Origin of the sequence: Mycobacterium ostraviense (assembly GCF_002705925.1) — a bacterium.
In the GTDB taxonomy this organism is placed as follows: Bacteria; Actinomycetota; Actinomycetes; order Mycobacteriales; family Mycobacteriaceae; genus Mycobacterium; species Mycobacterium ostraviense.
On record NZ_NKRE01000001.1, the window covers coordinates 4,225,706 to 4,281,614 of the forward strand.

Genomic DNA, 55,909 nt, shown 5'->3' on the forward strand with positions numbered 1-55,909 from the left:
CATCAGCTTCGATGCTTGCTTGCTGACGTCCATGCTGGAGACGAAGTTGGTTATGGCGACTTCGGCCTGCATCATCCACTGGCTGGCGCCGGGCACCTCTTGGCCGACGCCCACCGCGTCGATCAGATTAGGGCTCTGGTCGTCGGAGAACGGCGCCCAGCCCGGTGCCACGCTGGCCGGGAAGGACAGTTTGCCGGCGCTGATCGTGCCGTCGTCGGGTTTGTCGCCGCCGGACACGTTGGGCGTGCAGTCGGTTGCGGTCTGCTGCGAACCGCCGGGCTGGGAGGTCGGGGCGCTTGTCGTCGCCGAGGTGCCCGGGGAGCCGGCCGTGGTCGAGCTGTCGCGGTGGTTGAGCACCACGACCAGGACGATTACCAGCACGATCACGCCCACCAGCGCGACGCCGGCGAGGATCAGCCATGGCATCTTCGAGCCGGGCGGCTTCGGCGGTGGTCCCGGCGGGTACTGGCCCGGGGACCAGCCGGGCGGATACTGCTGGCCGGGTTGCGGATATTGCTGGGGCGGGTAGGGGGCCGCGCCGTAGGGATCCGTCCCTTGAGGGCTGGCGTACGGGCCACCCGGCGGGTACGGGTACCGCCCGCCCTGCGGCTGGCCACCCCAATAAGGTTGCTGCCCATACTGATTCGGATCTTGGCCGTATGGGCCGCCCGGAGGAGCCGTCATCTGCTGAACCACCCTCGCTTTCAGGGACTACCCCAACCAAGGTAGCCGTGCATTCGCGTCACCGCAGATCCGCGTGACGCCGGTATCGACCTGCCTAGACGTCGGCCGCTTCGACCTTGGCCATCGCCAACACGTCGAGGCGCCGGTCGAGCTCCTCGATAGAAAGCTTGTCGCCCACCAGGCCGCGATCGATGACGGTCTGGCGGATCGTCTTTCGCTCCTTGAGCGCCTGCTTGGCGACGGCAGCCGCCTCCTCGTAACCGATGGCCGAGTTCAGCGGTGTCACGATCGACGGTGACGACTCGGCCAGCTCACGCAGGTGTTCGACGTTGGCGGTCAGCCCGGTGATGCAGCGCCGCGCGAACAGCTGTGACACGTTGGTCAGCAGCTTGAACGACTCGAGGATATTGCGGGCCATCATCGGGATGTAGACGTTGAGTTCGAAGGCGCCGTTGGCGCCGCCCCAGGCCACCGCAGCGTCGTTGCCGATCACCTGCGCGGCGACCTGGGTAACTGCCTCCGGGATAACCGGATTCACCTTGCCCGGCATGATGGAGCTGCCGGGCTGCAGATCCGGCAGCCGGATTTCGGCCAGCCCGGTCAACGGGCCGGATCCCATCCAGCGAATGTCGTTGGCGATCTTGGTCAGCGACACCGCGATGGTGCGCAGCGCGCCGGACGCCTCGACCAACCCGTCCCGCGCCGCCTGGGCTTCGAAAGAGTTTGCCGCCGTCCGCAATTCGGATAGGCCGGTCTCGGCCACCAGTACTGAGACCACCTTGACGCCGAAGCCCTCGGGCGCGTTGAGGCCGGTGCCGACGGCGGTGCCGCCGATCGCCAGTTCGCCCAGCCGCGGCAGGGTGGCGCGCACTCTTTCGATGCCGGCCTCGATCTGGCGGGCATACCCGCTGAACTCCTGCCCGAGGGTGATCGGGACGGCGTCCATCAGGTGGGTCCGGCCCGACTTCACCACCGTCTGCCACTCCAGAGCTTTAGCCGCCAGCGCATCGTGCAAGACCTGCAGTGCCGGGATGAGATGAGAGACCGCGGCCTCGGTGGCCGCGATATGGGTTGCGGTCGGGAAGGTGTCGTTGGACGACTGCGACATGTTGACGTCGTCGTTGGGGTGCACCGTGACCCCGTTGGCGGCGGCGATGCTCGCGATCACCTCGTTGGTGTTCATGTTGGAGCTGGTGCCCGAACCGGTCTGGAAGACGTCGATGGGGAACTGGTCGTCGTGTTGACCGTCGGCGATCTCGGCTGCTGCGCCGATGATGGCGTCGGCCTTTTCCGGCGCCAGCAACCCGAGGTCCTTGTTCACTTGCGCGCACGCGCCTTTCAACAGCCCCAGGGCACGGATCTGGGCGCGCTCGAGGCCCCGCCCGGAGATCGGGAAGTTTTCCACCGCACGCTGAGTTTGCGCGCGCCACAACGCCTTCGCCGGCACCCGGACCTCGCCCATGGTGTCGTGTTCGATGCGGTAGTCGGTGTCGTTATCAGAGGCACTGTCGGCCATTGATCGGATCCTTGGTTGTGGGAACGGTTTACGGCAGAGGGTAGGCGGCGTTGGTGTCGCCGGTGAAGTCGATGGCCGAGTATTCGTTGAGCTTCGAAAGCCGGTGGTAGGCCTCGATCATCCGCACGGTGCCCGACTTCGACCGCATCACGATCGACTGGGTGGTGCAGCCGCCGGGGTAGTAGCGCACACCCTTGAGCAGGTCGCCGTCGGTGACCCCGGTGGCGCAGAAGAAGACGTTCTCGCCGGCGACCAGGTCTCTGGTGGTCAGCACCTGGTCGAGGTCGTAGCCGGCGTCGAGCGCCTTGCGCCGCTCGGCCTCGTCCTTGGGCGCCAGCTGGGCCTGGATCGCCCCGCCCATGCACCGGATCGCCGCGGCCGCGATGATGCCCTCCGGGGTGCCGCCGATGCCGGCCAGCATGTCGGTGCCCGACTCGGGCCGGCAGGCCGAGATGGCGCCGGCGACATCGCCGTCGGTGATCAGCCGGATCCGCGCCCCGGTGGCCCGCACGTCGTGGATCAGCTGCGCGTGCCGTGGCCGGTCCAGGATGCACACCGTCATGTCGCGCACCGACAACTCCTTGACCTTGGCCACGGCCCGGATGTTTTCCGAAATCGGGGCGGTGATGTCCAGTACGTGGGCGGCATCGGGGCCGACGGCGATCTTGTTCATGTAGAACACCGCCGACGGGTCGAACATCGCACCGCGATCGGCCACCGCCAGCACCGAGATGGCGTTGGGCATGCCTTTGCTCATCAGCGTGGTGCCGTCGATCGGGTCCACGGCAAAGTCGCATTCCGGGCCGTCGCCGTTGCCGACTTCTTCGCCGTTGTACAGCATCGGCGCGTGATCTTTTTCGCCCTCGCCGATCACCACGACCCCGCGCATCGAGACCGAGTTCACCAGCTCGCGGATCGCGTCGACGGCCGCGCCGTCGCCGCCCTCCTTGTCGCCGCGGCCCACCCAACGCCCGGCGGCCATGGCGCCGGCCTCGGTGACCCGTACCAACTCCAGGGCCAGGTTGCGGTCCGGAGCTTCCCCGCGCGGCGGCCGGCTGGCCGAAGGGTCGGTTTTCGCAACGGTCGCCGGCGACGAACCGGATCCCTGTGCAGTCATGGTTGCTGATTGTCCCAGAAGCGAATCGCGCGGCACGAGCTGGGATACTGGGCAGGTGACTGTTGAGCCGCAGCCGGCCCCCAAGCCGGCCAAACCACGGTTGCTGCAGGACGGTCGCGACATGTTCTGGTCGCTGGTGCCGCTGGTGATCGGCTGCATCCTGCTGGCCGGCATGGTCGGGATGTGTTCGTTGCAACCGGGCGGAACGACCCGGGGACGGATCCCGTCCTACGACGCGGCGACGGCATTACGGGCAGACGCTGCGACGCTGGGGTTCCCCATCAGGCTGCCGCTATTGCCACCGGGATGGCAACCCAACTCCGGTGGCCGTGGCGGCATCGAGAACGGCCGGACCGATACGTCGGCCGGTCAGCGTTTGAACGCGGCCACCTCGACCGTGGGATACATCAGCCCGACGGGGATGTACCTGAGCCTGACCCAGAGCAGCGCCGACGAGGACAAGCTGGTCGGTTCCATCCATCCGGGCATGTACCCCACCGGAACGGTTGACGTGGGCGGAATCACCTGGGTCGTGTATCAAGGTGCCGACAAGAACGGCGCCCTCGAGCCGGTGTGGACCACCAGGCTGGCCAGCCCGGCCGGTCCCACCCAGGTCGCGATCACCGGCGCCGGCAGCGCCGCGGAGTTCCGTACGCTGGCGACGGCGACGCAATCACAGCCGCCCCTGCCCGTGAGCCGATAGGAGGGACGTAGCTTGAGCGGACCCGAAGCAGACCTGTCCGGGTGGTCGGCGTCGCCGTTCACCGGCGGCGGCTACACACACCAGGTCTATCGCAAGGGCTCGGGCCCCGGAGTGGTGCTGATCCCGGAGATCCCGGGGATTCATCCCGGGGTGCTGGGCCTGGGTAATCACCTGGTGGACAACGGGTTCACCGTGGCCATCCCGTCGCTGTTCGGTGAGCCGGGCAAGGCGGTGTCGGCCGGCTATATGGCGGCCACGCTCAGCCGGGCCTGTGTGGCCCGGGAATTCGCGGCGATGGCCACCAACAAGCAGCGCCCGGTGTCGCAGTTTCTGCGTGCCCTGGCGCGCGACCTCAACGCGTCGACCCCCGGCAACGGTGTCGGGGTGATCGGCCAGTGTTTCACCGGCGGCTTCGCGTTGGCCGCCGCCGTCGACGACAGCGTGCTCGCCCCGGTGCTCAGCCAGCCCTCGGTCCCACTGCCGCTGACGCCCGCGCAGCGTCGCGACCCCGGCCTGAGCGAATCCGAACTTCGAGTCGTCGCCGACCGCTGCGCCAACGACGGCTTGTGCGCCATGGGATTGCGTTTCAGCGAGGACAAGATGGCGCCGCGGGAACGGTTCGCCACGCTCAAGCAGCGACTCGGCGACGCGTTCGAGGTGATCGAGATCGACTCCAGCCCGGGCAACGCGGACGGCTTCAGCCGAATGGCGCATTCGGTGCTCACCGACGAGGTCCGCGAGGTGGACGGTCAGGCGGCTTACGAAGCCCGCAAGCGCGTGGTCGAGTTCCTCACTGAGCGGCTGAGTTAGTAGCCGCGCCGGCCGGGGTGTTCCCGGTTCGGCGCGAGAGCCACTTGCGACGGGTGGGCGGGTCATGGTGTTGCTTGAGTTCGACCCCCTTGTACACCGCCAGGTAGACGTCGATGGTGGTGACGATGAGGATCATCAGCACCGGACCGATGATGATGCCCCACGGGCCGAACATGCCGATGCCGGCAAACACCGAGAGCAACATGAGCGCCGAGTTCAGCCGGGCGTCGCGCGGAACCAGGATCGGTCGCAAGAAGTTGTCGATGTTGGTGACCACCAGCAGGTGCCAGAGCACCACGAACAGGCCGCCGGCGATGTTGCCGTAGAAGATCATCCCGATTCCGAACGGGATCGTCACGATCCCGCCACCCAGCGGAATGATCGACAGCGCGGTCAACACGATCGCGAAGATGAAGAACCCGTGGTGAAACCCGGCGAGGTAGATGGACGCGGCGCCGGCCACGCCCTGGCACAGGGCGATGACGAACTGGCCGTTGACGGTGCCGCGCACCATCGAGCCCATCTTGCGCAGGTACAAATCGGTGACTTCCTCGCCCAGCGGGTTGAGCTGGCCGATCAGCGTCCGTAACTTGTCCCGGTTCAGCAGCAGCGCCACGAAAACATACAGAAAGATGATGGCCGACGTGATCGCGCCGACGAGGCTTCCGGCCGCGCCCTGCAAGACATGCAGCAGCCAGGTGCCAACAGTGCGAGCCGTCGAAATCATCGCGTTTCGCAACATCTCGGGAGTCACGGTCACATGCAGGAACGGCACCCGGGCCAGCAGGTCGTTGACCACGTGCAACACCTTGTCGCCGAGCTCGCTGGGATCGGTGGTCCTGAACCACTCGGCGACGTTGTCGACCATCCGGGCGACCTGGACGACGGCCAGCACCACCAACAGCGCGACCGGAATGAAAACGCTGGCCAATGCCGTCAACACCGTGCACGTGGCCGACAAGCCCGTGCTCAGCCGGTTGTTGAACCAATTGAACAGTGGTGTGAACAGATAGGCGCCCACCGCCGCAACCACGATGAGCACGAAATAGTCACGCAGGAAGTAGGCGCCGAACAGCAGGGCGACCAGCGTAAGGACCGCCAGCGCGCGCTTCTGGGTGAGCGTGAATTCGGTGTTCATTTTCGGACCGGGGCAGCCCTCCGCGTCGGTGTTGAGCGCAACCTTAACCGCAGCGACGGCATTTGGTATGCAGAACCGCGGTCCTCGACGCGGCAGGTGACGGCGGGTCCCGGAAATCGGTTGATCCGGGCCAGGTCACTGCGAGATATGTGCTCCGTCAAAGTTTTTCAGGATGTCGGAGCTGGGCGGTGCCATCTGCAGGTAGAGGTCGATGTGGGTGATCTCGCCCGCATCGTTGAGCGCGTAGACCGAAAGTGAGTTGACCACGCTGGTGAAATCGCCTATGACACTCCGCTCTTCGAGTTCGAGGAAGACCAGATCCGCGGTTTCGGTGATGCGTTTGAAGGAGCATTCCCACTCCGACGACGTCGCCCACCCGGTGAGGAAGTCGACGTAGTCCGGCCAGTTCATCACTTCCTTGAAGGCGCCGAGCCGTTGGAATCCGTCGACGTCGACAAGTTCGGCCAGCGGCGCCCAGTTTTCGGCGGTGAAGCCCGGCTTCTTCGCCTCGTCGACAAGGCGTTGAACGACGAGGCTGTAGTCCAGCACCGTTCGCGCTCGGCCGGTGTGGCCGCCGGTGACGTCTTCGACGTTGCGCACCATCACGGCGTTGCTTCGGCCTTGTGCGGACAGGCCGCCGCCACCCGCCGCTGGTGGGCGAGGAGTTCCTGCGGGTTCATCGAGCTCCTTCCCGCTCAAGCCTCATTGGCCAGATGGCGATCGATGACGGAGTGGTAGTGGGCGATGACGACCTCCTCCTTCACCAGCGTCAGGTGGTCCAGACGGCTGTTGCGCAGCCCCAGCTGCTGGCGCGGCATCTGTTCGTAATCCTGTTGCAGCGCTTCGAAATACTTGCAACTTCCGGGTTCGGTGACGTCGGTGAGCTGGACCCGGAAGGTGTCCCGGTGTTCGGGCGGCAGATACATGTAGCTGCTGACGTGCCAGACGTAGCGGTTAGGGTCGCCGTCGGGGTGCGGAACCGCCATGATTACGTGGCACTCACCGGCCCGGATTGTCATGAAAAAAGTGCGGGAACAGCACCCAGCCCTGGTTGTCGCTCATCTGCTCGTCGGTCAGGCCGCTGACATCCAGGCCCATCGCCGTCAAGGTGTCGCGGGTGGCCTGCTGCAAGAGCTTTCGCGCGGTGACTCCGTGCGGGAAGTCGACGGACCCGTCCGCGTTGCGGTAGTCGGCGACCAGTACCTAGAAACGCGGGATGACCGCAGCGGTCGACGGAAATGTCTCAGCCAGGTCCATGATTGCCTCGACCTGCTTCTCGGCGCCGGCGCCCCGCACCTCGAACGGTGCCACCGCGACACTGTGGTTGTCGAAGACCGGTATCGCGTGGTGGCCGGATCGATGGTCAGCACGTTGAGCAGCTGCGGGTGGATGCCGTTGATGTGGTAGCCCTCCTCGAAGGCGTCCAGGACCACTTTCCAGTTGCAGTCCAACGGTTCTCGCACGTCCATCACCGCGACCATCTCGTCGAGGTGATAGGGCGCGAGCAGCTCGGTCACCTCCGGTCCCAAAAACTGGCTCAGTGGCTGCGCATTCGGGTCGGGGTTGATGAAGATGAATCCGGCGAAGGTGTCGACCGGCACCTCCAACAGCGAGTTTTCCCGCTTGTCCACCGGGCCGGCCAGGTTTTCGCGCAGCATGCCGCGGAGTCGGCCGTCCAGGTCGTAGGACCACAAATGGTATTGACATACAAACCCGCGTTTGGCGTTCCCGGCCGCGGCGTTGCACAGCAGGTTGCCGCGGTGCCGGCAAGCGTTGACGAAGCCGCGCGGTTTGTCGTCCTTGCCGCGGACGATGACGAACGACTGGTCGAGGATGCGGTGCTGCTTCCAGTCGCCGATCTTCGGCAACTCGTCGACCCGGCCGGCAATCTGCCAGACGCGCAACCAGATCCGTTCTCGCTCGCGTCGCGTAGTCCCGGCAGGTATAGCGGTGCGTCGGAATTCGCATGGCGAAGGCGTCGGGACCGACATCGGCGAGGCTGAGGCCGGCACCCGACCCCGGCTGCACCCACTCTCCCGGACATAATGCTCGCGTCACTTCGGTGCGCTCCTCTGCGGCCACGATGTGATGGCGATCGCAATATACAATGATGTATATTTGATGCGATCATGTATGTAAAAGCCGATCGCGGCCCGGGGGTATGCAAGGATTGACTCCGTGCCGCAACGCTGGACCCCCGAGCGGCGTCTCGAGCACACTCGCAACCTGTTGCTGGACGCCGCCGAAGAACTCTTTGCGCGCAGGGGCTTGTTCGGGGCGGCCTTGGAGGACATTGCCGGCGCCGCCGGATACACCCGCGGTGCGATCTATTCGCACTTCGGCGCGAAGGAAGAACTGTTCCTCGCAGTCATCGAACGGCAACGGCAGCGGTTCCTCGAGGGTTTCACCGAAACCATCGAGTCGTTTCACCGGCTCGGCGACGTCGATCTCGACGAACTCGCCAACCGCTGGCGGGAGCTGAGCAGTGACACCGATCGTGCGGCGCTGGGGTACGAATTCACGCTATTCCTGCTGAGAAACCCCCAGGCGCGCGAACGGCTGGCCGAACAGCGGCGCGAAACCGTCCGATCGCTGGGCGACTTCATCTACAAAAACGTTGTCCGCCTCGGCGCGACCCTCACGATCCCGGCCGAAACCCTCGCCCGGGTGATCCTTGCCGTCAACGATGGCATCACCCTCGGCAGCCACCTCGACGGGGAAGACCTCTACCAGCCCTATCTGAAATTGGTGGTCTCCAGTATCGAGCCGCCACCGGAATCATAGGCGGGGCAACCGCTTTCGGCATCATGACGACGGCTACCGGGTCGACCGGCGGGTGCCGGTCAGCTGCCCGCCGGGGCGCATCGAGCTCGAGCTGCCGGCCGCGCACCGGTTTGGCAGCGGCGTGGTTCATCTCCACTACGGCCTGGCTCGGAGGCCTTCCGGAGTCCTGGTGCCCGCCGGTCGTTAACCTGAGATTAGGCAGGGGAATGGGAGTTTCAGGCGTATGGCAATCGACGACTGCGTGGTCGAAACCAGCTACGGCCCGGTTCGGGGCACCGATGACGGCGACACCAAGAGCTGGAAAGGCATTCGATATGCCGCGCCGCCGCTGCGCGACCTGCGTTTTCGGGCGCCGGAGCCGCCGAAACGATGGACCCAGGTGGCCGACGCCGTCAGCTTCGGACCGGCCTGCCCGCAACCGGTCATTCCGAACATGCCCCTCGACTTGGGGGCACCACAGAGCGAGGACTGCCTGTGGCTGAACATCTGGGCCCCGGCCGGCACCGAGCCCGGCGACGGTAAGCCCGTGATGGTATGGCTGCACGGCGGCGCCTACACGCTCGGGTCGGGCAGCCAACCGCTCTATGACGGCCGGCGGCTGGCCGCCAGCGGCGACGTTGTCGTGGTGACGGTCAACTACCGGCTCGGCGCGCTGGGCTTTCTGGACCTGTCAACGTTCAGCACGTCACGACGATTCGACTCCAACGTCGGGCTGCGGGACGTGCTGGCCGCGCTGTGCTGGGTACGTGACAACATCGCGGGCTTCGGCGGGGCTCCGGGAAACGTCACGCTGTTCGGTGAATCGGCGGGAGCCGGGCTCGTCACGACGCTGCTGGCCGTCCCGGCAGCGGCGGGGCTGTTCGGCCGGGCGATCGCCCAAAGTTCGCCGGCCACCTCGGTATACGCCCGCGACAGGGCCCGGCGGGTGGCGGTGTGCATCCTCGACAAGCTGGGGATCGGCGCGTCGGCGGTCGAGCGGCTGGTTGACATGCCCACCGCGGCGATCATCGCCGCGTCGAAAGAAGTGTTCGACGAAGTGCCGGTGCGCAACCCCGGCACGGCGGCGTTCGTGCCCATCGTGGATGGCGACCTGTTGGACGACTACCCGGTGAAAGTGGCGCAGGAGGGTCGCTCTCAACCCGTCCCGTTGATCATCGGCACCAACAAGCACGAGGCGGCGCTGTTCCGGTTGATGCGCTCGCCGCTGATGCCGATCACCCCGCACGCGATCACGTCGATGTTCACCCAGATCGCCGCCGAACAGCCCGACCTGCAATTGCCCACCGAGGAGCAGATCGGGATGGCCTATTCACGCATCCGGCGCAGGGCCCGGCCGTTGAGCATTGCCACCGACGTCGGTTTCCGGATGCCCTCGGTGTGGCTGGCCGACGGACACCGCAGGGTGGCGCCGGTGTATCTGTACCGCTTCGACTATTCGACGCCGTTGCTCAAGCTGCTGCTGGTCAACGCCGCCCACGCCACCGAATTGCCTTATGTCTGGGGCAATCTCGGCGGACCGCACGACCCGACACTGCGGCTCGGCGGAGTCAGGACCGCCAAGGCGGTCTCCGGCAGAGTGCGTACCCGGTGGGTCAACTTCGCCCGGCATGGCAAGCCCGCGGGTCCGGCCGGCGAGCCGGACTGGCCGGCGTACGACGACGCCGATCGGGCGTGCCTGATCATCAACAAAACCGACACCGTCGCACGCGATCTCGACAGCCACATCCGAGCTGCCTGGGGCGGCGAGGTCGTGGGATTTCGTTAGTCGCGGCCGAATCGAGAGTGGGTGCGATGAGCTCGGAGGCCACGGTGTCGCGGGCCTTGGTGTTGGAGTCGCCGCGCCGTCTCGTCGTTCGGGAGCTTGCGGTGCCGCAGGTCGGCGCTGACGATGCGCTGGTGCGGGTGGAAGCCTGCGGGTTGTGCGGTACCGACCACGAGCAGTACACCGGAGCGCTGAGCGGCGGCTTCGCGTTCGTTCCCGGTCACGAAACCGTCGGGATCATCGAGGCGATCGGGCCGCAGGCCGCCCGGCTCTGGGGGGTGGCGGCCGGGGACCGGGTGGCGGTCGAGGTGTTCCAGTCGTGTCGCCAGTGCGCCAACTGCCTTGCCGGTGAGTACCGGCGCTGCGAACGCCACGGTCTGGCCGACATGTACGGCTTCATCCCAATCGACCGCGAACCCGGCCTGTGGGGCGGTTATGCCGAATACCAATACCTGGCGCCCGACTCGATGGTGTTGCCGGTGCCGGCCGGCTTGGACCCCGCGGTGGCCACCCTGTTCAATCCATTGGGCGCCGGAATACGCTGGGGCACAACGCTTCCGGGCACCGGTTTGGGTGACGTGGTCGCGGTGCTCGGACCGGGTGTCCGCGGGATGTGCGCCGCCGCTGCGGCCAAGGAAGCCGGCGCGGGATTCGTCATGCTGACCGGCCTGGGTCCCCGGGACGCCGACCGGCTGGCGCAGGCCGGCGAGTTCGGTGTTGACCTCGCCGTCGACATCGCGACGGATGACCCGGTCGCGGCGCTGAGTAGGGCGACCGGCGGGTTGGCCGACGTTGTCGTCGACGTCACCGCCAAGGCGCCGGCGGCGTTCGCGCAAGCGATCGCGCTCGCACGGCCCGCCGGGACGGTCGTGGTCGCCGGCACCCGAGGTTTGGGTGCCGGCGCGCCCGGATTCTCGCCGGACCTGGTGGTGTTCAAGGAGCTGCGCATCCTCGGCGCGCTCGGGGTGGACGCCACCGCCTATCGGGCGGCGCTGGCGCTGCTGGCATCGGGTCGCTACCCGTTCGAGAGCCTGCCCCGACGTTGCGTGGGCCTTCAGGATGCCGAGGAGCTGCTTGCCACCATGGCCGGCGAGCGCGACGGTGTCCCGCCCGTGCACGGAGTGCTCACACCATGACCGCGCATCGGGCCGGCGTGCGCTTCGTCATCGTCGGCGCCGGAATGGCCGGGGTGCTGGCCGCCATCAAGCTGCGCGAGGCCGGCTTCACCGACGTCGTGGTGTATGAGAAGGCTGACCGGCTGGGCGGAACCTGGCGGGAGAACACCTACCCGGGCATCGCCTGCGATGTGCCCGCCCACCTGTACACCTACAGCTTCGCGCCGAACCCCGAGTGGAGCCACGCGTTCGCGCCCGGGCCGGAGATCCTCGCGTACTTCGACAACGTCGCGCGCCGCTACGGCGTCGACGAACTGATCCGCTACGGGCGTGAGGTTCGCCGCCTCGAGCACGACGGAAGTCGCTGGCGCATCGAGCTGTCCACCGGTGACTGCGACGAGGCCGACGTCGTTATTGCCGCCACCGGCGTGTTGCATCACCCGCGTTACCCAGATATCAACGGGCTCAACGAATTTGCGGGCAGCATGTTCCACAGCGCCCGCTGGGACCACAGCGTGCCGCTGGAAGGCATGCGAGTCGGGGTGATCGGCACCGGCTCGTCGGCGGTGCAGATCACCGGCGCGATCACCGACGTCGTCGGGGAACTGCACCTGTTCCAGCGGACCCCGCAGTGGATCCTGCCGGTGGACAACCCGCCCGTCGACGAGGCGGACCGGGCACGCTATCGATTCGACCCGGCGGTGCTGACCCAGCTGCGCGCGCAGCTGAACCGGGACTTCATCCAAAGCTTCGCCAACGCCGTCGTCGACGCCGACTCGCAGGCGCTGCAGATGCTGCAAAAGGTGGCCCATGCCAACCTCGAGGACAGCGTCGCCGACGTTGGGTTGCGGGAAAGGCTGCGGCCCGGCTACCGGGCCGGGTGCAAGCGGCTGATCATCTCCGGCAACTTCTACCAGGCCATCCAGCGGCCCAACGCCCATCTGGTCACCGAGGGCATCGACCGCGTCGAGGCCGACGGCATACGCACCGTCGACGGGAGGCTGCATCGCCTCGACATGCTGGTGCTGGCCACCGGTTTTCGGGTGGACCGCTTCCTGCGCCCCATGGAGGTGGTCGGCCGCGGCGGCGTGCGTCTGGACGAGGTGTGGGGACAGCGGCCATTCGCCTACTTGTCGGTGTCGGTGCCCGATTTTCCCAACCTGTTCATGCTCAACGGGCCCAACGGGCCGGTCGGCAACTTCTCGCTGATCGACGTGGCGGAGGCCCAGACGGCTTATCTGCTGCAGCTTTTCGAGTTACTGGCCGACGGTCGGTGCCGCCAGATCAGCGCCCGTCGCGAGGCGACGGCGCGCTTCGAGGCCGACCGCATCGAAGCGGCGAAAAAGACGGTGTGGGTGACCGGCTGCCGCAGCTGGTATCTCGACGACCGCGGCGTTCCGGTGGCATGGCCGTGGACGTTCACCCGGTTCCGCGAAGTGATGACGAAACCCGCCCTCGACGACTACGAACTCCGATAGCGCGGGCGCGGATCGGCTGGGAGCGCGGCATCAACCAAGCCCGGATGGCGGCTCATCCGCCGCCGTTCTAGCTCAGGAGCACGCGCTATTCCGGCGGTGCTGCGTCGACGACCGACACCAGATGGGGCTTGGCTGCCGCCTTGACCTGCTCGAAAAGGTCCTTGTAGTAGGGCAGGCATTCGGCTATAGCCTGCTCGGTGGTAAACAGCGGACGATAGCCGAGATCACGCTCGGCCTTGGCGATCGAAAAGTAGTTGTCGAGGTAAAGCCGTTCCACCGCAAGGGGTTCCAGTGGCGGCTTCGGCAGCCCGAACCGGAAGTGCAGCCACTGCCACGCTGACATCAGGTCGCGCACCAGGCGACCGGATACCCTTATCCGCGGCCAACTTTCGCCGCACGCTGTGACGACCGGCCGGGCGAACTCGAACATGTTGATCGGCTCGGCGTCGTTGATGAAGTACGCCTGCCCTGGTGCGGTGCCCCCGGGCACCAAATGCTGCGCGGCCAGGATGAAACCGTGAATCAGGTTGTCCACGTAGGAGTTGTCCAGCCGGGCTGACTTGCGGCCGACCAACACCTTGACCTGACCCTTGACCACGCTTTCGAACAGCTTGCGGAACATCGTCTGGTCGCCGCGGCCCCAGATGCCGCTGGGCCGGATAGCGCAGCTGAGCATGCCGTCAACACCGTTCTGCGACAACACGAATCGCTCGGCGGCCACCTTCGTCTCGGTGTAGAGGTCGTTGAACCGGCTGGTGTAGGGCATCGTCTCGTCACCGCCGGCGATGTTCTGGCCACCCATCACCACGCTGTTGGACGAGGTGTAGACGAACCGCTGCACCCCCGCCCGCTGCCCGGCGTGCACCAGGTTCTCGGTGCCGCCGACGTTGACCGCGAAGCTTCGGTTCCGGTATTCGTCGGTCACCGACGCGCCGCCCATCAGGTCGATGATTGCCGCTGTATGGAAAATCGTGTCGATGCCGTCGACTGCCGTGGCGCAGGTGGTCGCGTCGGTGATGTCACCCTGCAGCACCTCGAGATTCGGGTGCGGGGGCAGCGGCGACTGCGCGCGGTCGAAGGAACGCACCTGGTATCCCCGCTCCAGCAGCGTGGTAACGAGGTTGGCCCCGACGAAGCCTGAGCCGCCGGTTACCAGGACGCGGCCGAGTTCGGTTGTCAACGATGCATCACCCATGCGGCGAAGCATAACTAAAACGTGTTCCAGTTTGGAATAAGGATTGCCCAGTGAAACCGGCGCGGGTCGGTGTGGGTCAGTTCTCGGAAGCGCCGCCGGCCGCCAGCGCATCGGTCACCCGTTGCCGGGCGCCAGCTAAGTGTTCCTCGCATCTTTTCGCAAGTTGCTCGCCTCTTTCCCAGAGCCTCAGCGACGTATCGAGGTCCAGGCCGCCCTGTTCCAGCAGCCGCACGACCTCGATCAGTTCGTCCCGGCACGCTTCATAGCCGAGCTGGCTAATAGGTGTAGTAGAGCCGGTCACGTCGTTTTCGTCAGCAGCCATCGGCATGTCCTTCACTGAGCGCCGCGATGGCGCCGTCGGCAACCCGCACCCGCAGCCTGGTGCCCGCCGGCGCGTCGTGCACCGACCGCAGCACCCCTGCCGGTTGTCCGGAGGACGTAAGGCTCTGCACAACGGCATAGCCGCGGGCGAGCGTGGCCGCCGGCCCCAGCGTGGTCAGTCGCGCCGACAGGTGGCCGACCCGTTCGGTCTCGGCGGCGACCAGCCGGTTGATGTCGCGGCGAAGCGCCGACCGGGCGCGCTGGATTTCTTCCCCACGCGCGGTGAGCGCCCGCAGCGGGTCGGCCAGCACCGGGCGGTTGCGCAGGTGGGCCAGTGCCCGCTCCTCACGAGACACCCAGTTGCGCAGCGCTTGGGCGCCGCGCCGGCGCAGATCGGCGATCAACCGCTGCTCGGCCGCGGTATCGGGAACGACTTTCTTGGCCGCGTCGGTGGGGGTGGCGGCCCGCAGATCGGCGACCAGGTCGCAGATCGGATTGTCGGGTTCGTGACCGACCGCGCTGATCACCGGCGTGCGGCAGGCCGAGATGGCGCGGCACAGCGTCTCGTCGGAAAACGGCAGCAGGTCCTCGACGCTGCCACCGCCGCGGGCCAGCACGATCACGTCGACCTCGAGGTGGCGATCAAGCTCCCGCAGCGCCTCGACGATCTGCACGACGGCATTGGGCCCCTGCACGGCGGCGTTGCGCACCGCGAACCGCACCGCGGGCCAGCGCGCGGCGGCCACCGTCGTCACGTCCCGCTCGGCCGCGCTCGCTCGGCCAGTGATAAGGCCAATCATGTTGGGCAAGAACGGGATTGGGCGCTTGAGCCGCGGATCGAAGAGGCCCTCGGCGTCCAGCAGCCGGCGTAGCCGTTCGATGCGTGCCAGCAGCTCGCCGATGCCGACGGCCCGAATCTCACTGAGCCGCAAGGAGAACGTGCCGCGCCCGGTGTAGAACGACGGCTTGCCGCAGACCACCACCTGGGTGCCTTCGGTCAATTTCACCGGCGCACCCAGTACCAGGTCACGGGGGCAGGTGACGTTCAGCGACATGTCGGCTGCCGGGTCACGCAGCACCATGAACACCGTCTTGGAGTTGGGCCGCATCGTGATCTGGGCCAGCTGCCCCTCAACCCAGACCGTGCCCAGTCGATCGATCCAGCTCGCGACCCGGATGGCTACCGCGCGGACCGGGAACGGATTCTCGGCCGAGTTTGCATGAGAACGGGTCACTTGGCGGTCGCGCGGGTGATCCTGTTCGCCAGCAGCGTCTGGAACGGGGCGCGCGCCTTGGTGGCCTGCTCGTAGGCCAGCAAGGCTTCGAGATCGTTGACACCCAGCGATTGCAGCCGGGCCCGCAGCTGGGCCAGGGTCAGCGACGGATAGTCGAGTTCACTCGCGATCGCAGGTACCGGGACCGCCGAATTCGACGACGTGTTCGGTTGCCTGGCCGGCATCGGCTTAGTCGGGGAATCGGCGGCCCTGGACTCATCCGGGTCGGATACCGAATACAGCGCGAACCGTCCCGCGGACCGGCGGTCGGCGCCGGACGGGTCGGAACCGGGCAGCGCCATCAACGACCCCTCCCAGCCCTCCACGGCGTCGGGCAGGTCCTCGTCGAAGGTCGCCCATTCCGGCTGCTCGTCCTTGGGCGGGAACAGCGTCTCCAACGTGCTGTCGCCCTTGATGACCAGTTCAGCAAGGTTCTGTTGGAACCGCATGACCAGGTGTGCGGCCTGACTGATCAGCGTCATCGGGTACATGAGAATGGTGCGCGGCAGTTTGATCGTCTCCTCGACGGCGACTGTCGCCGCGCCGACCAGTAGCCGAACCCCGTACGGTGCAGTAGCCATGGGTCCAAGACTGCCTCAAGCGGCGGCTAACTCCAAGCGGGGCCGCCATGAGGCGGGGTTGTGTCATGGCTGTGTCGCGGCCGGCGGGCGGTAAGTACCCTGGACACATGGTGCCGACTGTCGATATGGGGATTCCCGGTGCGTCGAGGTCGGCGAACTCGATAACCCACGCCCCAACCCGCAAGCGGGTGCTGCTGGCTGAGCCGAGGGGTTACTGCGCGGGTGTGGACCGAGCCGTCGAGACGGTCGAACGCGCACTGGAAAAGCACGGCGCTCCCGTCTACGTGCGGCATGAGATCGTGCACAACCGGCACGTGGTCGACACCCTGGCCAAGGCCGGTGCGGTGTTCGTCGAGGAGACCGACCAGGTTCCCGAGGGAGCCATTGTGGTGTTCTCCGCGCACGGGGTGGCGCCCACGGTCTATGCGGCCGCGGCCGAACGCAACTTGCAGACCATCGACGCCACCTGCCCGCTGGTCACCAAGGTGCACAACGAGGCCAGACGCTTCGCCCGCGACGATTACGACATCCTGTTGATCGGTCACGAGGGTCACGAAGAGGTTGTCGGCACCGCCGGGGAAGCACCCGACCACGTGCAGCTGGTCGACGGCGTGCAAGCCGTCGACCAGGTGACGGTCCGCGACGAGAACAAGGTGGTCTGGCTGTCGCAGACGACGCTGTCCGTCGACGAGACCATGGAGATCGTCGAGAAACTGCGTCAGCGCTTCCCTAAACTGCAGGACCCGCCCAGCGACGACATCTGCTACGCCACCCAGAACCGGCAGGTGGCGGTCAAGGCGATGGCGCCCGAGTGCCAACTGGTGATCGTCGTCGGCTCCCGCAATTCGTCGAACTCGGTGCGGCTGGTCGAGGTAGCGCTGGGCGCCGGGGCCAAGACCGCCCACTTGGTCGATTGGGCCGACGACATCGACCCGGCATGGCTGGATGGCGTCACCACGGTCGGTGTCACGTCCGGCGCGTCGGTTCCCGAGGTGCTGGTGCGCGGCGTGCTGGAACGGCTGGCCGAGTTGGGTTACGACCTGGTGCAGCCGGTGACCACCGCCAACGAGACGCTGGTGTTCGCCCTGCCGCGGGAGATCCGGCCGGCGCGGTAAACCCGCCGGCTCAGACGTCGTATTCCCGGGAGTCGGGCTGGGGCCTGCGCGGTGTGCGGGAACGATTCCGGCGATCGGGTGGCGGCGCGTCGCGCGGCTCGTCATACGGGACCGAGCCGCGGTAACGGACCTGCGAGATCGGGTGGTGGGTCGGGTTGGCGCCGGTTGGCCCGCCCGGGGCGGAGCGCCTGCGCGGCGGCTCGTACGGCTCGTAGGCGCCGTAGGGATCGAAGCGGCTGCTGCGTGGGGCGGGCCGTTCGTAAGGATTGCGGCGGGTGTGCGGATCTCGGCGCGTCTCTCGCGGCGGCTGGGCGCGCAGGTCGGGGTCGTCCTGTGGCCGGGGCCGGCGGCGTGATCGAGGCGGCGGGTCGGCGGCATCATAATCGCGTGCCGGCGCCGGACGCCGGCGGCGCGGACGTTCGGCGGCCGGATCGGGCTGATCATCCGCCGCCGCGGATCGGGCATGCCGTGATCGGGTCCGATCGGTGCGCCGGGCGGTGCTCCGACCGCTGCGGGCGGTCCGGCCGCTCCGGGACGTGCGGCCAATCGCCTGGGCCGGCTGGGAGCCCGGGTCGGGAGCTTCCTCGGTGGCATCGCCCGGGGAGAGCCATCCGCTGAGTTTGGCGGCGAGACCGCTGATCGCAGACTTTCGCCGGGTGGTTGTCGTCGTGGCGTCGTCGGCTTTCCCAGCTGTGGTCGTGCGCTGGGTCATGCCGAAGGACCACCGGATCAGCCCGATCAGCAGCACGCCGCCGGCGGTACCGAGCATCAGCGGGAAGCGCTCGATCAGCGGATAACCGCAATTGATCAGCAGATCTTTGAATTTGTCGATCTTGCCGCCATGGAACAGCCAGTAGGCGCCGGGCACCGTGAAGAAAAGGATCAGCGGCGGCTGGATGACCGCGGTGAACAAGCCCGACTGGCGCACGGCCAGTACCGCCGCGACGCAACCGGCGACATAGAACCCGGCGAAGACGTGCGTCAACTCCTTGTGACCGGCGTCGAACGCGTACCCCACGGCGGTGGCTGTGACGGCTATCAGCACGGCCGCCCACCAGGGCACCCCAGGGATGTTGGGGACGATGGAGCGGCGACTTGGCTCCACCGCTGAACTCGCCCGCTGCGCTGACACATGTAGACCGTACCGGCTGTGAGCCCCAAGGCTCGTCAACACCTCGCCCGCGGCCGGCGGCGTGCCATCCGCAACTGCGGCCGTCCCCGATGCAGTAGTCACATCTGACCCAGGAGCCTCTTTGGCGGAGTCGGTCCACGGTTTGCCTGTGGCTGCGTGACGCGCCGCGAGTGTCGCGGTTACCCGGGGCCGCACCGAACGGGGATGCCGCTGTGACCGACGTCATAAGCGGTGACGTCCGGACGGCCAGCAGGGTGCCGGGGCGCTGCCGTCCTAGACTTGGGTCCCTGTGAGCCTGAGCCTGGGAATCGTGGGTCTGCCCAACGTCGGAAAGTCCACCCTATTCAACGCGCTGACCCGAAACAACGTGGTCGCGGCCAACTATCCATTCGCGACCATCGAGCCCAACGAGGGTGTCGTTTCGCTGCCGGATCCGCGACTGGACAAGCTGGCGGAGCTTTTCGGATCCGAGCGCATTGTCCCCGCACCGGTGACGTTCGTCGATATCGCCGGCCTGGTCAAAGGGGCCTCGGAGGGGGCCGGCCTGGGCAACAAGTTCCTCGCGCACATCCGCGAATGTGACGCCATCTGTCAGGTGGTGCGGGTGTTCGCCGACGACGACGTGACCCACGTGGCCGGCAGGGTCGACCCGCAATCCGACATCGAGGTCGTCGAAACCGAGCTGATCCTGGCCGATCTGCAGACACTCGACCGTGCCCTGCCGAGGCTGGAGAAGGAAGCTCGCACCACCAAGGAGCGCAAGCCGGTGTATGACGCGGCACTGGCCGCCCGGCAACTGCTCAACGGCGGCAAGACGCTGTTCGGCGCTGGTGTGGACGCCTCAGCGCTCCGCGAGCTGAACCTGCTGACCACCAAACCGTTCCTGTACGTGTTCAACGCCGACGAGGCGGTCCTGACCGATTCCACCCGGGTCGCCGAGCTTTGTGCGCTGGTCGCGCCCGCAGACGCCGTCTTCTTGGACGCCGCCATCGAATCGGAGCTGGCCGAACTCGACGACGAGTCGGCCGCCGAGCTGCTGGAGTCGATCGGGCAGACCGAGCGTGGCCTCGACGCGCTGGCTCGGGCCGGGTTTCACACCCTGAAGCTGCAGACCTTTCTGACCGCCGGCCCCAAGGAATCGCGGGCGTGGGTGATCCATCAGGGCGACACCGCGCCCAAGGCGGCGGGGGTGATCCATTCCGACTTCGAAAAGGGCTTTATCAAGGCCGAGATCGTGTCCTATGACGACCTGGTTGCCGCCGGGTCCATGGCGGCGGCCAAGGCGGCCGGCAAGGTCCGGATCGAAGGCAAGGATTACGTGATGGCCGACGGCGACGTGGTGGAATTCCGGTTCCAAGCGGCGTCCGGCGGCAAGGCGGCTGGTCGCTGACGAAGCGATATCGAAGCATCCGCCGGCTCGTCACGGCGCCAACGTCAAGGTCCACCGACCCTAGACCGGGCCCCTGCGCGTGGACTATGTGTTGAGGGTGCGACAAGTGAGAGCCTCGGATGGCTGAATCAATGCGCACGGCGCAACAGGATCAACTCCAAGAGGCGGCCGGGCGGGGCGAGCAGGCGGCGGTCGAACGGGAGCGGGCCGCGAGTGAGCGCGAAGCATCGAGACGGAAGGCGGCGGCTGACCTGCGCCGAGCCCTGAGCGAGGGGCCGAACGGTGGTCGCTGATCATCGCGCCGACGCGCTCAACGAGCTTGCTCGCCGAGCCGCCGAACTCGACGAACGCGAGAAGGCGCTGCAACGACGCGAGGCTGCCCTGGCGCGACGCGAATGGCTCGCTTCCGAGCGGGACCGGATGGCGGCAGAGCGGGACCGGGTCGCCAACGATCGCGAGTTGTCCGCCGACGAGCGAGAGAGGTACGCAGACCAACGCGAGGGCACCGCCGCCGACCGGGAACGTGAGCGCTTGCAGCGTGCCGCCGACCGGGAGGAGCGGCTGCGAGCCCATGCCGCTCGGGAACAGGCCGAGATCAGCCGTCAAATGGACGAGTCCGAACGACGTCGCGCTCAAATCGACTCGGACGAATAACCAACCTGACGCGGGCGAGTGAAGCCCTCGCCGCCAAATTCGGGCGGGACGGCGAGCTCCTGCTCGCCGATGTGGATCTGGCTGGCTTCGGCGAGCAGATTCGCCGCCGTCGCCGGCCGCGTGCTGCCGGAATCAGAGATGCGCGATGTGATGGATGTGGTCGATGAGAACAACGGTGACAGTCCGGTCGGTTAACCAGTCGGTGGACTGACCAGGGCGCCGCCAATGGGTAAACACGCAGTTGCAGCGACAATCGCACGCATTCGCCGCGTTGCGCCATTTCTGCTGGTCACACCCCTGCCTGGCGATAACCTTGTGATTAAGTAGCAGTTTGCTGAGGGCGCATTGATCACTTCTGTTTCAATTCCTAGATAAATGCGTGACCTACCTGCTGTATATGCAGGTCAGACGATTATCTGGTTAATCGTGATAACCACCACATTATTTGGTTTCCTATGCATATTGTCGGTAGTGTCCCTGTCCATGATTGCTTTCGCAACGCTGTTGACGCTTATCAACCAGGTCTCGGGAACCCCGTATATTCCGGGTGGCGATTCGCCGGCCGGCACCGACTGTTCAGGGTTGGCTTCGTGGGTGTCGAATGCGGCGACGGACCGGCCGGTTTTCGGCGATCGGTTCAACACCGGCAACGAGGAAGCCGCTTTGGCGGCCCGGGGCTTTCAACAGGGCACCGCTCCCAACGCCTTGGTGATCGGGTGGAATGGCGGCCACACGGCCGTCACCTTGCCGGACGGCACCCCGGTGGCCAGCGGTGAAGGTGGCGGGGTACGGATCGGTGGCGGCGGCGCCTACCAGGCGCAATTCACCCATCACATGTACCTGCCGGTGGATGTCGACGCGGTCGCGGAGGATGCGCCCGCGCCGGATGCGCCCGCTGTTCTGGTCGATGCCGTGGACCCGGGCGACGCGCCGGCCCCGGCGCCCGACGATCCGGATCCAATAGGCGATCCGGAAATGGTGAATACATAACCTATCGGTTGCTATGTGACGCGGGCAACAGCGATCCTGCGACCTCGGTCACATATGTCATTCCGCGCAAATAACCGCAGCCACGCCCCATCGCAATTGTGCGCCCAATCACAATGCGGTTGGGGCGTGGTTGCGCCATTTTGTCGAATATTAATTGTGGACGATTGTTCGCAGCCAAATTCGATCTCACCGTTGCGGTGGAGATTCCGTCACGCTGAGCTTGAGGCTCGATTCGCCGGTCGATGCTCCGTACCATTGCCGCGACGGAAGGAGTTTTGCCAGTGACATCCCAGGACGCCAAGTCCAGTACCGCTCTGGGCCGGGTCATCGCCGCCACCCGGGAGGCGGTCACCGCCGACCGGGCAAACGGGCGCGTGGTATTCCAGGCCTCGGCCACCGCGCATGACGCGGTGGCCAGCACGGTAAGCCTCGGCCAATATCAGGTCGAAGTCGACGAGCCGCCACCCCTCGGAGGCGAGAGCAAGGCCCCGAATCCCGTTGAGTACTACCTGGCCTCGCTGCTCTCCTGCCAAATCGTCACCTGGCGCTTCTGGGCGGAAAAGCTTGGGATCGCGGTCGACGACATCACCGCGCACGCCGAAGGTGATCTCGACGTGCAGGGCTTCTTCGGATTCGACGACAACGTCCGCTCCGGCTTCCGGGAAGTCCGCCTGGTGATCAGCGTGACCGGGCCCGAGACGCCGGAACGCTACCGCGAGTTGCAGCAGGCGGTCGACCAGCACTGCCCGGTGCTGGATCTGACCCGCAATGCCACACCGGTGACCACCCGAGTGCAGCTCACTTGACCGAGGTCGGCTGAGTATTCTGACCCTGCCTGCCAGGCATCAGGCCGGCGGCAGAAATGGGGAGCGGCAATGATCTTCATCGTCGTCAAGTTCGAAACCAAACCCGAGTGGAGTGAGCGCTGGCCGGATCTGGTGGCGCCGTTCACCGCGGCCACCCGCGCCGAAGCGGGCAACCTGTGGTTCGAGTGGTCGCGCAGCCTGGACAATCCGGCCGAATACGTTCTGGTCGAAGCCTTCCGCGACGGTGATGCCGGCGCGGCCCACGTCAACAGCGATCACTTCAAGCAGGCCATGCAGCAGCTGCCGCAGGCGTTAGCGTCCACGCCCAAGATCATCAGCCAGACGATCGACGCCACCGGGTGGTCGGTCATGGGGGAGATGTCGGTTGGTTAGCCGACGATCACGGCGATCTCGTTGCCGAGCCGATACCCCGGCGCCAGCGGCAGCGTGTCGCCACTCCAGAACTTGCCCGGGTCGAACCAGTTCGCGTCCTTGTCCGTGGCGAGCAACCCCATCTCCTCGTAGGTGATCGCCACCGTCTCCGCGCAGTACGCCGTCTCCAGGCCCAGCGCTCGCCGGGTTGCCTTGCGGCGCCGGGTTTGCTCGCGAACCTTGCTGTCCACCACGGGTATTCCCCGGATCCAGTCATTGAGGGTGGGCAGCCGGCCACGTAGCCATCGGCCGGTCAGCCGAGCGGTGGTCGGAAACGCGGTGCCGTCCATCCGCGCGATGACCCGCAGCAGTTCGTTCTCCTGTTCCCGGTTGGCGTACGGGGTCAGCTGACGCAGCCAGCACCGCTGCTGGTAGCGTCCGGTCCACTGCTCCACGACCTGGCGCGCGTCGTTGAGCTGTACGCCGCGATGGTTGGTGCCGGTCCACACGTCAACGAGCTTGTCGCCCAACTCGGCATGCCAGATCAGCGGCGGCAAGTCGTCGATGGACACGGTCATACCGACGTGGTTCACCGGGCTGTTGGTCAACGTCTGGATGGCGCGGTCCGGCCCGGACCGCCCGCGAAACAGCCACAGGTCGCCGGTCCGGGTTTCATGCAGTGCTTGGTCCACGGGGAGTGTGCTGGTTTCCACCCCAGCACCATAGGCAGACATAGGCTGTCGTCATGCGCAGCGTATGGAAATGGCTTGGGCTGGCCGGCGTCGCCGGCGTCGTCGCCGGAGGGGCGTTGGTGGTACGCGACGAACGCAAGCGGCGCGCCTACACCGCCGACGAGGTCCGGTCCCGGCTGCACCAGAGGCTGGCCGAATCCGGCGCAGACGGCCTTCAGTCCCGGTCGGACACGGGCGGGGACGCCACCGCGAACAACCGGTAGCTGCCGGAGAAGCCCTTCAATTCGACGTCGCGGCCCTCGTCGAAACCGATGTCGTCGCAATCGCCGACGGCGTCGCGAACCGGTTGGCTCACCAGGATCTCGCCGCCGGCGGCCTGCCCGGCAACCCGGGCCGCCATGGCGACGTTGCGGCCGAACAGGTCGTCGCCGCGGCGTACCGAGCGGCCCATGTGGATGCCGATTCTGACCCTGATTACGTTGCGGCGCTTACGCTTTGCTTCCCTGTGCAGCGCATCCTGGATGTCGATGGCGCACCGTAGGGCCTGTTCGGCCCGGGCGAAGGCGACCATGAATCCATCGCCTTGACTCTTCACGACGTGACCGGACCGGCGTTCGACGAGCTCGTGAATCATCTTGTCATGTGCGGCAATGAGTTTGACCCAGGCTCGATCACCGATTCGCTCGTTGAGCGCGGTGGATTCCTCGATGTCGGAGAACAGGATCACCACCCGACCGTCCGGGGTGACTCGCGCCAAGTCCGGCCTTTCCACTTCGGCCCAGTCCGCCAGGTCTTCGATCGAGCTGCGCATGGCCGCGCCGAAGCCCTCCTTGCGCACCAGGTTTGCGGTCTGCCATACCGTCTTGACGGCCTCGCGGCCGCCGGACAACAACCAATTGCGGGCATCGGACCGGCGGCGCAGCTCCTCGGCCTCCTCACGACTGCGGCTCAGCAACCGCCACAGGACGATCAGCCCGCCGGCTTCCGTCACGGCGATCCCGGCCAGCACATAGACCGCGATGTGCAGCGCAGCACCGGAGCCCAACACCCGCTCCATTCTTCCCGGGCCCGGTTGAGTCGATCTTGTCGGGCCAGGGGGCAATGTCTAGGGTTGAGGTCGGCCACCACGGGGAAGTAGCTGTCAAGCCGTTGGGTGACTTTCGCAGATGACGTCCTGGAGGTGCGGATTGGCCGACAGCGGGCATATCGCATCAGACGTGTTGGTGATCTTCGGAATTACCGGTGACCTGGCCCGCAAGATGACGTTCCGCGCGTTGTACCGGTTGGAGCGTCGGGGGTTGCTGGACTGTCCGATCATGGGTGTGGCCAGCGACGACATCCCGGTGGAGAAGCTGGTCGAGCGCGCCCGGGAGGCCATTGGTCAGTCGGGGGAGAAGTTCGACGACAAGGTATTCGGCCGGTTGGCCAGCCGGTTGTCCTATGTGTCGGGTGACGTGACCGACGGCGCCTTGTACGCATCGCTGGCTAACCAGATCGGCTCCGGACGCCGCCCCCTGTACTACCTGGAGATGCCGCCCGCGTTGTTCGCCCCGATTGTCGAGAATTTGGCGGCGGCCGGCCTGGTGCGGGGGGCACGCGTCGCGGTGGAGAAGCCATTCGGCCACGACCTGGCCTCGGCGCGCGAACTCAACTCCAGGCTGCGGGCGGTGCTCGACGAGGAGCAGATCCTGCGCGTCGACCACTTCCTGGGCAAGCAGCCCGTCGTCGAGCTGCAATACCTGCGCTTCGCCAATCGTGGCCTGGCCGAATTGTGGGATTCCAAGAGCATTTCCGAGATCCACGTCACCATGGCGGAGAACTTCGGCGTCGAAGACCGCGGCTCCTTCTACGACGCGGTGGGGGCCCTGCGTGACGTCGTGCAGAACCATCTGCTGCAGGTGCTGGCCCTGGTGACGATGGAGCCACCGGTCGGCGCCAGCGCCGACGATCTCAACGACAAGAAGGCCGAAGTGTTCCGCGCGATGCCCGCGCTGGAGCCGGCGCGGTACGTGCGCGGTCAGTACCGGGGCTACGGCGATGTGGCCGGGGTGACGCAGAATTCGCAGACCGAGACCTACGTCGCGCTGCGGACCGAGATCGACAACTGGCGCTGGGCGGGCGTACCGATTTTCCTGAGGGCTGGAAAAGCGTTGCCGGAGAAGGTGACCGAGGTCCGGATGTTTCTGCACCACGTTCCCGGGTTGGCGTTTCTGCCCAACCGCCGGCCGCCCGAGCCCAACCAGATCGTGCTGCGCATCGATCCCGACCCCGGGATGCGGCTCCAGATTTCGGCCCACACCCACAATGCGTGGCAAGACATCCACCTGGACTCCTCGTTCGCCGAGGACCTCGGTGAGCCGATCCGGCCCTACGAGCGACTCCTGCATGCCGGATTGCAAGGTGATCGCCAGCTTTTCGCCCGCGAAGACAGCATCGAGGAGACCTGGCGGATCGTGCAGCCGGTGCTCGACAACCAGGGCGAAGTCCATCAGTACGACCGCGGTTCCTGGGGACCCGATGCCGCGCAGACGCTGCTGCGTGGTCACCGCAGTTGGCAACAGCCGTGGCTGCCGCGCGGCGCCAAAACAGGACAGTAAGGGAGACGAAATCATATGCAGCTAGGGATGATCGGTCTGGGCCGGATGGGCGCCAACATCGTCCGCCGAGTGGTCAAAGGTGGGCACGAATGCGTGGTGTACGACCACAACCCCGACGCGGTCAAGGCGATGGCGGGCGAGGACAACACCACCGGGGTGTCGTCGCTGCGTGAGCTGCGTGACAAACTCTCCGCGCCGCGAGTCGTGTGGGTGATGGTGCCCGCGGGCATCATCACCACCGGCGTCATCGAGGAGCTGGCCGAGACCCTCGACTCCGGCGACATCGTGATCGACGGCGGCAACACCTACTACCGTGACGACATCAAGCACGCAAAGACACTGTCCGACAAGGGGATTCACTTGCTGGACACCGGTACCAGCGGGGGCGTGTGGGGCCTGGAGCGTGGCTACTGTCTGATGATCGGCGGGGATGCCGGCGCATTTGCGCACGCCGAGCCGATCTTTGCCACCGTCGCGCCGGGGGTGGACGCGGCGCCGCGCACGCCCGGCCGCGACGGCGAGGTCGCGCAGTCGGAGAACGGCTACCTGCACTGCGGGCCGTCCGGGGCCGGACACTTCGTCAAGATGGTGCACAACGGCATCGAGTACGGCATGATGGCCTCGGTGGCCGAGGGGCTGAACATCTTGCGTAATGCCGACATCGGGACCCGTGAGCAGCAGGGTGACGCCGAGACCGCGCCGCTGTCCAACCCGGAGTACTACCAGTACAACATCGACATCCCCGAGGTCGCCGAACTGTGGCGCCGCGGCAGTGTCATCGGCTCATGGCTGCTGGATCTGACCGCGATCGCGCTGCACGAATCGCCTGAGCTGCAGGAGTTTTCCGGTCGGGTCTCCGACTCCGGCGAGGGCCGGTGGACGTCGATCGCGGCGATCGACGAGGGCGTTCCGGCGCCGGTGCTCACCACCGCGCTGCAGTCCCGGTTCGCCTCGCGTGACCTCGACGACTTCGCCAACAAGGCGCTGTCGGCCATGCGCAAGCAGTTCGGCGGACACGCCGAGAAACCGGCCAACTAACCGGCCGCAACCGTTCGCCTGACGAAGTCCACCACCACATCGCTGAAGGCGTCGTTGTCGTCGCCGGCGGCGGTGTGTCCGGCGTTGGACAGCTCGACGAACTCCGCCCGCGGCACTTTGGACAGAAAGTCCTGCACGCCTTCCGGGCTGACCACGTCGGAAAGTTTGCCGCGGATCAACAGAATCGGGATCTTCAGGTTCACCGCGGCCCGCTCGAAGTTCTCGGTGCGCAGCTCCGGGTCATCCAGGGGTGCGGTCATCATCGCCGGATCCCAGTGCCAGTACCACCGTCCGTCGCGCAGCCGCAGATTCTTCTTCAGCCCCTCGGGACTGCGCGGCTTAGTGCGGTGCGGCAGATAGGCCGCCACAGCGTCGGCGGCTTCCTCGAGCGAGGCGAACCCGTCGATGTTGGTGCGCATGAAATCGCGGATGCGGGCGCTGCCGTCCTTTTCGTACCGGGGTACCACGTCGACCAGCACCAATCCGGTTACCCGGTCGGGGCCGGCGGCATCGGCAACCAGGATGCCGGTCAGTCCGCCCATGCTGGCCCCGATCACCACCACGTGACGACCGATCGCATCCAGGACCTGCAACACGTCCTTGGTGAGGGTCTCGACGGCGTAGTCCGCGGCCGGCGCTCGATCGCTGTCTCCATGTCCACGGGTGTCGAGCGCGACGACATGAAACCCCTCGTCGGCAAGGATCTGGCCGGTTTTCTTCCAGGAGAACCGGTTTTGGCCGCCGCCGTGCAACATCAAGATGCTCGGCCGGTCAGCCGCCTCGGCGCCGCGGTTCCATTCGTCGGCGGCCAGCGTGATTCCCCCGACGCCGGAAAACTCGACGGTGTGGGGGCTGCTCACGGTGCTCACGCATTCCGACGTTACCTAGTTCGTTTAAGCACCTTCATCCAGGGTGGCGACGTGGGCCATGGGTCAGGATCGCCGCGGCGGCCGCAGGTCCCGGCCTCGCGGCAACTTCACGGCTGACACACACATTCACCCGTCGCTAATATGTCGTCCTAGGTTGACGAAAACTGAGTGGCCTTGTCGGCCAGGGCGACATGGCTCGGATCAAAGGAGTTCTCATTCTTACGCTTTCCCCCTGGGTACCAGGTATCCCGACCGGCCGGGCGCATGTCATTGCTGCGGCCGCGAGTATCGGTGGGCCCGATCATCGTCGCCGTCGCGCTGATGTACGGGTTGGGTCTGTTCTATGTCGGCGGCACCCTTAACCCCGGTGCCAACCTGCGACACATTCCGGTCGCGATCGTCAACCAGGACGCGGGACCGACGGGCCGACTGATCGCCGACGGACTGGCGGCCAATATGGACAAGAACCAGTTCGATATCCGGGTGCTGCCGGCCGATCAAGCGCGCGACCAACTCGAGACCGGGAAAGTTTACGCGCAGGTTTTGCTGCCCTGGGACCTGTCCCAGCGGCTGTTCGTGTTGCCGGCGGCGACGTTGCAGCCGGGACAACCGCTCAAGCCGGTCATCACCATCTCGACCGGCCCGCGGGCCGGCGTCGTCGCCGCCGTCATCGCCGAGAAAGCGATGCGGAAGGCATTGGGGGCGTCAACGCCAGGGCCGGCACCATGCTCAGCGCGCAACTACGACGGCAAAGCGACGGCGCACCGGTGCCGGGAGCCGCCTTGCTGGTGCTGGCCAGCCCGATCGACATCGAGACCGCCGCGGCCGAGCCTGCTGACGACTATTCGTTGCTGCTGGTGATCGGCGGCGTTACGGACGCCATCGTGGTGAGCATGACCGCCGAGGCGTTGCCGCGTTCGGCGCCGGCAAAGTGCAGCGGTTAGCCGACCGAATCAGGGTCTCCCGGCTGCAGGCGGTGCTCGTGCAGTGGATGCTGCTGGCGCTGCTGGCCCTGCCGACCTCGGCGGTCTGCCTCTGGATCGCGGTTGCGCTGGGCATGCCGGCGCCGCAGCTGCTGGCGGCGTGGTTGTTCGGTGCCTTCATTGTCGCCACGGTTGGCGTCATGTCGAGCTCGCTGATCGCGGTCCTGGGCACCTGGGGAGCGTTGATCAGCGTGTTCGTGTTCATCTTCCTGGGGATTCCGTCGGCTGGTGCCACCATCCCGTTAGAGGCCTCGCCGCGGTTCGTGGCCTGGCTCGCCGCATTCGAACCGGTGCGCCAGGCCTTCCTGGGCTGTCGGTCCTCGCTGTATTCGGACGGCGCTGACGGTGCCGAGCTGATCCGATCGGCCACGGTATGCGCGCTCGGCCTGGGCATCGCTGTGTCGGCCGGTGCCTTGGTCACCTACATCCGCAACCGCGACGGGCTGCACCGCATCGAGGCACTTCCGCGACCCGCTGACGTCACGGCCATGCCCGGGCCGCGCGTGCCGTTTTGAACAATGTGCGGTGAGTTTTCGTCGTCGCCGGGGTCTATCAGAACGACGAAGCCCCCCGACGAAGCCCCGACGATGCCCCGACGACGCCCCGACGACAGGGAGATTGTTATGCCATCGATCACGCCCGCACTCTGGTTCGACCACAATCTGGAAGAGGCAGCCCAGTTCTACACCTCGGTGTTCCCGAACTCGCACGTCGAGTGTTTCAACCGCTACACCGAGGCCGGTCCGGGTGAACCGGGCGCGGTGGTGTCGGGCACCTTCGTCCTCGACGGGGTGCGGTTCGTCGGCATCAACAGTGGCCCGGAATTCCGCTTCACCGAGGCGGTGTCCTTCATGGTCGAATGCAAGGACCAGGACGAGGTCGACTATTACTGGGACCGGCTGACCCGAGGCGGCGAGGAATCCCAGTGCGGCTGGTGCAAAGACCGCTTCGGGCTGAGCTGGCAGATCGTCCCGGCCCGGCTACACCAGCTGCTCACCGACCCCGATCCTGCGGTGGCGACCGCGGCGACCACCGCGATGCTCGGCATGCGCAAGATCGTCATCGCCGAATTGGAAAGGGCCGCAGCGCAGGTGTGAGCTCACTCGGCGAGCCGGCCGACCCATTCGATCGCCGTATCGATGATCGGCGCGACGTCGTCGGGGTTCTCGCAGTCGGCGATCATCAACGACGACTCGGCCATCGTCGCCATCAGAAGGCGGCTCAGTAGTTGTCTGCGCAGCGACGTGTCCGGCTGCAGCACGGCCAGCCAGCGGCGGAAGGCGGCCGACATCCGGTCGCGGCGGACGGTCTCGAACCCGGCGGGCGTGTCGCCGGACGACAACACCCTGGCCCGGCATCGGTTGTCCCACATCGCCTCCAAGTAGGCCCGCACGTGAAGTTGCAGTGCGTGTCGCGGATCGGCGCCGTCCGGGCCGGTCCGGGAGGCGTGCCGCATCGCCGCCTCGATACGGCGTTCCGCATCGTCGGCCACCTGCTCGAAGATCGCCAGAAACAGTTCGCTCTTGCCGCCGAAGTGGTGGTAGATGCTGCCGATGCTGGCACCTGACTTGGCCACCACATCGGCCATCGTCGCCGCGGTGAAGCCCCTGGCCGCGAAAACCTCGGTTGCCGCATCCAGGATCCGCCGTTGAGTGGCGCCCGTTCTGGCCCATCGGCGGACGGTGTCCGCGTTGCTCACTGAACCCGCCCGCATGTCAGCCGACGACCTCCGGCAGCACCCGCGGCGAGCGGAACTCCAGCCGGGACGGGCCACCGGCCATGCTCCGGAAACCCAGCTGCGCCAACGGCATTCCGCCCAACAGCCGTCCCGGACCTGCGGTGTCCAGCGCGTCGACCGCGGCGACCCAGGCCCGGGGCACTGACAGGGTCCCGACCGTGGTCGCCTTGCCCAACCTGGCCGAGACCGCCGCGGTCAGCGTCGGCGACGTCAGCGCGCCGGTGACCGTCGGCGCCACCGACGTCGCAATCTGGGCGCCGCCGGCGGCCGCCGTGGGGAACAGACCCTTGAGGTTCGACAACATCGACATCCCCAGCCCGGCCAGCGAGATCGACATCCCCAGCCCGGCCAGCGAGGTGGAAACGAAGAACGGCGTCCCGAAGATGCTCATCACCGTCTGCAGGTCGCTCACCCACGACGGCAGCGCCGACGGCGCCGCCATACCGCCGATGTCGGCCAAGGCGGCGGGCACCGCGGACGTCAGCTGGGCAAGGGTCGACTCCTCCCCGGGACCGGTATAAATCCGGCCCAAGTTGACTTCTGGGGGTAACGAGGCGAACATCATCGTTGCTTGGTCCTCCCGTCGACGGCTCTGAAATTTAGGGTGCCGTGACGGCGGCGCGACGTCTGTCGGCCGAGTGGCCACACCGGGGATGAATGCGATGTCCCCCGATCGACGGTCTTTTTGTCCCCCATGCGTCCCGGTTACGTTGGATCATGCGCGGGCTGCAGGTAGCGACAGGAGTCAACATGAGGAATCAAGCTGCCGCGTCGGGCGCCACGCCCGGCAAGATTGGCAACGCCGCGACCGACCACGCCAACGCCGACCAGGAAGCCTGTCATGTCTGAACCCCACTGGATCGACGTCCCGGGAGCCGGCGGTGATCTCAAGGCCTTGACCTGGGGTCCGGCCGACGCCCCGATCGCCTTGTGCCTGCATGGCTTTCCCGACACCCCGTACGGCTGGCGCAAGGTCGCTCCTCGGCTGGCGAAGTCGGGATGGCGGGTTGTCGCACCCTTCATGCGGGGGTATGCGCCATCGGCGATTCCGGCCGACGGCTGTTATCACGTCGGGGCGCTGATGCACGACGCGCTGCGGGTGCGCGTGGCCGCCGGCGGGACCGACGACGACGTGGTGATCGGTCACGACTGGGGCGCGATCGCCGCCACCGGTCTGGCCGCGATGCCCGACAGCCCGTTCGCCCGGGCAGTCATCATGTCGGTGCCGCCCCCGGCGGCATTCCGCCCGCTGGGCCGGGTGCCCGACCGCGGGCGGCTGGCCCGCGAGCTACCGCATCAGCTGTTGCGCAGCTGGTACATCGTCTATTTCCAGTTGCCCTGGCTGCCCGAGCGGTCCGCGACGTGGCTGCCGCCGCTGTTGTGGCGCCGGTGGTCGCCGGGTTATCACGCCGAGGAGGACCTGCGCCACGTCGACGCTGCGATCGGCACACCGGAGAGCTGGCGCGCGGCGCTGGGCCCTTACCGGGCCACCATCCGTAACACCCGGCCGCCGGCCGCTTACGCCGAGTTGAACCGATGGTGGACCGAGCCGCCACGGATGCCGAGCCTGTATCTGCATGGTCGCGACGACGGTTGTGCCACACCGGCTTTCGCGCATTGGACGGAGAAGGTGCTGCCCGCCGGCAGCGATGTGGCGATCGTCGACCACGCCGGGCATTTCCTGCAATTGGAACAACCGGAGAAGGTGGCCGAGCTGATCCTGACGTTCGTCGGCACACCCGGCTGAGGCTGTGGCGGCACACCGGATGGCCGCCGTCGACGCGCAGTTCTACTGGATGTCGGCCAAGATTCCCAATGACCAGTTCCTGCTGTACGCCTTCGACGGTGAAGCGGTGGCCGTCCAGCGGGCCGTTGCGCAGCTCCTGGACCGGGCCCGCGCCTGTCCGGACCTGCGGATGCGGGTCCACGACGGGTCTGCCCTGACCTACCCGCAGTGGGTTGCCGCGAGTGTCGAGCCCGAGCAGGTGATCCGCCGCCAGCTGACCGACGACAGCTGGCATGGCTGTCTGGCGGCCGTCGCCAGGCTGGCCGACGAGCAGCTCGATGTTCGCCGGATGCCTTGGCGGGTCCATGTATTCACTCCCGTGACCGAGATTCCGGGGGTCAGCGGCGTGGGCACCGTTGCGGTCGTGCAAGTCACGCATGCGCTCGGCGACGGCGCGCGCGCTTCGGCGATGGCGGCCTGGCTGTTCGGGCGGGCGGCCCCGGTGGCGCCGGTCGCCGGGCCGCGGCGGGGTGTCCTGCCCTGGCGCGCCGCCGCAGCGGCCCGCGCGCACCGCCACCTGGTTCGCGACACCAGGTCCGGGCGGTTGGCGCCGGGTGCCGGTTCGCGGCCGCTACTGCCCACCAACGCTCGGCCCGAGGGTGTGCGAGCGGTGCGCACCCTGGTGCGGCAGCGCTCGCAATTACCCGGTCCCACAGTGACTGTCGCGGTGCTGACCGCCGTGTCCGCGGCGCTGTCCCGGCTGCTCGGCGGGACAGCCGAATCGCTGGCAGCAGAAGTGCCGATGGCTAAACCGGGTGTGCCGCAAGCGCATAACCATTTCGGCAACGTCGCCGTGGGCCTGTATCCGGCGTTCGGTCGCGCCGAGCGGGTTGGGCGGATAGCCGCCGATTTGGCCAATGCCCGCCGGCGCATGCAACATCCCGCCGTACGGGCGGCCGACCTGGCCTTCGCTACCGTCCCGGCAACGTTATTGCGATGGGGGGTAAGCCAATTCGATGCCGATGCGCGCCCGGCGCGAGTGGCCAGCAACACCGTCGTGTCCAGTGTGCACCGCGGAACCGCTGATCTCCGTTTCGGTGACGCACCGGTGGTACTGACTGCCGGCTATCCGGCACTGTCACCGGCGATGGGGTTGACTCACGGGGTGCACGGTATCGGCGACACGATTGCGATCAGTGTCCATGCGGCCGCCTCGGCGATATCCGACATCGACGCCTATGTGGAATTGCTTGACGCCGCCCTGGAATGAATTGTTATCGGGCATCGCCAGTTCTGGCCGCTTCTTCGCGGGTCAGGCCCACTGCCTGGATCAGCTCCTCATGCAGTTCGAACCAGACGGTGTGGTAGGAGTCGATGAGCGGCCTGGTGAGCCAGGCGATATCGCCGCACTTGGCTTTGTCAAGTGCGGCAGTGAGTTTTGCCGAGTAGTGGCCCAGCCGCGGCAGCTCTGCCGCTGCCGCCGCGATGATGGGTTGCACACGCTGGTGCACGCCGTCGAGGCGGGCCAATACCGCGGCGTCGTAGCCGGCGTCGTCGTGGCCGTTGGGCTGGCCGCCCTTGAGTTGCCAATCCGTAACCACAACTTTGAAATCGGTGTTGACGCTACGGAAGTCGTTGTAGGCGGCGGCCATTGCCGCCGGGTCGATGCGGGTGCGCTCCTCGGCGAGCAATCCATTGAGCCGGGTGCGGCCTTCGGGGCTGAGCCGTAACGTCGCGCCGTCGACCAACAGGCCCGACGCGGTGAGCTGATCGACGATTTCGGTGATCGCGTGGTGGTCTTCACCCAGGGTCGTGGCCAGGTCGGCTGAACTCACCCGGCCCTTCAGGCGGACGGCTTGTAACACTTTGACGTGCATTCCCGGTGCTGTGGGGTTGACTTGGCTTGGGGTTTCGTTGTCCATGTCGCAGGGTCTCGTCGTTGTCGGGGATTAGCCCAGCTCCGCGGGTCTGTTTCCGGACTGCGCTGATTCGCTTAACCTCGCATCGTTTTCGCAGGCCGGCAAGAATGCGAATAACACCTGTCCGCCAAAATACAGGATCCAGTTGGCGGCATACAGGTCGAATATCGGAACGTTGCGATCCTGCCCGGGTGCCAGCCACGTGCTGAACAGGTACAAGTCCGATAGCGGGAGAAGCAGCCCGCCGATCAGTACGGGCAACGCTGGCAGGCTGAGTCGGTTGGCCCAGAAATACCAAATACTGAAGCTGATCATCAGGGTGTAGATGACGAGGTTGAAAAGGAACGTTCTACTGACGTTCCCGTGGGTGGGGTTTCATGCTGCGCGCCCGGGTAGTGGTGGACAAAGGTCGCCACGGGTCAACAATGCCATGGCTATCAGCGCGTCCGGGCTGTGGAATCCATAGGCGCGCTTGGTCAATGCCCGCAGGTGAGTGTTGGTGGCCTCGGATCGGGCGTTCGACAGCCCGTGGTCGAGGGTGTTGCAGATCAGGTCGCGGTGGCGGCGGATGCTGCGGGCGAGCGTGACGAACTCCGGGATGCGCGAGTGCGACGCCCACGACAGCCACCCGGCCAACAGCTGCCGCCCGTAGTTGCCTTTGACCCGAAATACAGAAAGCATTTCGTCCGGGGCGACCATGATAGCTTGGGCGGATCGTGTTGCCCAGTGGGGACAGGTGGGAGCGGTCGGAAATTCTTCCGGGTGCGCGCAGAGATTTTGACGAAACCGGTATCAAGCAGTCGATGCCCGGAGCGCATGCAACATGGTGATCAGTGGCGCGTCGGACACCACATCGGTATGTCCGGCGCTCATGGCAGCCCGCGTGGCGGCCTCGGAATGATCCTCGAGCCTGGGGTAGTCGCCGGTGGCATGGGCGCGCAGCGGGCTGATGCGCAACGCGATGTCGGTGAGTTCCCGCAGCTCGGGCGTGTCGTTCTCGGACCACGCGGACAGAGGCAGGCCGCCGGCGCGCACCTCGCCCTGATGTCCGTCGACGGTGATCTGCTTGCCGGCCAGGGTCGCGGCTACGCCGTGGCCGCAGCCGACCACGGCAACCCGGCCGAGCTCGCGGCTGACCACCGCCGCGTGGCTGGCCGCACCGCCCACCTCGGTGACAATGCCCTGTGCGGCCAGCATGCCCAGGACGTCTTCGGGCCTGGTGTGGTCGCGCACCAGGATGACCGGCTCGCCCCGCTCGGCCGCGTCCAGCGCCGCGTCCACGTCGGTGTAGGCGATTCCGGTGGCCACACCCGGACAGGCGGGCAGGCCTTTGGCCAAAAGAGTTGCGGCCAAACGTGTTTCGGGCTGCAGCGCCGGCCGCAACAGGGCTTCCACATGGGCGGGGGCTATTCGGCGCAGTGTCTGGGCGTCGTCGATGAGACCTTCGTGTCGCAGTTGCAGAGCCAGCCGCACCGCGGCCTGCGCCGACCGCTCGGCAGACCGTGTCTGCAACAGCCACAGCTTGCCGTTTTCGACGGTGAACTCGATTTCCGGGACGTCTGAGGTCAGTCGCTCCAGACAACGGGCGGCCGCCATCAGCTCGTCATAGACAGCCGGTAGCTGTTCGCGCAGCGCGGCGATCGGTTCGACGTCGACCAATCCCGAGACCACGTCGTCGCCCTGACCCCCGGGCAGCCAGTCGCCGAACGGTTCGTTGGCGCCGGTGATGGGGTTGCGGGAGGACAGCACGCCGGCGCCCGAGTCGGCCGCCTGGTTGCCGAACACCATCGCCTGCACGACCACCGCGGTACCACCCTGGTCATCTCGGCCGTAGTGCTCGCGGTAGGCCTTGGCCCGCGGCGAATTCCAGGAAGCGAAGACGGCCCCGATGCCGGCGCGCAACTGCTCGTATGGATCCTCCGCGGGGTCGCGGCCCGTCACTCGCCGATACATCCGGATGAACCGCCGGCGCGTATCAGCGGCGAAATCAGCGGTGGCGGCTGCGGCCAGGGCCTGCTCGACGCCGTCGTTGAGGCCCAGGTCCAGGATCGTGTCCATCATCCCGGGCATCGACTGGGTGGCCCCCGAGCGCACGCTGACCAACAACGGACGCGGCCCGCGGCCGAACGTGCGCGAGGTCTGGGCCTCCAGCCAGCGCATCCGCTCCTGCACATCGTCCCAAATCGCGTCCATGGTCGGCTCGGGGTCGGTAAGGTACCGCACGCCCACCTCGGTGGTGATGCAGAACGCGGGCGGTACCGGCAATGTGTGGCGGCGCATCACGTCGATGCCGTGGCCCTTGTTGCCCAGAACCTCGCGGGAATGATCCGCCTGCCCGTCCAGCACGACCACCGGGTTTTTGCGGATGCCTTCGAGGGGATCGTCGAGGGGATCACCGCCTCGTGGGATACGAGCCATTGATGCACCCCCTCGTGGTCGGGCAAGCCTGAAGCGGTTGCGGGCAAACGTCGGAACGTCCGCAATGTTTCCACACCGATCACCGGAACCGGCGGCTCGCCGCTGCTGCCGGGAGCCGGGCCGGATGATCTAGTTTTGACGGTATGACTGCATATGACGCCGGGGTGCTGATCCTGCGGCTGGTGCTGGGCCTGACTCTGGCCGCGCATGGCTTGAACAAGTTCTTCGGCGGCGGCCGGATACCGGGCACCGCACGCTGGTTCGAGAGCATCGGCATGAAGCCCGGGAGGTTTCACGCGACGGTGGCCGCCAGCACCGAGACTGCCGCCGGACTGGGGTTGGCCGCAGGTCTGCTCACACCCATCCCGGCGGCGGGTTTCGTCTCGCTCATGCTGGTCGCCGCATGGACCGTGCATCGGCCCAACGGCTTCTTCATCGTCAAGGAGGGTTGGGAATACAACCTGGTGCTGGCGGTCAGTGCCGTCGTCGTCGCCACACTTGGCGCCGGAAAGTTCAGCCTCGACCGGGTGATCTTCGGAAAGAATTGGTTCGACGGGTGGGCCGGCCTGTTGATCTCACTCGGACTCGGCCTCGCCGGCGCCATCGGGCAGTTGCTGATCTTCTACCGGCCGCCGGTCAAACACACCGGGTAGCGGCACGCGACCGGGCGTCCGCCGGTTATCACTGGCCGTTGTTGCCGTCCTGCCCGAGCAGCTGACCGCCGGCGCCGCCGGCGCCGGCCTTGCCGGGTGACACGCCGATTCCGGCGTTGCCGCCGTTGCCGCCGTCGCCGATCAGCCATGCGCTGCCGCCCGCACCGCCGTTACCGCCGGTGCCGGTAGCCGACCCGCTGTCCCCGCCGGCGCCGCCGTCACCGCCGTTGCCGATCAGTCCGGCCTTGCCGCCGACTCCGCCGTTTCCGCCGAGACCGCCGAATCTGCTGGTGCCGCCGGCACCGCCGACGCCACCGTTGCCATAGAGCAGGCCGGCGTTGCCGCCGGCTCCGCCGGGCGCGCCGATGCCGGACTGGCTGACACCGGCAGCGCCGCCGGCACCGCCGTTGCCGCCGAGGATGCCGGCGTTGCCGCCGGCGCCGCCGGACCCGGCGACGTTGGCGCCGAACCCGCCGGTACCGCCGCCGCCGCCGGCGCCGAACACCCCGCCTGCTCCGCCGGCCCCGCCGGCGCCGCCGAACCCGCCGGCGCCGGCGGCGGCGCCGCCGGTGCCGCCGAGGCCACCGGCGCCGAACACGCCGCCTGCTCCGCCGACCCCACCGAACCCGCCCGACCCGCCGACGGCGTTGCTGGCCCCGCCGGTGCCGCCCACCCCGCCGGCGGCACCGAACCCGCCGGCTCCGCCCGCTCCGCCGGCGCCCCCGGCGACGGCGCCGAAACCGCCGGTGCCGCCGCCACCGCCGGGAGCGAACAGGCCACCGGTGCCGCCGATGCCGCCGTCCCCGCCGGCACCGGCGATGGGGTTGCCGGTCCCGCCGGCGCCGCCGAACCCGCCGGCGCCGAACAGCCCGCCGGTCCCGCCGGCCCCGCCCGGCCCGCCGATGACGCCGGTCCCGCCGGCGCCGCCGACTCCGCCGGCCGCGAATAGCCCGCCCATCCCGCCGGGTCCGCCGGCCCCGCCTTTGCCGGCGCCGAACCCTCCGAGTCCGCCGGCCCCGCCGGTGGCGAACAGCCCGCCGGCTCCGCCGGACCCGCCGTCCCCACCGGTGGCGCCGAACCCGCCGGCTCCACCGGCGCCGCCGGGACCGAACAGCAGCCCGCCGGTCCCGCCGTTTCCGCCGGTTCCGCCAACCGCCGCCGCTGAGCCGCCGGTCCCGCCGGCACCGCCGATCCCGAACAATCCCGCTGGCCCACCGTTACCGCCCGGCATACCGGGTGCGCCCGACCCGCCGGCCCCGCCGTTGCCGATCAAGATCCCGCCGGCCCCGCCGTCGGCGCCGGTCCCCGGGGCGGCGTTGGCGCCGTTGCCGATGAGCGGGCGCCCCAATAGCGTCTGGGTGGGGGCATTCAGCGCGTTGAGCAGATCCTGCACCGCGATCTGCAGGGGCGACACGTTGGCGGCTTCGGCGGACACATACTGTCCGGCCGCCGCGGTCAGGGCCTGCACGAACTGCTGATGAAACGCCGCCGCATCGGCACTTAGGACCTGATATGCCTGCCCGTGCGCCTCGAACAGCGCCGCGATGGCCGCGGACACCTCATCGGCGCCGGCGGCCAGCAGCGCCGTCGTCGGCGTGGCCGCTGCGGCAGTGGCCGCGTCGATCGTCGAGCCGATACTTATCAAATCCGCGGCCGCCGCGGTCAGCGCCTGCGGCGTCGCGATCACAAACAACATTCGGCCACCTCGTGATTCGTCATGACCCCGATGAAGTCATGCCGACCAGCCGGCGCGTTGCCGACTTCCGACCGGTCGGCATGAGCGAATTCTATGGCGGTCTGCTGCGGACCATCCCACGGTTTGCCCGATGTCTTGGATGTCTTGCGCGGATGATTTTCGGGCGTGCCGGTCGCCACCGATGAAGACGAGGGCTCCCCCGTCGGGCGGGTGCCGCGAACAACGCATCGCGGTCCCCGGCGCGACGAGTCCGGTTGATACCGGATCAATATAGGCTGTCGGGGTGGTTCCGCACTGGCGGGTAGGACCGCTGACGCTGCCGGTACATGGTGTGTTCGTCGGGCTGGGCGTGCTGGTGGCCACGGTCGTTTTCTTCGCAGAAGCCCGCCGCCGCGGTGCGGTGAATGACCAATCGCTGGTGGCGGTGACCGGAGCGCTGGTCGGTGGGGCAATTGGCATGCGGCTGTCCGGGTGGGCGGAACATATCGATGTCCGGCTCAACCCGACTTTGTTGCAGGCCTGGGAATTTGGGTCGCGCAGCATCCTGGGTGGCCTTGTAGGCGCCTACGTGGGCGTGCTGATCGTCAAGCGGATCGGCGGCTACCGCGGCAAGACCGGGGATCTGTTCGCCCCGGCGGTCGCGCTGGGAATGGCGGTCGGTCGCATCGGCTGTCACCTCACCGAAGCTCCCGGCCGCCCGACCGGCCTGCCGTGGGGTGTGCACGCCCCTGCCGCCACGCCGAAATGCCCGGGTTGCCTCACTGGCGCCGCGATGCATCCTTCGTTCCTCTACGAGATCGGTTTTCAGCTGGCCGCGTTCGCCGTTCTGCTGTGGCTGCGCAACCAGCTCACCCAACCGGGTGAGCTGTTCATCCTCTACGTCGCGGGCTACGCGGTGTTCCGGTTCTTCGTCGAGTTCGTCCGGGCCAACGAAACCGTGTGGCTGGGTTTGACACGGCCGCAATGGTTTTTGCTGCCCTCGGTTGTTCTCATCGCCATTCGGCTAGGCTACGGATACCGGCGTGGTCACTATGATCCACTGCTGCAAAGGCAGGCACTGCCAGCATGACGAGCCCACCCCCGGGTTGGCCTCCGCCGGGCTATCCCTACGATCCGAACCAGCCCTACCCCGGCTGGCCTCCGCCGCCTCGCAGGTCCGGTGGGGAGATCTTCGGGGCGGTCGTGGTCGGCGTATTCCTTTATTTCGGAATCAATCTGGTGGTCGGGTTCATGGTGGTCGCCGGCCTTGCCCAAGCCGTCTCGTCCGTCGCCGCGGTAGTGACGGGAGCTATTGTCCTGGCGCTGATCGCCTTTGGCGGCGGCGGCGTACTGGTCATGCTGCGAAACCCGTGGGCGAGGGGAATTGGAATGGGGTTGATGATCGGCTGGGCTATCACATCGATCGTCACGGTCGGCTTCTGCACCGGCTTGAATCCGACGCTGTACGGATCTGCCGGATGACCGGCATGGGATTGCGGGGCGACAACATTCATCGCTACGTCAACGCGTTCTGCCCGCGCTGTCACGACGAGGAACCGGATCGTCCGCTGAGTAGGGTTGCCCGGCTGAGCGGCTGGCTGGCGGTGCGCGACGGGCCGGTCTGGCTGGAGCGCGGCTGCCGCTCGCACGGGCTGGTCAGTACTCTCTACGACGAAGATCCGGAAATCCTTGCCTACCTTGAAGAATGGACGGCTCCGACGAAGGCTCACGTCCCCGATAAGCCGGGTAACTTCGACCCGATCCCGTCGGCGTATCTGCGCGGTCTGCCGCAGATGCAGACCCAGCACACCTGCATCCTGCTGGAGGACATCGCCGAGACGTGCAACCTGCGCTGCCCGACCTGCTTTGCCGATTCATCGCCGGACCTGCGTCATGTCGTGGCGATCGGCGACGTGCTCGCCAATGTCGACCAGCGTCTCGAGCGGGAGAACGGCCGCCTCGATGTGCTGATGCTCAGCGGCGGCGAGCCCAGCCTGCATCCGCAATTACCGGAGCTATTGGCCGAACTGAGTGCCCGACCGATCACCCGAATATTGCTGAATACTAACGGTATCCGTATATCCCAGGACGACGGACTGCTCGACCTGCTCACCGAGCACCGCGAGCGCGCCGAGGTGTACCTGCAATACGACGGGCTCTCGCAGGCCGCGCATCGCTACCATCGGGGCGGGGATCTTCGCCGGATCAAGCAAGACGCCTTGCGCCGGCTGTCCGAACGGGAGATCTTCACCACCTTGGTGATGACGGCCGCGCTCGGCGTCAACGACCACGAGATCGGCGACGTGGTTCGGCTTGCCCTACAAACACCCTATGCGGGCGGGGTCTGCGTTCAACCCCAATTTGGTTCGGGGCGTTTCGGGATTCATCGACGCCGACAATCGGCTCACGCATACCGGTGTGCTCAGGAGGCTGGGGCCACAGACCGGCGATCTGGTCACCTGGCGGGATCTGACCGCGCTACCGTGCTCGCACCCGCATTGTTGTTCGGTGGGGTACCTGCTGCGCGACGACGGCGGACGATGGCGCTCACTGGTGGCCTTGATCGGTCACGACAACCTCAAAGACAAACTGGGCCTGGTCGCAAACCGCATCGCCGACAGGGATATTCCCCGCGAGTTGCGGCTGGCAGTGCGTGAATCGCTGCTGGCGTTGCTCTCCGAACAGTCGTCGTTGTCGCACCCGCAGATGTCCGACGTGTGGCGTCTGATCTGCCAGAATTGCGACCTGGGCATGGCGACCCTGCTGACACTGGCCTCCAGCGCGCTGCCCGGGCGACGGCGCCAGCTGCGGCGGCTGCTGGGGGAGCGGGTGCTCCGCATCACGGTCAAACCGTTCATGGATATGTCGACGATGATCGAAGAGCGGCTGGTGCAGTGCTGCGTGCATGTCGGCACGCGTTCGTCACAGGATCAGTGCGCCCCATTCTGCGCGGTGCAGGCCTGGCCGGCGCTCGGCCGGCAGCGGCTATCGGTGGCTGCCGAGCGGCTGCTGCCGGTGGTGCGATGAATCCGGCAGCGGCGAGGTCGTCGTCGGTGAGCGGCCGCACCTAGGCGGCCCGGTCGCATGCCCGCCGGCTATTGCCGCCCGATGTTGCCGTCCTGCCTGAGCAGCTGCCCGCCCTTGCCGCCGGCGCCGACCTTACCCGGCGGCGTGCCGGTCCCGCCATTACCGCCATTACCGTCGTCGCCGATCAACACGGCATTTGCTAACCCGGCCCGCCGTATTGCCACACCAGGCTGTGATCGCCGGTCATGGTCGGGTTGCACCACATCGTCCGGCCGTTGGCGTCCTGGATGGTCGCGTGCAGCACGGTACAGGAATCACCGGGAGACGGCGCCTGGGCCGCAGCGATGCCACCCCCGGCGACCGCGATCGCGAGAATCCCGCCACGATGGTCCATGCGACAAACCGCCGTCTGCTCATCGGAAAACCTCCTCAGCACGGCAGAACTCCACGGTATCGGCACCCGCGGAGGCCGGTAAAGAATTGGCTACCCAGATGAACCCACGCGGCTAGAACAGGTTCTAATCTGAGACACCATGGGATTCCTCAAACCCGAACTGCCTCAGGTCGACATCCCCGAGTGGAGCAAGGGCACCCGCAGCGAGAAGATCCGCCCGATGGCCCGCCATTGGGCCGAGGTCGGCTTCGGCACACCGGTGGCGCTGCACCTGTTCTACGTCGTCAAGATCGTCCTCTACATCCTGGGCGCCTGGCTGGTGGTGCTCAGCACGACGGGGATCGACGGGTTCACCAACGTCAGGTCGTGGTACTCGGAGCCGATCGTCTTCGAGAAGGTCGTGCTCTACACGATGCTGTTCGAGGTGATCGGATTAGGTTGTGGCTTCGGACCATTGAACAACCGGTTCTTCCCGCCGCTGGGGTCGATCCTGTATTGGTTGCGGCCCAACACCATTCGGTTGCCCCCGTGGCCGGGTAGGGTACCGCTGACCAGGGGCACGGCGCGGGCTCCGGTGGATGTGCTGCTGTATGCGGCGCTGTTGGTGATGACGCTGTGGGCGTTGTTCTCCGACGGCACCGGTCCGGTCCCGGAGTTGGGCACCCAGGTCGGGTTGTTACCGGTGTGGCAGATCTGGACGATCCTGGCGATCCTGGCCGTCGCCGGATTGCGCGACAAGGTGATTTTTCTGGCCGCTCGCGGCGAGGTCTACGGTTCGCTGACCGCCACGTTCCTATTCGGCGGTGCCGACCTGATCGTCGCCGCCAAACTGGTGTTTCTGGTGATCTGGATGGGGGCGGCGACGTCGAAGCTCAACAAGCACTTCCCGTTCGTGATCTCCACCATGATGTCCAACAACCCGCTGATCCGGCCGCGGTTCATCAAGCGGATGTTCTTCGAGAAGTTCCCCGACGACCTGCGGCCCGGACGATTGTCGCGGATCATCGCCCACGTCAGCACCTTTATCGAGATGGCCGTGCCGGTGGTGCTGTTCTTCGCGCACGGTGGCTGGCCGACCGCGGTGGCGGCGTTCGTGATGGTGTGCTTCCACCTGGGCATCCTGACGGCGATCCCGATGGGAGTGCCGTTGGAGTGGAACGTCTTCATGGTCTTCGGCGTGCTGTCGCTGTTCGTCGGCCACGCCCGTCTCGGCCTGACCGACGTGGAAAACCCTGTGCCGGTGGCGATTCTGTTCGCCGTGGTGGCCGGCACCGTCGTATTGGGCAACCTATTCCCGCGCAAGATCTCGTTTCTGCCCGGCATGCGCTATTACGCCGGCAACTGGGACACCACGCTGTGGTGCATCAAGCCGTCAGCTAGCGATAAGATCGGCAACGGCATCGTCGCGATCGCCAGCATGCCGGCCGCGCAGCTGGAGCGCTTCTACGGCAAGGACAAGGCGCAAATCCCGATGTATCTCGGATATGCGTTCCGCGCCATGAACACTCACGGCAGGGCGCTGTTCACCCTGGCGCACCGGGCCATGGCCGGGCAGAACGAAGACGACTACGTCATCACCGACGGCGAGCGGATCTGCAGCACCGCCATCGGGTGGAATTTCGGCGACGGCCATATGCACAACGAGCAACTGATCGCCGCGATGCAGCAGCGCTGCCACTTCGAGCCGGGCGAGGTGCGGATCGTCCTGCTCGACGCGCAACCCATCCACCAGCAGACCCAGGCCTACCGGCTGGTGGATGCGGCGACCGGCGAGTTCGAACGCGGCTACGTGCGGGTCGCCGACATGGTGACCCGGCAGCCCTGGGCCGACGACCTGCCGGTCCACGTGCTGCCTGAATAGCGCCGCGCGTCATAGCGCCGCGCGTCATAGCGCGAGCAGACGCAGAATCGCACTCAGGAGGCCTTCGGGACGCGATTCTGCGTCTGCTCGCCAGCCTTAGGCGCCCGCCCGCACCTGCTGCGCAGCGGCGACCATGTTGCGCAATGAGGCGCTGACCTCAGCGGCGCTGCGGGTCTTCAGGCCGCAATCGGGATTGACCCAGAGCCGCCGCGCCGGAACCGCTTTCAGCGCGGCACGCAGCGACTCGGCCATCTCTTCGGCGCTTGGCACCCGCGGCGAATGAATGTCGTAGATGCCCGGGCCCACACTGTTGGCGAAGCCGGCCGCATTCAGGTCGTCGAGCACCTCCATGTGTGAGCGCGCCGCTTCGATCGACGTCACATCCGCATCCAGATCAGCAATCGCGCCGATGATTTCGCCGAATTCCGAATAGCACAGATGGGTGTGGATCTGGGTCGAGTCGGCCACGCCGGAGGTCGCCAACCGGAAAGCGCCTACGGCCCAACGCAAGTACTCGTCCTGTTCGGCGCGACGCAGCGGCAGCAGCTCACGCAGCGCGGGCTCGTCGACCTGGATGATCGCAATGCCGGCGGCCTGCAGGTCCACGGTCTCGTCCCGGATGGCCAGCGCCACCTGGTACGCGGTGTCGGCCAGCGGTTGGTCGTCACGCACGAACGACCACGCCAGGATCGTCACCGGGCCGGTCAGCATGCCCTTGACCGGCTTGTCGGTCAACGACTGCGCGTAGGTGATCCAGTCGACCGTCATCGGCCGTGGCCGCGACACATCGCCGTAGAGGATCGGCGGGCGCACGCAGCGGCTGCCGTAGGACTGCACCCAGCCGTTCTCGGTGGCGAAGAAACCCTCCAGCTGTTCGGCGAAGTACTGCACCATGTCGTTGCGCTCCGGCTCACCGTGCACCAGCACGTCGAGCCCGAGCTGCTCCTGCAATGAGATGACGTCGGCGATCTCGGCTTTCATCCGGCGGACGTACTCGGCGTGGTCGATCTCGCCGGCCCGCAACGCCTGACGCGCCCTGCGGATCGCCGAGGTCTGCGGGTAGGAGCCGATCGTGGTGGTCGGCAGCGCCGGCAGGTGCAGCCGCGCGTCCTGACCGGCGCGACGGGCGTCCGCCTCGCCCCGGCGGGCACCGGAGGCGACGATCGAGTCGATGCGGGCCCGGACCTGACCGTTGTGCAGGCGCGGGTCCCGCTTCCGTGACGCCACCGCCGCGTTGGAAGCCGCGATGTCCTCGGCTACCGCGTCGCGTCCGTCGCGCAGTGCCCGCGCCAGCACGACGACTTCGCCCACCTTTTCCGAACCGAATGCCAGCCAGCTGCGCAGGTTGTTGTCCATGTCGGTTTCGGACTCCAGCGAATACGGCACGTGCATGGTGGAGCACGACGTCGAAACGGCAACCGTGGCAACAGATCCCAGCAGAGTTGCCAGCCGGCTCAGCGCCGCCTCCAAGTCGGTGCGCCAGACGTTGCGCCCGTCGACGACGCCGGCCACCAGCGTCTTGCCGGCCAGCTCCGGAACCGCGGCGACCGCGGTGCGCGCGCCGGCCACCAGGTCCACACCGATGGCTTCCACCGGCGTGCGCGCCAGCGCCGGCAGTGCGGCGGCGGGATCGCCGAAATAGGTGGCGACGTGGATCGCCGGCCGGTTGCTCAGCGACCCCAGCGCCGTGTACATCCGCTCGGCCAGCGCCGGAGCGTCGGGACAGATGTCGGTCACCAGCGCGGGCTCGTCGAGTTGTACCCATTGGGCGCCCTCGCCGGCCAGCAGCGACAGCAGTTCGGAGTAGGCCGGAACCAGGTCCTGCAGTCGGCCGATGGGTGTGGCGGCACCGTCGACGGCCTTGCTCAGCAGCAGGAAGGTGACCGGCCCGATGATCACCGGACGAGCCGGAATGCCAAGCTGCTGAGCCTCTTTCAGCTCGGCGAGCACCTTGTCCGGGTTCAGCGTGAACGTGGTCGACGGCCCGATCTCGGGGACCAGATAGTGGTAGTTAGTGTCGAACCACTTGGTCATCTCCAGCGGCGCGACGTCGGCATTGCCGCGCGCGGCGGCGAAGTAGCGGTCCAGCTCGTCGGGGATAGCGCTCACCCGGGCGGGCAGCGCACCGAGCAGCACCGCGGTGTCGAGCATCTGGTCGTAGTAGGAGAAGGTGTTGATCGGCACCGAGTCCAGGCCCGCCGCGGTCAACGAGGTCCAGGTGTCGCGACGCAAGGTGGCGCCGACGGACTCCAATTCCGATCGGCTGGTGCGTCCGGCCCAGTAGCCCTCGGTCGCCCGCTTGAGCTCACGGTGCGGGCCGATGCGAGGGGAGCCGGTGATGGTTGCGGTGAACTTCTGAAAATTACCTGCGGTCACGGTGTGTCCTTTACTCGACGGGTAGGTCACCGCCCGCGGACGTGCAGCCGAATCCGGTTGCAGCGCAACACCGCAACCAGTACGGCCAAACGCCCACTCCACGAGGCGATGACCCGCCGGACGCGGCGCGCCCGGCACGGCTGGCAGGTCTTCGGACTCACAGGCGCGCACCTCGGTGGTGCTCCTAGTGGCCGTCGCTTCCCAGTCATGTGACCAGTGCTGTTGACGGCGGTCGTTCCTGCATACCGCTGCGGGACAGTTCCGGATTCTCACCGGATTCCCTCTCGCCAGGCATCGCTAACATGCCTCGCTCGGTGCCGAGGTCACGGGATGCGACGACGGCAGACCAGCTGCGTGGTCCAGATTACGTCAGCCGGCAACCGCTGCCGCGAGCGGCTAGGGCATCGGTACGCGGCCCATGATCAGGTCGAGGATCGGTTTGCCCGGCGGGTAGGCGCCGGTAAGCGAGGCCATGGTGTGCCCGTAGTCCACCAACAGCGTGATGCCGCTGATCCCGAAGGCTGCCGCGCTGTTGAGGAACGCCATCACGTCGCCCATCTGCTCCGGGGTATGCACCTTGGCGCCGGTCTCGTCGCGGTAGTCCTGCGCGTAGCTGAGCCACAGGTCCGCGTTGGCCTGGGCCAACGGGGTGTCGGTGGGCCCCGGACAAATGGCGTTGATCCGTATTCCCTTCTTCAGCAGGGGATAGGCCTGCATCGCCACGTAGGCGTTGATCGCCTTCTTGCTGAAGCCGTAGTGGATGATGCCCTCGGCCTCGTGCGCGGCAACCCAGTCCTGGGCCGCGGCGTAGTCGGGCGTGGCCAGAAACTCCTGCAGCCGGGGCAGGTCGTTCTCCCACCCCATGCCGGCGACCGAGGAGATGAAACAGATCGCCGATCCGGACGGAAGCTGGTCGTTGTCCAGCAGACGCTGGATCGCATGGCGATGGCCGATGAAGTTGATCTTCATCAGGTCCGGGCCTTCGGCCACCCCTGCTGCGGAGAACACCGTATGGACCGGTCCACCGAGTTGCCCGATCGCGGCGTCGATGGACGCGGGGTCTCGCAAGTCGACCTGTAGTGCCTGGGCGACGTCATAGTTCACCGGCGCGTAGTCCATCACGGTGACGTCGGCACCGAGCTCGGTTGCCGCCTTGGCCGCCGCGGCGCCCATGCCCGTCGCGCCGCCGACCACCAGCGCCCGCTTGCCGTCGTAGCGCAACCGATCCAGAACAGTCATCGAGATCCCTTCCCCGGGGGCCCTACATACTCGCCGCCTACCTGCCTACTCTAGGGAGAACATATTTTTGGTTCAATACCCCTCGCTGCGCACCGCGGCGCCGCGTAACACCGTGTCACGGGCATGAATCAGTGCGGCACGCGGGCCGACGGCGCGAAGGATGTTCTCCGGTATCCACTGCAAGGCGATGACCGATCGCGCCAGCATCGCCAGCGACGGGGTCTCGATCCGGATCTCGTCCGAGCGAAACCCTTCGGAAAGTAGCGATTTCAGCTGACGCAGCCGGGTGGCATACAGCCATCCCGGGTTGGGGGTATTGGGCGGCGACTGCCGCATCCAGGCGAGCTGAATCCGGAATTCATCAGAAAACTGATCCAGCGCATTGATATTGATCCAACTCAGCGCGTCCAGCTTTTCGATCGGCGTCGCTTCCGAGCGCAGTACGCTGACCCAGCCGGTCTCGACCTTCTGGCCGAAGGACCGCATGATCGAAGCCAGGAGTTCGTCCTTGGATCCGATCACCCGATAGACCGTGCCGGTACCCAGGCCGGCTGCAGCCGCGATGTCCCTGATCGTGGTGACTTCATATCCTCTGCGCCCGAACTCGGTTCGGGCGACCGCCCGCACCCGGGCCGCTTTGTCGCCGGGGTCGGCGTCCCGGTCATCGGTCCACGTCGCGATGGCGTCGTTGGCGGCCGCCAAGGCGCTCGATGCGTCCAGCTCCGGATCGGCTGGAGGGCGGGTCGCCAATCCCTGCAGGATGATTCGGCACATCAGCCGGGCGACCTGGTCGGCCGACGCGTTGTGCCGGATGACGTCGAGCCCCACCTGCAGCATGGTCTGGCAGATGCGGTCGGCCAATATCGGCAGATCCATTTCCGGTTTGATGTAGCCGCTCCACCTGGCGGCGCGCAGCGTCTGCAGCATCGCCTCCTGCAGCGCCGCGGGCCGCTGCTGGGTGAGCTTCATCAGTTCGGGATCCGCGCTCGGTCCCTCATAGAACGACATCTGCAGGGCCGCTTGGTGCGCTACCGCGCAGTTGGCGATCGCCGATCCCAACTCGGTGATCTTCTCGGCCACTGGCCGCGAATCCGGTTCGTCCAATTTCTGCTGCGCGGTTAGGCCGACGCGATTCAGATCGTTTTGATAGCGGCGAATCAATTCGATCAGGATCGCTTCTTTGGACTCGAAATGGTGATAGAGGCTGCCCGGCAGAATGCCTGCCGCGTCGGCGATTTCCTGCAGCGACGTGCGCAATCCCGACGACGCGATCAACGACGCCGCGGTCTGCAGAATCTCGGCCCGGCGCGTCCCGGAGTCGGCGACGGCTTCGTCGGGGCGATCGACCGGCTTTCGGCCTCTTGCCAAAGCGTTGGCCTCTGCCATAGCTATCGGGACGCACGTCCGGAGGACCGCGGCTTGGCAGACAGCGGCTTGGCAGACATATGCACTCGCCCTCCCGCCGAACCAAATCTTTGTTAAAGACTATCAGACCGCGGCCGGTCAACGCCCTGCTAAGCGTGGTTGACAGCCGATTCTAAACGGGTCGTTGCGGCCGCCGCGGATTGGCATCGTGCGGCTCCCGCGACGGCTCCACCCCGTTGCGGCCTGGCGCGCGACGCCAGTCCGCGGGGAGGAGCCGTCGCGCCGACGCGCCCGCCCGGCGATGTGGCCCAACTGCCCGGCCTTTATAGCTGATTGACAGGAGGCTTTGAGCGTTGACAGGAAGGTTTGGCGCGAAAGCCCGGATTTTCTGCTTGACACCGCCTTACCATTCGGCCGTGGCGCCCATAGTCGCAATAGGTGACTGTTGCTGCTGGTGAGTGTTGTATTGGAGGCAGTCGGCGGGAATGGATGTTCGTTAAATTAATGCGGCCGGCGGTTTGGGGTTTGGCATGATTCCTGAGTTTGCGTGGTTGCCGCCGGAGATCAACTCGGCACGGATTTTCGCCGGCGCGGGATCAGGTCCGCTGCGCACGGCGGCTTCGGCGTGGGCGAGCCTGGCTGCGGATCTGAGGGCATCGGCGGCGTCGTTTGATTCGGTGGTCAGCGGGTTGGCGGCGGGGCCGTGGTCGGGTCCGGCCTCGGTGTTGATGGCGGCGGCGACGCCGTACGTGGGATGGTTGAGTAGGGCCGCGGGGGAGGCCGAGTCGGCCGCCGTTCAGGCGCGGGCGGCGGCGACCGTTTTCGAGGCGGCGTTGTCGGCTACGGTGCATCCGGCGGCGGTGACCGCCAATCGGGTGTCGTTGCTGTCGTTGGTGGCGACAAATTACTTGGGGCAGAACACCCCGGCGATCGCGGCCGCCGAGGGCGACTACCTCGAGATGTGGGCTCAGGACGTGGCCGCGATGGTGGGGTATCACGCCGGAGCGACGTCGGTGGCGTCGACGCTGACGCCGTTCAGCCTGCCGCCGCTGACAATGGCGGGATTGGTCGGGCTGGCATCGCAGGTCGCCTCGGGTGTCAGGGCGATAGCGTCGTCGGCGGGCGCTGCGATAGCCACACCGGTGCAGGGAATCGTGTCGGCGGCTCCGTCCGCCCTCTCGATGCTGCAGTCGGTGCCGTTGTCGTCGTTGATGTATCCGGTGAGCATGGCGATTTCGCCGTTGATGAGCGCGGTGACCAATGCGGCGCGCACTCCGGCCGCGGGGTTGGCCGGTGCCACGGCCGGCGGAGCGGCGGCCGGCGAGCCGAAGTTCGTGGGTGCGGCTCATCCTGGGACCAAGCCGTTTGGCGGCGGCGGGCTCGGTTCGGCGACGTCGGCGGGTCTGGGTAAGGCCCGGATGGTGGGGACGATGTCGGTTCCGCCGACGTGGCAGGGCTCGACGCCGACGCGGATGGCCAGTTCGCCGTTATCGGGCTTGGGTGCTGCAGGCATGCCCAATCCGGCGGAGCTGACCGGGGCGGCGCGTCCCGCCGGGATGCCGATGATGCCGATGCCGATGGGCGGTGCCGGCGCCGGGATGCCCGGCGCAATGATGGGCCGCGGTGGGGCGGCCGGGAATCCGGTGCAGTCGCGGCCCAGCGTGATACCCCGGACCGGGATCGGATAGGCCCGGACCAGGACGGCCGGCTGCTTTCCGAGAGGCATTGCGGCCGGGCCCAATTCGAGACGCAGCATGCCGCTGTCGCCGACGACGTCAGAACACGTTACTGAGCAACGGAGTGGGCGCGTGCCCAGTCAAAGCCGGGTTGGCCTGCCAGCTTCCCGCCCGCACCGCCGGTGCCGCCAGCGCCGGGCGAATGCCCCGTCCCGCCGTTACCGCCGTTGCGATCATCGAGGCGTTGCCACCGTTACCGCCTGTTCCGCCGTTGACATAGCCGCCGCCGTCGCCGCCATTGCCGCCGTCGCCGATCAGTCCGGCATTGCCGCCGTTGCAGCCTGCTCCGCCGTTGCCGCTCAACCCGTTTCCGCCGCCGCCGGCACCGCCGGACAGAGGCAAATGTGAAAGATGTGGTTGCCGCGAGGAAGCCGCCGAGCGCGGTGACTGGATCAATCTTAGGTAGTCACGCCAAGCCGCGCGCAGACGCTGAAAACCTCCTCGAAAATCGAGCCGGGCACGGTGAACGGCTCGGTGGCCGACACTTCCGACCAGTGCGCCGCGATGTCCTCGGCGGTCGGGTCGCAGTCAGCGCCGGCCGACCATCCCTGACCCAGGCCGACGAACACCCGCGCGAAGTGCCTGTGCCTGGTCGCGCCAAGGTCGTTGACCAGCACCGCGGCACCGCGGCGGGCCAACTCGAGTGCGTACAACCGGCCGAGCCCACGGCCGGCGCCGGTGACGATCGCGACCTGGTCAGTGAAATCTGTCCTCAATTCGTGGCTTCGCAAGGCGCACACCGATTTCGGTGAGATAGCGGTCGGGTCCACCCAGAAATGCGCTCCAGCTCAGCAAGCGTTTGAGATACAGGTGAGCGTCGTGGTTCCACGTGTAGCCGATGCCGCCGAAAACCTGGATGGCCGTGTCGGCGACGGTGGCCAGCCGCCCGGCGAACGCCTTGGCGCGCAGCGCGCACAGGTGTCGCTCGTCGGCGTTATGGGGCAGGGCATCCGAGGCCCACAAGGCGTGGATTACCCCGCTGCGGGCCAACTCGACCGTCTCGTACATGTCGACGCACAGCTGCTGGATCGCCTGGAACGAGCCGATCGCCTGGCCGAACTGCTTTCGCACCTTTGCATATTCGACGGCCAGCTCCATGACGGCGCGGGCTGCGCCGAGCGCATCGGCGGCCATGGCGATCAGCACGTCGTCGACGACCGCCGCAACGGCGGCCGGCGACGGGATGGCCAGTCGGCGGGCCGTCACACGATCGAGCTCGACCCGAAACATCTTGCGGGTCTGGTCGATACCGCGCTCGGGCGTCACCGAAACGCCAGGGGAGGCAGTGTCGACGGCGAAAAGCTCGGTACTGTACCGGTTTTGAGCGAATGCCAACAGCACCTGTGCGGCCGCGGCGTCGGAAACCGATGCCAGCGCACCGTTGAGCGCCGTGCTGTCTGCTGTCGGCAGGGTCTTCATGTCCCACGGGCCCACGGTGGCGATCGTGGCCCCTTCGGCTATCCCGGTGAAGATCTCGGCCGCCGCTACACCTTGGACGTCGCACCGGATCAGCGTCCGCGTCGCCGCGACCGCAGTGGACAACCACGGTCCCGGGTGCAGGGCGGCGCCGAGTTCCTCGGCGACGATCCCGGCCTCGACCATCGTCATGCCGGCGCCGCCGTATTCCGGTGGCACCAACAATCCGGTTGCGCCCAGCTCGGCCAGGCCATGCCACGTCGCCTCGGTGCTGCCGGTCGGGTCGTCGAGCAGCTTGCGCACGTGTCCCGAAATCGGCGCCTTCTCGGCAAGAAAGCGTCGCACGGTGTCGCGCAGCGCAACTTGCTCCTCGGACAGTTCCAGGTTCATCGGCGCGGCAACCCCAGCACCCGGTGCGCGGTGATGTTGGTGTTGATCTGTGTCGTGCCGCCGGCGATGGTCAGCGACCGCGACGTCAGCCGGTAGTCGGCCCACCGGCTTGCCTGCGGGCCCAGCACGTCGAAAGCCAGCGCGGCCAGATCTTGGCCGATCTCGCCCCATACCGTTTTGGCCAGGCTGGCCGACCCGAACGCAGTGATTTCCGAGCCGCCATGCAGGGTCGCCGAAATCGAACGCTGGCACAGCACCTCGAGATACTCGATCCGCACCGCGATCTCGCCCAGCCGCCGCAACGTCACCGGGTCGCCGCCCACTCCCGACGCGGCGAAGTCCGCCACCAGCTCCCCCAACCGCACCTGCAGTTCGGCGTACAGTCGCGCCGCTCCGGCGCGCTCGTGGCTCAGCGTGGTGGTGGCGACCTGCCAGCCGCCGTTGAGCGGACCCAGCAGCGCGTCGCCCGGCACCACCACATCGTGGAAGAACAGCTCGGCGAAGTCGGTGTCACCGTTGAGCGTGACCAGCGGCCGAACCTCGATACCGGGCAGCCTCATGTCGACGATTAGGCAGGAGATGCCCTGGTGTTTGGGCGCCTCGGGATCGGTGCGGACATACAGTTGGCACCAGTCGGCGCGGTGCCCGAGCGAGGTCCAGATTTTCTGTCCGTTGACCACGAAGGTGTCGCCGTCGCGCACCGCGCGGGTCCGCAGCGCGGCGAGGTCGGATCCGGCGTCGGGCTCGGACATGCCCTGGCACCAGATGTCGTCGGCGCGCATCATCCGGGGCAGCAGTGTCGTCTTCTGGGCTTCGGTGCCGTATTGCATGATCGCCGGGGCGATGTTGTTCATGCCGATGACGTTGAGCGGCAAGGGGGCTCGGGCCCGGGTGGTTTCCTCGGTGTAGACCAGCTGCTCGAGCACGGTGGCGCCCCGGCCGCCGTACTCGCGAGGCCAGGAGACGGCCGCCCAGCCGGCGTCGGCCAGGGTGGCGTTCCAGGCGTGCAACATGTCGAATACCGCGTCGCTGCGGCCGGGGAATCGGCGGGCGGCGATCAGTTCGTCGGTCAAATTCGTGCGGAGCCAGGCGCGCAGCTCGTCGCGGAGCTGCTCCACGTCCGCCGGGTATGAGAAGTCCACGTGCGTGTGTCGACCTTGCGCGATTGACTGCCTGTCAAGCCGGACTCTACGTTGGAACAGATATTTGGTCAACACGACGAACCAGGACGAACCGCTTGACTGGCGACCAGCACAACACCGATCGGCTGCCGCGACTGGGCATCGTGGCCTCGGCCATCGCGGGCCGCACGGTGCGGGTTGCCCCGGCCGGCACCGGTGAGCCGGCTTGGACTGACGGCCGCACGATCTTTGTCGACGCCGGCCTACCGGGACGCGGTCAGCTTGCCTCGCTGGCCGTACAGGCGTCGCTGCTGGCGGCGGGAAGTCTCGAACCGGATGTGGTCCGCGCGCTCATCCGGCGCCCGGCGGTGGCTAGGCGATATCTCGCGGTGGAAGGGCACCGGGCGCTGGCGGCCAACGAATATTGGTTGCCGGCGCCGACGCGTGGGTTGATCGACCACGACATCGCCGCTCGCACCGATTCGCCGGCCGCCTCGCTGGCCGCCGCGCGGAGCCCACACCCCATCGCCGGCGCGCCGGCGAGCTTCGGCGCTATCCACGCCCGGAAGCTGTTGGCGCAGTTGGCAACGCACAGAGGTGCGCCGACGACCGGTGAGCATGGTCGCCAAGCCGGCCGGGCACTGGCCGACCTCGACGGCGATCTCGCCGACGGCCAGGACGTCGTCTCCAGCCCGATCGGCGGCGGGGGAGCGCTAGGCCGGTTGCTGCGCCGCATGCTGCGCCCGGTGCGCTGGCTCGGGGACAGCGGTCAGCCGGGGGCCGACGCCCCCGCCCGTGCGACCCGGTCAGGGATCCGGTCTGCGCGTGGGGTGTTGTCGACGGCACCGGCCGGATTGCTCGACCAACGCGCCACCGGACCACGCGGGAAAGCGGAGTCGGTCAGCTATCCCGAGTGGGATGTCTACCGTCGGCGCTATCGGCCGAACTGGTGCACGGTGCGCGAAATGCCGGCGGTCCTCGGCGACACCTCGTTTCCGGATCCCTTGGACGGGTCCGCATTACGCAGATCGCTGGCCCGCATCGGTCTGGGGCCGGACTGGTTTCGCCGGCAGCTGCACGGCGAGGACATCGATATCGATGCGGCGGTCGAGGCCCGCGTCGACGCGGCGGCCGGTGCGCTGCCCGATGACGCGATCTACCTCGATCGGCTGCGCCGCCGCCGGGATCTTGCGGTGCTGCTGCTGCTGGACATCTCCGGTTCGGTCGCCGAGCCGGGGGCGACCGGAAAAACGGTGCACGAACTGCAGCGGGCCGTCGCCGCAGCACTCGCCGTTGCCTTTCGTGATCTCGGAGATCGGTTGGCGCTCTATGCATTTCACTCGCTGGGGCGAACGGCCGTGCAGCTGGTGCCGGTCAAGCGTTTCGACGATGGGCTGGATGCCCCCGCGCTGCGCAGGCTCGGGGGCCTGGTGCCCGGCGGGTATTCGAGGCTCGGTGCAGCGATCCGGCACGGTGCGGCCGTGCTGGAATCCGGTGGCGGCACGACGCGGCGGCTACTGGTCGTGGTGTCCGACGGGCTGGCCTACGACCACGGCTACGAACCCGCGTACGGGGCGGCGGACTCCCGTCGTGCGCTGGCCGAAGCCCGCGGCCGCGGCACCGGCTGTGTCTGCCTGACCGTCGGGGCCAGCACCGATCCCGAGGAACTGCAGCGGGTGTTCGGTAGCGCGGCGCTAGCCGCCATCGCTGAGCCCGAACAGCTGCGGCGGGTGGCCTGG

The 55,909-nt window shown here is 67.1% G+C and carries 55 protein-coding genes, 4 pseudogenes and 1 riboswitch (2 of these 60 cut by a window edge); of the genes and pseudogenes, 27 read left to right on the forward strand and 32 right to left on the reverse strand.

Translation table 11 applies throughout. From position 1 onward, the window contains the following. The 3 genes from CDN38_RS19830 to glpX form a co-directional block, all read right to left on the reverse strand. Positions 1-684, reverse strand: the 5' portion of a protein-coding gene (locus CDN38_RS19830) for a hypothetical protein (RefSeq protein WP_075509882.1). Its footprint begins 279 nt before the window's first position; only the first 684 of its 963 coding nucleotides appear in the window; it begins with the start codon at positions 682-684; the stop codon falls past the left edge of the window. 94 nt (positions 685-778) lie between these two features. Further along, positions 779-2,200 carry a class II fumarate hydratase gene (locus tag CDN38_RS19835; protein ID WP_075509881.1) on the reverse strand — a complete coding sequence of 474 codons (1,422 nt, stop codon included), beginning with the start codon at positions 2,198-2,200 and terminating at the stop codon, positions 779-781. A 28-nt stretch (positions 2,201-2,228) separates the two neighbouring features. Beyond that, positions 2,229-3,317, reverse strand: coding sequence for a class II fructose-bisphosphatase (gene glpX / locus CDN38_RS19840; RefSeq protein ID WP_142361299.1), 1,089 nt, complete (start codon positions 3,315-3,317; stop codon positions 2,229-2,231). 55 nt (positions 3,318-3,372) lie between these two features. On the opposite strand from glpX, the gene CDN38_RS19845 reads away from it, so the two are divergent. Together CDN38_RS19845 and CDN38_RS19850 are read left to right on the forward strand one after the other, a co-directional pair. Next, positions 3,373-4,020, forward strand: a complete 648-nt coding sequence (locus tag CDN38_RS19845) for a DUF4245 domain-containing protein (protein ID WP_233026953.1) — start codon at positions 3,373-3,375, stop codon at positions 4,018-4,020. Positions 4,021-4,032: 12 nt separating this feature from the next. After that, positions 4,033-4,830: a dienelactone hydrolase family protein gene (locus CDN38_RS19850; RefSeq protein WP_075509879.1), complete on the forward strand. Its 798-nt coding sequence runs from the start codon at positions 4,033-4,035 to the stop codon at positions 4,828-4,830. Here CDN38_RS19850 and CDN38_RS19855 read toward each other — a convergent pair. From CDN38_RS19855 to CDN38_RS19865, 3 genes and pseudogenes are all read right to left on the reverse strand, one after another. After that, on the reverse strand, positions 4,811-5,968 hold the full coding sequence (locus CDN38_RS19855) for an AI-2E family transporter (protein WP_075509878.1): 1,158 nt from the start codon (positions 5,966-5,968) through the stop codon (positions 4,811-4,813). The genes CDN38_RS19850 and CDN38_RS19855 overlap by 20 nt on opposite strands. Before the next feature lie 135 nt (positions 5,969-6,103). Next, positions 6,104-6,571, reverse strand: coding sequence for a hypothetical protein (locus CDN38_RS19860; RefSeq protein WP_075509877.1), 468 nt, complete (start codon positions 6,569-6,571; stop codon positions 6,104-6,106). Between the two features lie 92 nt (positions 6,572-6,663). Beyond that, a pseudogene (locus tag CDN38_RS19865) lies at positions 6,664-8,026 on the reverse strand (aromatic ring-hydroxylating oxygenase subunit alpha). A 120-nt stretch (positions 8,027-8,146) separates the two neighbouring features. Between CDN38_RS19865 and CDN38_RS19870 the strand changes: the two are divergent. The 4 genes from CDN38_RS19870 to CDN38_RS19885 all read left to right on the forward strand — a co-directional run bounded on the left by CDN38_RS19870 (position 8,147) and on the right by CDN38_RS19885 (position 13,107). After that, positions 8,147-8,752, forward strand: coding sequence for a TetR/AcrR family transcriptional regulator (locus CDN38_RS19870; protein ID WP_075509876.1), 606 nt, complete (start codon positions 8,147-8,149; stop codon positions 8,750-8,752). A gap of 223 nt (positions 8,753-8,975) precedes the next feature. After that, positions 8,976-10,517, forward strand: coding sequence for a carboxylesterase/lipase family protein (locus CDN38_RS19875; protein WP_075509875.1), 1,542 nt, complete (start codon positions 8,976-8,978; stop codon positions 10,515-10,517). 26 nt (positions 10,518-10,543) lie between these two features. Continuing rightward, complete coding sequence (locus CDN38_RS19880; protein ID WP_075509874.1) at positions 10,544-11,650, forward strand: zinc-dependent alcohol dehydrogenase; 1,107 nt, start codon at positions 10,544-10,546, stop codon at positions 11,648-11,650. Continuing rightward, positions 11,647-13,107 (forward strand): flavin-containing monooxygenase, encoded by a 1,461-nt coding sequence (locus tag CDN38_RS19885; protein ID WP_075509873.1) that lies wholly within the window; start codon positions 11,647-11,649, stop codon positions 13,105-13,107. Before CDN38_RS19880 ends, CDN38_RS19885 begins: the two co-directional genes overlap by 4 nt. Before the next feature lie 85 nt (positions 13,108-13,192). Here the strand turns inward: CDN38_RS19885 and CDN38_RS19890 are convergent, their stop codons facing one another. The 4 genes from CDN38_RS19890 to CDN38_RS19905 all read right to left on the reverse strand — a co-directional run bounded on the left by CDN38_RS19890 (position 13,193) and on the right by CDN38_RS19905 (position 16,478). Further along, positions 13,193-14,314 carry a 3-beta-hydroxysteroid dehydrogenase gene (locus CDN38_RS19890; protein WP_075509872.1) on the reverse strand — a complete coding sequence of 374 codons (1,122 nt, stop codon included), beginning with the start codon at positions 14,312-14,314 and terminating at the stop codon, positions 13,193-13,195. A gap of 64 nt (positions 14,315-14,378) precedes the next feature. Next, positions 14,379-14,624: an exodeoxyribonuclease VII small subunit gene (locus CDN38_RS19895; RefSeq protein ID WP_075509926.1), complete on the reverse strand. Its 246-nt coding sequence runs from the start codon at positions 14,622-14,624 to the stop codon at positions 14,379-14,381. Next, positions 14,614-15,858: an exodeoxyribonuclease VII large subunit gene (xseA, locus tag CDN38_RS19900; protein WP_075509871.1), complete on the reverse strand. Its 1,245-nt coding sequence runs from the start codon at positions 15,856-15,858 to the stop codon at positions 14,614-14,616. Before xseA ends, CDN38_RS19895 begins: the two co-directional genes overlap by 11 nt. Beyond that, entirely contained in the window at positions 15,855-16,478 is a 624-nt protein-coding gene (locus CDN38_RS19905; RefSeq protein ID WP_075509870.1) for a lipid droplet-associated protein, read from the reverse strand. The genes xseA and CDN38_RS19905 overlap by 4 nt, the downstream gene beginning before the upstream one ends. A gap of 107 nt (positions 16,479-16,585) precedes the next feature. Here CDN38_RS19905 and CDN38_RS19910 point away from each other — a divergent pair, with 107 nt between their 5' ends. Further along, positions 16,586-17,593 (forward strand): 4-hydroxy-3-methylbut-2-enyl diphosphate reductase, encoded by a 1,008-nt coding sequence (locus CDN38_RS19910; protein ID WP_075509869.1) that lies wholly within the window; start codon positions 16,586-16,588, stop codon positions 17,591-17,593. Positions 17,594-17,603: 10 nt separating this feature from the next. Here CDN38_RS19910 and CDN38_RS19915 read toward each other — a convergent pair whose 3' ends face one another. Beyond that, positions 17,604-18,725, reverse strand: a complete 1,122-nt coding sequence (locus tag CDN38_RS19915) for a DUF6542 domain-containing protein (protein ID WP_180276358.1) — start codon at positions 18,723-18,725, stop codon at positions 17,604-17,606. 289 nt (positions 18,726-19,014) lie between these two features. On the opposite strand from CDN38_RS19915, the gene ychF reads away from it, so the two are divergent. Together ychF and CDN38_RS19925 are read left to right on the forward strand one after the other, a co-directional pair. Further along, positions 19,015-20,115 (forward strand): redox-regulated ATPase YchF, encoded by a 1,101-nt coding sequence (ychF, locus tag CDN38_RS19920; RefSeq protein WP_075509867.1) that lies wholly within the window; start codon positions 19,015-19,017, stop codon positions 20,113-20,115. A gap of 282 nt (positions 20,116-20,397) precedes the next feature. Beyond that, the gene (locus CDN38_RS19925; protein ID WP_075509866.1) at positions 20,398-20,769 is read left to right on the forward strand and encodes a hypothetical protein; all 372 of its coding nucleotides are present in this window, start codon (positions 20,398-20,400) and stop codon (positions 20,767-20,769) included. Here CDN38_RS19925 and CDN38_RS29015 read toward each other — a convergent pair. Continuing rightward, positions 20,748-20,942: a hypothetical protein gene (locus tag CDN38_RS29015; RefSeq protein ID WP_142361300.1), complete on the reverse strand. Its 195-nt coding sequence runs from the start codon at positions 20,940-20,942 to the stop codon at positions 20,748-20,750. The genes CDN38_RS19925 and CDN38_RS29015 overlap by 22 nt on opposite strands. A 253-nt stretch (positions 20,943-21,195) precedes the next feature. Here CDN38_RS29015 and CDN38_RS19930 point away from each other — a divergent pair. The 3 genes and pseudogenes from CDN38_RS19930 to CDN38_RS19940 all read left to right on the forward strand — a co-directional run. Beyond that, positions 21,196-21,732 (forward strand): annotated as a pseudogene (locus CDN38_RS19930) (hypothetical protein); the annotation flags it as partial. 308 nt (positions 21,733-22,040) lie between these two features. Continuing rightward, entirely contained in the window at positions 22,041-22,565 is a 525-nt protein-coding gene (locus CDN38_RS19935) for an OsmC family protein (protein ID WP_233026954.1), read from the forward strand. Between the two features lie 69 nt (positions 22,566-22,634). After that, on the forward strand, positions 22,635-22,958 hold the full coding sequence (locus tag CDN38_RS19940) for a putative quinol monooxygenase (protein WP_036418583.1): 324 nt from the start codon (positions 22,635-22,637) through the stop codon (positions 22,956-22,958). Here the strand turns inward: CDN38_RS19940 and CDN38_RS19945 are convergent. Further along, positions 22,955-23,650 carry a guanylate cyclase gene (locus CDN38_RS19945; protein ID WP_075509863.1) on the reverse strand — a complete coding sequence of 232 codons (696 nt, stop codon included), beginning with the start codon at positions 23,648-23,650 and terminating at the stop codon, positions 22,955-22,957. The two genes, CDN38_RS19940 and CDN38_RS19945, sit on opposite strands and share 4 nt — an antisense overlap. A gap of 32 nt (positions 23,651-23,682) precedes the next feature. Between CDN38_RS19945 and CDN38_RS19950 the strand changes: the two genes are divergently transcribed. Beyond that, on the forward strand, positions 23,683-23,892 hold the full coding sequence (locus tag CDN38_RS19950) for a hypothetical protein (RefSeq protein ID WP_075509862.1): 210 nt from the start codon (positions 23,683-23,685) through the stop codon (positions 23,890-23,892). On the opposite strand, the gene CDN38_RS19955 is transcribed toward CDN38_RS19950, so the two are convergent. Then, complete coding sequence (locus tag CDN38_RS19955; protein ID WP_233026955.1) at positions 23,844-24,677, reverse strand: adenylate/guanylate cyclase domain-containing protein; 834 nt, start codon at positions 24,675-24,677, stop codon at positions 23,844-23,846. The genes CDN38_RS19950 and CDN38_RS19955 overlap by 49 nt on opposite strands. 118 nt (positions 24,678-24,795) lie before the next feature. Between CDN38_RS19955 and CDN38_RS19960 the strand changes: the two genes are divergently transcribed. After that, complete coding sequence (locus CDN38_RS19960; RefSeq protein WP_099319138.1) at positions 24,796-26,226, forward strand: glucose-6-phosphate dehydrogenase; 1,431 nt, start codon at positions 24,796-24,798, stop codon at positions 26,224-26,226. Between the two features lie 15 nt (positions 26,227-26,241). Then, positions 26,242-27,264, forward strand: a complete 1,023-nt coding sequence (gene gnd / locus CDN38_RS19965; protein WP_075509859.1) for a phosphogluconate dehydrogenase (NAD(+)-dependent, decarboxylating) — start codon at positions 26,242-26,244, stop codon at positions 27,262-27,264. Here gnd and CDN38_RS19970 read toward each other — a convergent pair. Continuing rightward, positions 27,261-28,133, reverse strand: coding sequence for an alpha/beta fold hydrolase (locus tag CDN38_RS19970; protein WP_075509858.1), 873 nt, complete (start codon positions 28,131-28,133; stop codon positions 27,261-27,263). The two genes, gnd and CDN38_RS19970, sit on opposite strands and share 4 nt — an antisense overlap. A gap of 264 nt (positions 28,134-28,397) precedes the next feature. Here CDN38_RS19970 and CDN38_RS19975 point away from each other — a divergent pair, with 264 nt between their 5' ends. The 3 genes from CDN38_RS19975 to CDN38_RS19985 all read left to right on the forward strand — a co-directional run bounded on the left by CDN38_RS19975 (position 28,398) and on the right by CDN38_RS19985 (position 30,213). Continuing rightward, on the forward strand, positions 28,398-28,994 hold the full coding sequence (locus CDN38_RS19975) for a YhgE/Pip domain-containing protein (RefSeq protein ID WP_075509857.1): 597 nt from the start codon (positions 28,398-28,400) through the stop codon (positions 28,992-28,994). 70 nt (positions 28,995-29,064) lie between these two features. Next, entirely contained in the window at positions 29,065-29,631 is a 567-nt protein-coding gene (locus tag CDN38_RS19980) for an ABC transporter permease (protein ID WP_075509856.1), read from the forward strand. Between the two features lie 108 nt (positions 29,632-29,739). Next, on the forward strand, positions 29,740-30,213 hold the full coding sequence (locus CDN38_RS19985; protein ID WP_075509855.1) for a VOC family protein: 474 nt from the start codon (positions 29,740-29,742) through the stop codon (positions 30,211-30,213). Between the two features lie 2 nt (positions 30,214-30,215). On the opposite strand, the gene CDN38_RS19990 is transcribed toward CDN38_RS19985, so the two are convergent. Further along, entirely contained in the window at positions 30,216-30,815 is a 600-nt protein-coding gene (locus tag CDN38_RS19990; RefSeq protein WP_233026956.1) for a TetR/AcrR family transcriptional regulator, read from the reverse strand. A gap of 16 nt (positions 30,816-30,831) precedes the next feature. Next, positions 30,832-31,419, reverse strand: coding sequence for a PPE family protein, SVP subgroup (locus CDN38_RS19995; RefSeq protein ID WP_075509853.1), 588 nt, complete (start codon positions 31,417-31,419; stop codon positions 30,832-30,834). Between the two features lie 276 nt (positions 31,420-31,695). Here CDN38_RS19995 and CDN38_RS20000 point away from each other — a divergent pair, with 276 nt between their 5' ends. Continuing rightward, on the forward strand, positions 31,696-32,601 hold the full coding sequence (locus CDN38_RS20000; protein WP_075509852.1) for an alpha/beta fold hydrolase: 906 nt from the start codon (positions 31,696-31,698) through the stop codon (positions 32,599-32,601). A gap of 4 nt (positions 32,602-32,605) precedes the next feature. Continuing rightward, positions 32,606-33,850: a WS/DGAT domain-containing protein gene (locus CDN38_RS20005; RefSeq protein ID WP_075509851.1), complete on the forward strand. Its 1,245-nt coding sequence runs from the start codon at positions 32,606-32,608 to the stop codon at positions 33,848-33,850. Between the two features lie 4 nt (positions 33,851-33,854). Here CDN38_RS20005 and CDN38_RS20010 read toward each other — a convergent pair whose 3' ends face one another. The 4 genes from CDN38_RS20010 to CDN38_RS20025 all read right to left on the reverse strand — a co-directional run bounded on the left by CDN38_RS20010 (position 33,855) and on the right by CDN38_RS20025 (position 36,917). Beyond that, positions 33,855-34,457 (reverse strand): hypothetical protein, encoded by a 603-nt coding sequence (locus CDN38_RS20010; protein ID WP_075509850.1) that lies wholly within the window; start codon positions 34,455-34,457, stop codon positions 33,855-33,857. Between the two features lie 72 nt (positions 34,458-34,529). Next, positions 34,530-34,760: a hypothetical protein gene (locus CDN38_RS20015; protein WP_368773217.1), complete on the reverse strand. Its 231-nt coding sequence runs from the start codon at positions 34,758-34,760 to the stop codon at positions 34,530-34,532. 114 nt (positions 34,761-34,874) lie between these two features. Next, entirely contained in the window at positions 34,875-35,198 is a 324-nt protein-coding gene (locus tag CDN38_RS31065) for a transposase (protein ID WP_233026957.1), read from the reverse strand. A gap of 93 nt (positions 35,199-35,291) precedes the next feature. Next, a complete protein-coding gene (locus CDN38_RS20025) occupies positions 35,292-36,917 on the reverse strand; it encodes a pyruvate, phosphate dikinase (RefSeq protein WP_099319140.1) in 1,626 nt (541 codons plus the stop codon). A 143-nt stretch (positions 36,918-37,060) separates the two neighbouring features. Between CDN38_RS20025 and CDN38_RS20030 the strand changes: the two genes are divergently transcribed. Then, positions 37,061-37,570 carry a DoxX family protein gene (locus tag CDN38_RS20030; RefSeq protein ID WP_099319141.1) on the forward strand — a complete coding sequence of 170 codons (510 nt, stop codon included), beginning with the start codon at positions 37,061-37,063 and terminating at the stop codon, positions 37,568-37,570. 28 nt (positions 37,571-37,598) lie between these two features. Here the strand turns inward: CDN38_RS20030 and CDN38_RS20035 are convergent, their stop codons facing one another. Further along, positions 37,599-39,266, reverse strand: coding sequence for a PE family protein (locus tag CDN38_RS20035; protein WP_099319142.1), 1,668 nt, complete (start codon positions 39,264-39,266; stop codon positions 37,599-37,601). Beyond that, positions 39,254-39,445 (reverse strand): hypothetical protein, encoded by a 192-nt coding sequence (locus CDN38_RS20040; protein ID WP_075510005.1) that lies wholly within the window; start codon positions 39,443-39,445, stop codon positions 39,254-39,256. Before CDN38_RS20040 ends, CDN38_RS20035 begins: the two co-directional genes overlap by 13 nt. Positions 39,446-39,549: 104 nt before the next feature. On the opposite strand from CDN38_RS20040, the gene CDN38_RS20045 reads away from it, so the two are divergent. The 3 genes and pseudogenes from CDN38_RS20045 (at position 39,550) to CDN38_RS20055 (ending at position 42,272) form a co-directional block, all read left to right on the forward strand. After that, positions 39,550-40,335: a prolipoprotein diacylglyceryl transferase gene (locus CDN38_RS20045; protein ID WP_075510004.1), complete on the forward strand. Its 786-nt coding sequence runs from the start codon at positions 39,550-39,552 to the stop codon at positions 40,333-40,335. A gap of 113 nt (positions 40,336-40,448) precedes the next feature. Continuing rightward, a complete protein-coding gene (locus CDN38_RS20050) occupies positions 40,449-40,727 on the forward strand; it encodes a hypothetical protein (RefSeq protein WP_233428361.1) in 279 nt (92 codons plus the stop codon). A gap of 5 nt (positions 40,728-40,732) precedes the next feature. Then, positions 40,733-42,272: pseudogene (locus CDN38_RS20055) on the forward strand (radical SAM protein). Between the two features lie 68 nt (positions 42,273-42,340). Here CDN38_RS20055 and CDN38_RS31920 read toward each other — a convergent pair. Together CDN38_RS31920 and CDN38_RS20060 are read right to left on the reverse strand one after the other, a co-directional pair. Beyond that, positions 42,341-42,463: a hypothetical protein gene (locus CDN38_RS31920; RefSeq protein WP_267888230.1), complete on the reverse strand. Its 123-nt coding sequence runs from the start codon at positions 42,461-42,463 to the stop codon at positions 42,341-42,343. Between the two features lie 8 nt (positions 42,464-42,471). Beyond that, positions 42,472-42,666, reverse strand: coding sequence for a hypothetical protein (locus CDN38_RS20060; protein WP_075510002.1), 195 nt, complete (start codon positions 42,664-42,666; stop codon positions 42,472-42,474). Positions 42,667-42,805: 139 nt separating this feature from the next. On the opposite strand from CDN38_RS20060, the gene CDN38_RS20065 reads away from it, so the two are divergent. After that, a complete protein-coding gene (locus tag CDN38_RS20065) occupies positions 42,806-44,527 on the forward strand; it encodes a DUF3556 domain-containing protein (protein ID WP_075510001.1) in 1,722 nt (573 codons plus the stop codon). Positions 44,528-44,623: 96 nt separating this feature from the next. Here the strand turns inward: CDN38_RS20065 and metE are convergent, their stop codons facing one another. From metE to CDN38_RS20080, 3 genes are all read right to left on the reverse strand, one after another. Then, positions 44,624-46,903: a 5-methyltetrahydropteroyltriglutamate--homocysteine S-methyltransferase gene (gene metE / locus CDN38_RS20070; RefSeq protein ID WP_075510014.1), complete on the reverse strand. Its 2,280-nt coding sequence runs from the start codon at positions 46,901-46,903 to the stop codon at positions 44,624-44,626. 125 nt (positions 46,904-47,028) lie between these two features. Beyond that, positions 47,029-47,210, reverse strand: a riboswitch (cobalamin riboswitch). 89 nt (positions 47,211-47,299) lie between these two features. Continuing rightward, positions 47,300-48,142, reverse strand: coding sequence for an SDR family oxidoreductase (locus CDN38_RS20075; protein WP_075510000.1), 843 nt, complete (start codon positions 48,140-48,142; stop codon positions 47,300-47,302). A 72-nt stretch (positions 48,143-48,214) separates the two neighbouring features. Beyond that, entirely contained in the window at positions 48,215-49,528 is a 1,314-nt protein-coding gene (locus tag CDN38_RS20080; RefSeq protein WP_075509999.1) for a TetR/AcrR family transcriptional regulator, read from the reverse strand. Between the two features lie 509 nt (positions 49,529-50,037). Here CDN38_RS20080 and CDN38_RS20085 point away from each other — a divergent pair. Next, complete coding sequence (locus CDN38_RS20085; RefSeq protein WP_075509998.1) at positions 50,038-51,195, forward strand: PPE family protein; 1,158 nt, start codon at positions 50,038-50,040, stop codon at positions 51,193-51,195. Between the two features lie 87 nt (positions 51,196-51,282). Here the strand turns inward: CDN38_RS20085 and CDN38_RS20090 are convergent, their stop codons facing one another. From CDN38_RS20090 to CDN38_RS20105, 4 genes and pseudogenes are all read right to left on the reverse strand, one after another. Further along, positions 51,283-51,585 carry a hypothetical protein gene (locus CDN38_RS20090; RefSeq protein WP_075509997.1) on the reverse strand — a complete coding sequence of 101 codons (303 nt, stop codon included), beginning with the start codon at positions 51,583-51,585 and terminating at the stop codon, positions 51,283-51,285. 248 nt (positions 51,586-51,833) lie between these two features. Beyond that, positions 51,834-51,959: pseudogene (locus CDN38_RS33095) on the reverse strand (SDR family NAD(P)-dependent oxidoreductase); the annotation flags it as partial. Further along, positions 51,940-53,049, reverse strand: coding sequence for an acyl-CoA dehydrogenase family protein (locus CDN38_RS20100; protein WP_075509995.1), 1,110 nt, complete (start codon positions 53,047-53,049; stop codon positions 51,940-51,942). The gene CDN38_RS20100 and the pseudogene CDN38_RS33095, both read right to left, overlap by 20 nt. Further along, positions 53,046-54,191, reverse strand: a complete 1,146-nt coding sequence (locus CDN38_RS20105) for an acyl-CoA dehydrogenase family protein (protein ID WP_075509994.1) — start codon at positions 54,189-54,191, stop codon at positions 53,046-53,048. The genes CDN38_RS20100 and CDN38_RS20105 overlap by 4 nt, the downstream gene beginning before the upstream one ends. Before the next feature lie 95 nt (positions 54,192-54,286). Between CDN38_RS20105 and CDN38_RS20110 the strand changes: the two genes are divergently transcribed. Beyond that, positions 54,287-55,909, forward strand: partial view of a nitric oxide reductase activation protein NorD gene (locus CDN38_RS20110; RefSeq protein WP_233026958.1) — the 5' portion only. It continues 57 nt past the right edge of the window; 1,623 of the gene's 1,680 nt are visible here — the first part of the coding sequence; its start codon is at positions 54,287-54,289; the stop codon falls past the right edge of the window.

Excerpts from the sequence above, each read along its gene's own strand:
- CDN38_RS20065 (WP_075510001.1), top strand. The coding sequence starts at position 42,806 with ATGGGATTCCTCAAACCCGAACTGCCTCAGGTCGACATCCCCGAGTGG.
- CDN38_RS20075 (WP_075510000.1), bottom strand. The coding sequence starts at position 48,142 with ATGACTGTTCTGGATCGGTTGCGCTACGACGGCAAGCGGGCGCTGGTG.
- CDN38_RS20080 (WP_075509999.1), bottom strand. The coding sequence starts at position 49,528 with ATGGCAGAGGCCAACGCTTTGGCAAGAGGCCGAAAGCCGGTCGATCGC.
- CDN38_RS20035 (WP_099319142.1), bottom strand. The coding sequence starts at position 39,266 with ATGTTGTTTGTGATCGCGACGCCGCAGGCGCTGACCGCGGCGGCCGCG.
- gnd (WP_075509859.1), top strand. The coding sequence starts at position 26,242 with ATGCAGCTAGGGATGATCGGTCTGGGCCGGATGGGCGCCAACATCGTC.
- CDN38_RS20025 (WP_099319140.1), bottom strand. The coding sequence starts at position 36,917 with ATGGCTCGTATCCCACGAGGCGGTGATCCCCTCGACGATCCCCTCGAA.
- CDN38_RS20030 (WP_099319141.1), top strand. The coding sequence starts at position 37,061 with ATGACTGCATATGACGCCGGGGTGCTGATCCTGCGGCTGGTGCTGGGC.
- CDN38_RS19875 (WP_075509875.1), top strand. The coding sequence starts at position 8,976 with ATGGCAATCGACGACTGCGTGGTCGAAACCAGCTACGGCCCGGTTCGG.
- CDN38_RS19910 (WP_075509869.1), top strand. The coding sequence starts at position 16,586 with ATGGTGCCGACTGTCGATATGGGGATTCCCGGTGCGTCGAGGTCGGCG.
- CDN38_RS19885 (WP_075509873.1), top strand. The coding sequence starts at position 11,647 with ATGACCGCGCATCGGGCCGGCGTGCGCTTCGTCATCGTCGGCGCCGGA.
- CDN38_RS20010 (WP_075509850.1), bottom strand. The coding sequence starts at position 34,457 with ATGCACGTCAAAGTGTTACAAGCCGTCCGCCTGAAGGGCCGGGTGAGT.
- CDN38_RS19940 (WP_036418583.1), top strand. The coding sequence starts at position 22,635 with ATGATCTTCATCGTCGTCAAGTTCGAAACCAAACCCGAGTGGAGTGAG.
- CDN38_RS19950 (WP_075509862.1), top strand. The coding sequence starts at position 23,683 with ATGCGCAGCGTATGGAAATGGCTTGGGCTGGCCGGCGTCGCCGGCGTC.
- CDN38_RS20085 (WP_075509998.1), top strand. The coding sequence starts at position 50,038 with ATGATTCCTGAGTTTGCGTGGTTGCCGCCGGAGATCAACTCGGCACGG.
- CDN38_RS20000 (WP_075509852.1), top strand. The coding sequence starts at position 31,696 with ATGTCTGAACCCCACTGGATCGACGTCCCGGGAGCCGGCGGTGATCTC.
- CDN38_RS19995 (WP_075509853.1), bottom strand. The coding sequence starts at position 31,419 with ATGATGTTCGCCTCGTTACCCCCAGAAGTCAACTTGGGCCGGATTTAT.
- CDN38_RS19975 (WP_075509857.1), top strand. The coding sequence starts at position 28,398 with ATGTCATTGCTGCGGCCGCGAGTATCGGTGGGCCCGATCATCGTCGCC.
- CDN38_RS19960 (WP_099319138.1), top strand. The coding sequence starts at position 24,796 with ATGACGTCCTGGAGGTGCGGATTGGCCGACAGCGGGCATATCGCATCA.
- glpX (WP_142361299.1), bottom strand. The coding sequence starts at position 3,317 with ATGACTGCACAGGGATCCGGTTCGTCGCCGGCGACCGTTGCGAAAACC.
- CDN38_RS19835 (WP_075509881.1), bottom strand. The coding sequence starts at position 2,200 with ATGGCCGACAGTGCCTCTGATAACGACACCGACTACCGCATCGAACAC.
- CDN38_RS19880 (WP_075509874.1), top strand. The coding sequence starts at position 10,544 with ATGAGCTCGGAGGCCACGGTGTCGCGGGCCTTGGTGTTGGAGTCGCCG.
- CDN38_RS20100 (WP_075509995.1), bottom strand. The coding sequence starts at position 53,049 with ATGAACCTGGAACTGTCCGAGGAGCAAGTTGCGCTGCGCGACACCGTG.
- CDN38_RS19895 (WP_075509926.1), bottom strand. The coding sequence starts at position 14,624 with ATGGCTGCTGACGAAAACGACGTGACCGGCTCTACTACACCTATTAGC.
- CDN38_RS19855 (WP_075509878.1), bottom strand. The coding sequence starts at position 5,968 with ATGAACACCGAATTCACGCTCACCCAGAAGCGCGCGCTGGCGGTCCTT.
- CDN38_RS31065 (WP_233026957.1), bottom strand. The coding sequence starts at position 35,198 with ATGGTCGCCCCGGACGAAATGCTTTCTGTATTTCGGGTCAAAGGCAAC.
- CDN38_RS19985 (WP_075509855.1), top strand. The coding sequence starts at position 29,740 with ATGCCATCGATCACGCCCGCACTCTGGTTCGACCACAATCTGGAAGAG.
- CDN38_RS20060 (WP_075510002.1), bottom strand. The coding sequence starts at position 42,666 with ATGGACCATCGTGGCGGGATTCTCGCGATCGCGGTCGCCGGGGGTGGC.
- CDN38_RS19860 (WP_075509877.1), bottom strand. The coding sequence starts at position 6,571 with ATGGTGCGCAACGTCGAAGACGTCACCGGCGGCCACACCGGCCGAGCG.
- CDN38_RS19905 (WP_075509870.1), bottom strand. The coding sequence starts at position 16,478 with ATGGCTACTGCACCGTACGGGGTTCGGCTACTGGTCGGCGCGGCGACA.
- CDN38_RS19890 (WP_075509872.1), bottom strand. The coding sequence starts at position 14,314 with ATGCTTCGCCGCATGGGTGATGCATCGTTGACAACCGAACTCGGCCGC.